The following is a 57671-nucleotide window of genomic DNA, read 5'->3' on the forward strand; positions in this document are numbered from 1 at the left end:
CTGATCGAGTAGCAGTGCGAAGCGCCGCCCCACCCGCTGATCGAGTAGCAGTGCGAAGCGCCGCCCCACCCGCTGATCGAGTAGCAGTGCGAAGCGCCGCCCCACCCGCTGATCGAGTAGCAGTGCGAAGCACCGCGTATCGAGATCACCACGCCACATGCTGATCGAGTAGCAGCCGAAGGCCGCGCATCGAGATCACCGCCGCACCCGCTGATCGAGTAGCTGCCGAAGGCCGCGCATCGAGATCACCGCTTCGGCGCCACATGCTTCGCCGCCCACCCGACGAGCGGCTGCAGGTCTTCCACCGTGTCGAAGAGCGCGTCGAGCAGCGCCGGTCCGGCGTCCGCCGGCGCGACGTGCCGGCGTGCGGTGAGCCACTTGTAGCGCAGCAGCTCGATGCGCGGATGCTGCGGGTCGACACCGCGGGGCGCTGTCTTCACCGCCTCCCCACCCGGCTCGTAGCCCGCGCGCTCGAGCTCGGCGACGATCCCCTCGAGCTCGGTGCCCGGCGCGACCGCCTCCACGGCGGCGCGGTAGGCCTTCGTGAGCGTCGCGTCGCCGAAGAAGCCACCGCCGAGCGAGACGCCGGTCGCGTCCAGGTTGAGGAACCAGCCGATGCCCGGCGCGCGCTGCGCGAAGAGCCCTTGCCGCGTCTTGTAGGGCGTCTTGTCGTTGGCGAACCGCACGTCGCGATAGGGCCGGTAGATCTTCACCGTGCTCGCGACCGGCTCGAGCTCCTCGGCGAGCGCCTCGAACGGGGCGCGCACCGCCTCGTCGTAGCGGTGCTTGTTGGCGAGCCACCAAGGCTTCTCGTTGTTCGCCTCCAGCTCGCGGTAGAACGCGAACGCATCGTCACCGAATCCGTCGAATGCCATCCCTCGAGCCTACGACGACCGTCGAACCGCGAAGCTCCGCGGTCGGTGGAGCACGCCCTCAGCGGTGTCCGCGCCTGATCTTGGCGATGCCACCGACGATGAGGCCGATCCCGACCGGCACGCCGAGGACCGCCACGAGAGGGCTGAGCGCCGAACGCAAGCTGATGGGTACGTCGCTGCCGGTGGTCAGCGAGACGGCCCCGACCGCGGCGAAGACGATCAGGCCGATGCCGCTCCCGATGAGGGCACGGCCGGAAGAGCGCGGCGGCTCGCTGCGGTGGTGTCCCATTCCCGCGAGGCTAGCGGCTGCACCAACCAGGTGGACGGATGTCAGCCGCTCGTCGGAGTGGCTAGCGCCGACGCTTAGACGGCGATGCCGCGCGGCCGCCGCTGGCACCGCGGGCAGCGCGTCGACGAGCGGTTCGCCCACGGCTCGCGCACCATCGTCGAGCCGCAGCGCGGGCAGGGCAGCCCGCCGCGCCCGTAGGCGTTGAGGCTGTGCGCGAAGTACCCGGCCTGGCCGTTGACATTCACGTACTGCGCGTCGAAGGAGGTGCCGCCCTCGGCGAGCGCGAGGTCGAGCACGTCGCGCACGTCAGCGAGCAGCGCGAGCGCGCGCGCCTGGGTGAGTCGCTCCCCCGGCGTCGCGTAGTGCAGCCGGCTGCGCCACAGCGCCTCGTCGGCATAGATGTTGCCGATGCCCGAGACGAGCGTCTGGTCGAGCAGCGCTGCCTTCACGCCCTGACGGCGCATCCGCAGGCGTCGGGCGGCGGCGGATGCGTCGAACGCCGGGTCGATCGGATCGAGCGCGATATGCGCGGCCTGGTCCGGCACGCCGTCGACGGTGGGCCGCACGGCGAGGCCGCCGAACAGGCGCTGGTCGGCGAAGCGCACCTCGACGGGGCCGTGCCCAGGCTGGTCGAGCAAGAGGCGGATGCGCGTGTGCCGGTCGGCGGGAGCGCCCGGTTCGCGCACGAGCATCTGGCCGGACATGCCGAGGTGGGCCAGCAGCGCGCGGTCGGCAGGCGCATCCGCCGTCGCCTCGAGCGGCACCCACAGGAACTTGCCGCGGCGGGCCGGCACGCCGAGCGTGCGCCCGACGAGCGTCGCCTCGAAGTCCTCGGGTCCCCCGGTGTGGCGCGAGAGCGAGCGCACGTCGAGCACCTCGACGCCCTCGATGCGAGCGCCGGTGACAGCGGGCGCGAGGCCGGCGCGGACCACCTCGACCTCGGGCAGCTCCGGCACGTCAGGACCGCGCGGGGTCCGCGGCGGTGAGCCGGCCGTGCGCGGCGAGCGCGGCGGCCATCTCGGCGACCTTCTTGCTCGTCCCCGAGCCGGTCGCCACAGCCTCGCCGTCGATCCGCACCGTCGCCGTGAAGGTGCGCGCGTGGTCGGGACCGGTGGCATCCACCTCGTAGACGGGGGCGCCGACGCCCTGGGCGGCAGCGACCTCCTGCAGCGCGGTCTTCGGGTCGAGCGCGGCGCCGGTGCGGCCCGGGTCGTCGAGCAGGGGGCCGACGAGGCGCAGCACCAGCGCGGCGGATGCGGCGTGACCGGCGCTGAGGAACGCGGCACCGAAGATCGCCTCGACGGTGTCGGCGAGGATCGACGGCTTGTCGGCGCCGCCGGATGCGGCCTCGCCCTTGCCGAGCCGGATGTGCTCGCCGAGCCCGATGCTGCGCGCGACCTCCGCGAGCGCGACGGACGAGACCACGCCGGCGCGCCGCTTCGCCAGCTCACCCTCGGTGGCGTCGGGGAAGCGGCGGTAGAGCTCGATCGTGATCGCCTGGCCGAGGATCGAGTCGCCGAGGAACTCGAGGCGCTCGTTGTGCGGCGTCCCGCCGTGCTCGTACGCCCACGACCGATGCGTGAGCGCCAACGACAGCAGCCCGGGGTCGATGTCGACCCCGAGCTGCTCGAGCAGTCGGTGCTCCGTCACAGGACGGAGATCAGACGTCAGCGACCTTGCGGCCCTTGTACTCCATGTACAGCGGGGTGCCGGCCGAGTCCTCGACGACCTTCGCGCGGTGCGGGAGGCTGTAGACGGTCTTGCCGCCCTCGATGGTCTTCACGAGCTTGGGCACGACGGCCTTCCACTGCGAACGACGCGCACGCGTGTTGGACCGCGACATCTTCCTCTTGGGAACAGCCATTGCTCACTCCTTCTTCGGCGCCTGGGCGCCATCTTCCGACTTGTCGTCGGTCACGTCTTCGGTGAAACCCTGGAGCGCTGCCCATCGAGGATCGATGGTCTCCTTCGGCACGTATTCCGTGCCAGGCTCGAGCCGTTCCCCTGTCTCCGGGTCGAGCCCAGAGCAGTCCGGTCGATCGACCGGTTGGAACGGCAGCGCCAGCACGACCGCGTCCCGGACCACCGGAAGCAGGTCGACAGTTTCGTCGACCACGAGGTAGTCGGTTTCCGACGCACCAGCATACGCGAACAGCTCGAGGAAGTCGACTTCGACATCCAGGTCGAACTCCACGAGGCAGCGCGAGCACGTGGCGAGCGCGGTGACGAAGGCCTCGCCGGTGACGAGGATGCCCTCGTGGACGCTCTCGAGCCGGGCGTCGAGCTCGACGGGCTGGTCGGGCAGCACGGTCGCGAGACCCTCGCCGACCTTCTCGCCGAAGGGGGCGGTCTCCTCGACCTCGCGCATCCGACCCGGCTTCTGCACGATGTCGCGCACAGACAGCGTGAAGGGGTGGGGGGTGGCCATGCCTCCAGTCTAGGTGACCGCTCCCGCCGGCCGAGCCGGTCCGGGCGCGTAGCGCTCTGACCGAGTCGAGACCACCCCTGCTGCCGGTCGAGCCGGTCCGGGCGCGCAGCGCCCCGACCGAGTCGAGACCACCCGACCCACGTTGTCCACAGCCCCGATCCGATGTCAGTGGCTCGTGGTGTACTGCGCTCATGGACGACTGGGGGATCGACGGCGAGGGCTACATCGCTGCGATCCGTGCGGGTGCGATCGATCCGTTCGGCCGTACCGCGGACGAGCTGCAGGCGGAGCTCGATGCGCATGATGCGGAGTGGGCGGAGCGGCTGATCGCGATGACGCCGGCGGAGCTCGACGCGGTGGTCGAGGGGCGCATGGAGGTGCCGCAGCTGCCGCGGCCGGCGGAGTCGGAGCCGATGCGGCTGCTGCGGCTGGAGGAGCAGTTCGCGGGGCGGGTGAAGGCGCTCGAGGCGCAGCGGGCGCGGCTGGAGGCGGAGGAGCGGGAGATGCTCGCCGCCCGCCTCGACCGGGTGCGGGCCGACGGCGGGGAGGTCTCGACGGGGCTGCGGGAGGCGGCGTCGATCCTCGCGGTCGAGCTGCGCCAGTCGGATCGCGGCATCGAGCAGCGCATGTCGGCCGCGTGGACGATCGTGCACGAGCTGCCCCTCGCCCATGCCGCGCACAAGGCGGGCCGGATCTCCGGCGGCCATCTGCGGGTGATCGAGCAGGAGACCCGCCCGGTCCGGGTCGACGACGGCGTCGACACGGCGCAGCGGGCCCGGGTGGAGGCGGAGCTCGTGGCGATCGCCGAGGACACGACCCCGTCGCGGCTGCGGTCGCGGGCGAAGCTCGTCGTCAACCGGGTCCTGACCGCGCCGCTGCAGCAGCGCCACGACGATGCTCGGGAGCAGCGCGAGGTGCACCTGGTCGACGCGTCGAACGGCATGGTCTTCCTCGGTGGGTACTTCCCCGCGCTCCCGGGCACTGCCGCGTTCAACCGGCTCACGGAGGCGGCGAGGCGGAAGCCGAAGGACGATCCCCGCACCTTCGACCAGTTCCGCGCCGATGCGTTCCTCGATCTGCTCCTCTCCGGCGTCTCCCCCGAGGACCTCCACGAGGTGAGCGCCATCACGGCCACCGTCACGGTGACGGTGCCCGCGACCGAGCTGCTCGGCGACCCGGACGGTCCCGACGTGCCGGAGCTGCGGTTCCCGGCGCTCCTCGACGGGAAGATCCTCGTCGACTCCGCCACCATCCGGTCGCTCGCGGCCGAGACGGTCACGTGGGAGCGGCTCTTCCTCCACCCGGTGACCGGCATGCCGGTGACGGTCGACACGTACACGCCGAACCGGGCGCAGCGGCGGGCGCTGCGCGCCCGCGACGGGCACTGCCGCTGGCCCGGATGCTCGAACCCCGTCCACCGCGCCGACCTCGACCACACCCAGGACTGGGCGAAGGGCGGGACGACCACGATCGGCAACCTCGCCCACCTCTGCCGCCGCCACCACGTCATGAAGCACGCGACCAGGTGGACCGTGCGGCAGCTGCCCGGCGGCGTGCTCGAGTGGACCTCACCCCTCGGCCGCATCATCCGCGACGAACCCGAACCCCAAGGACCGGTCTTCGTCGAGCGCGACCCCATCTGGGGACTCCCCGTCACCGCCGGCACAGGACCACCGGGCGACCCGCCACCCTTCTGAACCGACTCCGGCCAGCGATCCGCGCCGATCAAGCGAGCGACAGCACGAACGACAGCACGAAGCCCGCCGCCGTGCTCATCGCGACGGCAGGGCCACCGTGCTCGTACGCCTCGGGCATGAGCGTGTCGGCGAGCGAGGCGATCACCGCACCAGCCGCGAAGGCGAGCGGCAGCGAGATCGACTCCGGGTCGACCGACGCGAGCGGCCCGGCACCCAGGACCACCGCGCCGACGAGCAGCACCGCGCACGCCGTCCAGAGCCCGAGGATCTTGGCTCGCGCCATGCCCTGCGTGCGCATCGACGATGCCCCGACGAGCGCCTCCGGCAGGTTGGAGACGAAGATCGCCGCGAGCAGCGCGAGGCCGCCAGAGCCCTCCCCCAGCGAGACGCCGAGCGCCACGTTCTCGGGCACGCCGTCGAGCGTCACGGCAGCGAGCAGCGCGAGCCCCGCCGCACCGCGGGTCGTCGCCTTCGTCGCGCTGCGGTCGGAGGCCGCCGCATCCGTGTCGAGCTTCGCGCTGCCCTGGACCTCATCCGCGGGCTCGCCCTTCCCCGGCTGCGCAGCTCGGTCGAGGAGCGCGCTCAGCCCGGTGAAGACGGCCGCGCCCACGAAGAGGCCCACGGCGGCACGCCAGATGCCGCCCATCTCGTAGGCGTCCTCGAAGAGCTCGAAGGCGAGGGCGGTGATGAGCGCTCCGGCGGCGAACGAGAGCAGGATCGCGAGCAGGCGCTTGGGCAGGTCGAACCGGACCCCGACGAGCGCGCCGATGATGAGCGCGCTGGAGGCGACGATGCCGAAGATGAGCGACTCCCCCATGCGGGAAGCGTACGTCCGGGAGCCGTGTCGTGGGGGACAGATCTCCGCCACGCCTTCGCGTTCGCGCCGGCTGCGCGCCGGGCCGCGAGCGCGATGCCATGATGCACTCGTGCCAACGACGCGCGCCGTCCCCCTCGCCCTCATCGGCTGGCTCGTGTGCGTCGAGCTCACGAGCGGCGTGCTGCAGGGCTGGTACGTGACCCTCACGCCCGACATCGCGCGGCACCTGTCGGTCACCGACGCCGACGTCAACTGGTTCGAGGCCGGGCAGCTGCTGCTGTCGGCGCTCATGGTGCCGGTGCTCGCGAAGCTCGGCGACATGCACGGCCACAAGCGCATGCTGCTCGTCGCCACCGCGCTCACCGCCGGTGCCAGCTGGTGGATGGCGTTCGCGGGCGACTTCTGGAGCTACCTCATCGCCTTCTCGCTGCAGGGCGCCTACGCCGTCTGGCTGCCGCTCGAGGTCGCGCTCATCTTCGATCGCGGTCGTCGAACGGGTGCCGCGCCCTCCACCACCCGGCGTGCGGCGGGACTGCTCGTCATCGCGCTCGAGGCCGGTGCGATCCTCGGCGCGCTCGGGTCCGCGATCGCCCTCGGCGCGTTCGGCGAGGCGATGGCGCCGACGCTCATGGTGCCGGCCGCGATGGTGACGCTCACCTTCTTCGCGATCCTGTGGGGCGTGCCCGAGTCGGAGCCGCTCCCCGGCCGCAGCCTCGACGCCGGCGGCTTCGTGCTGCTCGCGCTCTCGCTGCTCACGATCACCTCGGGGCTCACCTTCCTCAAGATCGGCGGTGCGGATGCGTGGTGGGGCTGGGCGGTGATGCTCATCGGCGTCGCGCTGCTGCTCCCCTTCGGCCGCTGGGTGCTCGGGAAGGACGACCCCGCGATCGACCTGCGCGTCATGCGCCGTCCGGAGATGTGGCCCGTGCAGCTCACGGCCGGGCTCGTCGGCGTCAGCCTGCTCGGCGCGCAGACGCCGCTCGCCACCTACGCCGGCACCGACCCGTCGCTCGGCTACGGGCTCGGCCTCGATGCGTCGGGGCGCTCGATCCTCATCGGCGTCTACCTGCTGTCGCTGATCGTCGGCGCCGCCGCGCTGGCGCTGCTGTCGACGCGCATCCGCCCCCGACTGCTGCTCATCGTCGCGGCGACCCTGGTGGGGATCGGCTACCTGCTGCTCGTGCCGTTCCACCTCGAGACCTGGCAGGTCTTCGCGTGCATGGCGATCGCGGGCATCGGCTCCGGCGCCCTCGTCGGTGCACTCCCGGCGGCTGCCGCGGCCGCCGCACCGCGCGGGCAGACCGGCGTCGCCACCGCCATGACGAACACGACGAAGACGATCGGCGGCTCCTTCGCGTCGTCGATCTTCGCGATCGTGCTCGCGGTCGGCGCGATCGGCACCGCTGCGAGCATCGGCGGCTACATCGTCGTCTGGATCGTCTGCGGCGTCACCGCGCTCGTCGCCGCCGTCGGGCTCGTGGCGGTGCCGCGGCTCGCGTTCGCCGACCCCGAGCCGGCGCCCGACGCGGCAGCCACGACGCGCTGAGGCCGATCACGGCTACTGCTTCGCGACGAGCGGCCCGCGGTGCACCATCCACGGGTGCGTCTGCGCGACGGGCTTGATGATCGTCTCGTCGATCGAGACGTGGCCCGGCAGCGCGAGGATGTCGGTCATCACCTGCGCGACGTCGTCGGCCGAGAGCGGGTCCTGCACGTCCTTGTAGACGGCATCCGCCTTCTCCTTGTCGCCCTCGAAGCGCACGAGCGAGAACTCCTCGGTCCAGACCATGCCGGGCGCGACCTCCATCACGCGGATCGGCTCGCCGTGCAGCTCGAGCCGCAGCACGTCGACGAGCTGCTTCTCGGCCGACTTCGCCGCGTTGTAGCCCGAGCCGCCCGAGTAGGCGACGGTCGCGGCGATCGAGGTGACGACCATGATCTCGGCGTAGCCGCCCGGCGCATCCTCCGTCGCACGGGTCGACGCCCGCAGCAGCGGCAGCACCGCGTCGATGACGCGCTTCGCGGCGATGACGTTCGACTCGAACATCCAGCGCCAGTCCTCGATCGTCGTCTCGGCGAGAGGCGCTGCACCCTTCGCGCCGCCGGCGACCTGCACGAGGCTCGTCGGCCGGAACGCCGCCGCCGCCGCCGCGAGCCGGGCGATGTCGCCCTCGTCGGTGAGGTCGGCCGCGAGCACCTCGCAGCCGATGTCGGCGGCGAGCGCCTCGAGCCGCTCCGCGCGGCGGGCGACCGCCAGCACCTGCCAACCGCGCGCGACGGCCTGCCGCGCGACCGCCTCCCCGATGCCGCTCGACGCACCCGTGACGATGATCCGCTTCTCGCTCATGCCGCAATGCAAGCACCGGATGCGCCACGAGCGCCAATCGCGTCGTGTTACGCCGTGCGTCGGGCCGGGCTGGCCACCGGCACGCATCCGCTCCACCCTGGGGCGAGCACGTCGATCAGCCCGACAGCCGAGGAGGCGCACCATGAGCGACTGGAAGTTCGAGACCCTGCAGGTCCACGCGGGCGCGCAGCCCGACCCCACGACGAAGGCGCGCATCACGCCGGTCTACCGCACCACCTCGTACGTGTTCGACAACGCCGACCACGCCGCCCGACTGTTCGGGCTCGCGGAGTTCGGCAACATCTACTCGCGCATCATGAACCCCACGAACGACGTCGTCGAGCAGCGGCTCGCGGCCCTCGAGGGAGGCGCAGCGGCGCTCCTCCTCTCGTCCGGCCAGGCGGCGACCACCTACGCGATCCTCAACATCGCGAGCGCCGGCGACCACATCGTCTCGTCGTCGTCGATCTACGGCGGCACGTACAACCTCTTCAACTTCACGCTGAAGCGCCTCGGCGTCGACGTCACCTTCGTCGAGGACCAGGACGACCTCGACGAGTGGCGCCGCGCGATCCGCCCGAACACGAAGCTGCTGTTCGCCGAGACGATCGGCAACCCGCGCATCAACCTGCTCGACATCGCCGGCGTCTCCGGCGTCGCGCACGACTCGGGCGTGCCGCTCGTCGTCGACAACACGATCGCGACGCCGTACCTCATCCGCCCGCTCGAGCACGGCGCCGACATCGTCGTGCACTCGGCGACGAAGTTCCTCGGCGGCCACGGCTCGGTCGTCGCCGGCGCGATCGTCGACGGCGGCCGATTCGCGTGGTCGCAGTCCGACAAGTTCCCGGGCCTCACCGAGCCCGACGAGTCGTACCACGGCGTCACCTTCGCCGAGGCGCTCGGCGACCAGATCGCCTACATCATCAAGGCGCGCGTGACGCTGCTCCGCGATGTCGGCGCATCCTCCTCCCCCGACACCGCCTGGCAGCTGCTGCAGGGCATCGAGACGCTCTCGCTGCGCCTCGACCGCCACGTCGAGAACGCGACCGCGGTCGCGCGGTTCCTGGAGTCCCACCCGCAGGTCGCGGGCGTGCACTACGCGGGCCTGCCCTCGAGCCCCTGGCACGAGCGCGGCAAGCAGATCGCCCCGCGCGGCACCGGCGCGGTGCTCTCGTTCGAGCTCGTCGGCGGCGTCGAGGCAGGGAAGGCGCTCGTCGAGTCGCTGTCGCTCTTCAGCCACCTCGCCAACATCGGCGACGTGCGCTCGCTCGTCATCCACCCGGCGTCGACGACGCACGCGCAGCTCACCCCCGAGCAGCAGCTGACCGCGGGCGTCACGCCCGGGCTCGTGCGGCTCTCGGTCGGCATCGAGCACGTCGACGACCTCATCGCCGACCTCGGCACCGGGCTCGAGGCGGCGGCCGCGAAGGCCGCCGCGCTCGAGGCGGCCGCGGTCTGAGCCGAGACGGCGGGCATCCGTGGACTGGCAGCTGAGCGACGACGTCCAGCCTGCCTCCAGGGTGCCCGCCGCCCGGCTCGTCGACGCGCTGCCGTTCGGCGACCCGACGACGACCGGCCACTCCCGGCCCGTGCCCGTCACCGGCGCCTGGCGCCCCGGCGACGACCCGGGCGAGCGCCGCTTCGCGCGCATCGGCGACATCGACGTCGAGGCGGGCGGCACGATCTCGGATGCCGTGCTCGCCTACGAGACGTGGGGTCGCCTGAACGACGCGCGCGACAACGCCGTGCTCGTCGCTCACGCGCTGACCGGCGACAGCCACGTGCGCGGCGACGCCGGCCCCGGGCATCCGACCGCCGGCTGGTGGGGCGACGTCGTCGGGCCGGGGCTGCCGATCGACACCGACCGGTTCTTCGTCGTCGCGCCCAACATGCTCGGCGGCTGCCAGGGCTCGACCGGCCCCTCGTCGCTCGCCGCCGACGGCGTCGAGTGGGGCTCCCGCTTCCCGCGCGTCACCGTGCGCGACCAGGTCGAGGCGCAGCGCCGGCTCGCCGACCGGCTCGGCATCGGCCGCTGGCACGCCGTGGTCGGCGGCTCGATGGGCGGCATGCACGCGCTCGAGTGGGCCATCACGCATCCCGAGCGGGTCGGCGCCGCCGCCCTGCTCGCCTCGAACGCCGCCACGAGCGCCGACCAGATAGCGGCGAACTCGCTGCAGATCGAGGCGGTCACGACCGACCCAGGCTGGCTCGGCGGCGACTTCTACGACCTCCCCGGCCATGCCGGCCCGGCTCGCGGGCTCGCGCTCGCCCGTCGGATGGCCATGCTCGGCTACCGCTCCCCGCACGAGCTCAACGAGCGGTTCCGCCGCGAGTGGCAGTCGAGCGTCGACCCGCTCGCGGGCGGCCGGTTCCAGGTCGAGTCGTACCTCGACGTGCACGGGAACCGCTTCACCCGCAGGTTCGACGCCGGCTCCTACGTGCGGCTCGTCGACGCCATGTCGACCCATGACGTCGGCCGCGGGCGCGGCGGCGTCGAGGCGGCGCTGGAGCGCGTCACCTCACCGACGCTCGTCGTCGGCATCTCGAGCGACCGGCTCTTCCCCGTCGCCGACCAGCAGCGGCTCGCCGCGGGGCTGCCGACCAGCGTGTCGGGCGCCGAGCCCGTCGTGCTCGAGAGCGGCTTCGGCCATGACGGGTTCCTCATCGAGACCGGCCGCGTTGGCGACCTGCTCGCGCCGCTCCTCGCCTGACACCGCGAACGGTCCGCGCCGTCCGGCACGCAGCAGCATCACGACCGATCCCACCAGGATCGCGACGTGCAGCAGGTTGCGGACCGTCAGCAGCAGCACCGCGCCGGGGTCGCCGACGACGAGCCAGTCGTAGCTCCACGGGAACTGCACCTGCGTCGCGACCGACACCGCCAGGATCGCGCCGACGCCGATCCAGTGGCGGCGCGCGCCGAGCTCCGCGAGCAGCAGCGCGGGCACCGTCAGCCACAGCACGAACTGCGGCGACCCGACCTTGTTCGTGACGATCATCGCGGCGACGAGCGCGACCGCGAGCCAGACGATCGCCTCGCGACCGTGCGAGCGGCGCACCGCGAGCACGCCGAGCGCGCACAGCACCACGACGGCGCCCACGAGCAGCGGCGTCGCGAGCGCCGCGACCATCCCGACGCCGTCGCTGTCGACCTGGTAGGTCCAGATGTCGCGGTCGAAGTAGACGTAGGCGTCGTCGCCGGTCGTGAGCCACATGTAGGGCGTCGCGGCGACCGCCTCGATCTGCAGCCCCCGGTCCTCCTGCTGCGTGAGGAACGACAGCGCGTGCCCGGAGCCGAGCAGCGCGGCGACGGCGAGCACGGCGGCCGAGACGATCGCGCCCGCTGCGAGCACCCGCAGGCGCTCGCGCCGCGCGATGAGCAGCGCGAGGTAGAGCACGCCGGGCCATACCTTCATCCACGCCGCGACGGTGAAGGCGGCCGCGGCCAGCCCCGGCCGCCCGCCGCGCAGCACCGCCACCCCGATGATTGAGATCGCGACCGCGACGGTGTCGATGCGCGCGATCGCGACCGGCCCGAGCGCGAGCTGCAGCGCCAGCCACGTGCACGCGAGCACGGGCCCGCGCGGCACGCGCAGCAGCATGTGGAACGCGACGGCGTCGAGCGCCGTCACGAGCAGCACCCAGACGAGCGGCAGCGCGTCCGTGCCGAGCACGTTCGACACCAGGATGGGCGCCCACGCGAGCAGCGGGTACACCCACTCCACGTCGATGCCGAGCCACTCCCCCGCCTCGCCCTGCTGCACCCACGACGGGTACACGTACAGCACGTCGCCGAAGGCGTCGGAGACGCTCGGCACGTTCAGGATCGCGAGGAGCGCGTGGACGCCGCCGAAGCCGAGCCACAGCCAGCCCCGCTCGCGCGTCAGAAGAGCCTCCTGGTCGCGTCGCGCACCTCGCCGACGAGCTCCTCGATGATGTCCTCGAGGAACAGCAGCCCGGTCGTGTCGCCGTTCGCGTCGAACGAGCGCGCGATGTGCGCGCCGGTCGAGCGCATGAGCGCCAGCGCGTCCTCGACCTCCGCCTCCTGGTAGATCGAGGCGAGCTGGCGGATGCGCTTGGCCGGCACGGGCTCTGCCGCCTCGTCGTCGTCGGCACCCAGCACGTCCTTGATGTGCACGTAGCCGCTCGGCTGCCCGTCGGCATCGGTGACGACGTAGCGCGAGAAGCCGCGCTCGCGCACCGCCTGCTCGATGTCGGCGGGCGTCGCACCGACCGGCATCGTCACGATCTCGGACAGCGGCAGGGCCACCTCGCGCACGCGCCGCTCCGTGAACTCGAACGTGCGCGAGATCGCGCCGGTCGGGTCGAAGAGCAGCCCCTCGCGCTTCGAGGTCTCGACGATCGTCTCGACCTCGTCGATCGTGAAGGCGCTCGCGGCCTCGTCGACGGGCTCGACGCGCACGAGCCGCAGGATGCCGTTCGCCACCGCGTTCATGAGCCAGATGACGGGCTTGAACACGCGGGAGATGAGCACGAGCGGCGGCGCGAGCAGCAGCACCGCTCGGTCGGGCACCGAGAACGCGGCGTTCTTCGGCACCATCTCGCCGAGCACGACGTGCAGGTAGGTGACGAGCAGCAGCGCGATGACGAACGCGACGACCGAGACGACCTCGGGCGCGAGGCCCGTCCACGACAGCGGCCCCTCGAGCAGGTGGTGGATCGCCGGCTCCGACACGTTGAGGATCAGCAGCGAGCAGATCGTGATGCCGAGCTGGCACATCGCGAGCATGAGCGAGACGTGCTCCATCGCCCACAGGGCGAGCTTCGCCGCGCGGTTGCCGCGGTCGGCGAGCGGCTCGATCTGGCTGCGCCGCGCCGAGATGACGGCGAACTCCGCGCCGACGAAGAAGGCATTCGCCACCAGCAGGATGACGAGCCACATGATGCCGAGCCAGTCGCTCATCGTGCGCCCTCCTGCTGCTGCTGGTGCTCGACGAACCGCACCCGGTCGACCCGGCGGCCGTCGATGCGCTCGACGCGGAGCGAGCCGCCCTCGACCGGTACGGTGTCGCCGACGACCGGCACCGTGCCGAGCGCAGCCATGATGTAGCCGCCGATCGTCTCGTACGGGCCGTCCTCCGGCACCTCGACGCGGGCGCGCTCGCGGAGCTCGTCGGGGCGGAAGGAGCCGGGGAACGTCACCCAGCCTGGGCCGCGCACGACCTCGACGTGCATCCGGTCGTGCTCGTCCGAGACCTCGCCGACGACCTCCTCCACGAGGTCCTCGAGGGTCGTGATGCCGGCCGTGCCGCCGTACTCGTCGATGACGATTGCCATCTGGTAGCCGCGCTCCTTGAGGTCGGCGAGCAGCGCGTCGAGCTTGACCGACTCGGGCACGCGGTGCGGCTCCTCGGCGATCGCGCCGACCGGCACGTCGGCGCGGCGGTCGCGCGGCACCGAGATCGCCTGCTTGATGTGCGCGATGCCGAGCACGTCGTCGAGGTCGTCGTCGTAGACGGGGAACCGGCTGAGGCCGGTCGCGTGCGACAGCGCGATGAGGTCGGCGACGGATGCGGAGCGGTCGACGGCCTGGACACGCGGCCGCGGCGTCATGACGTCGCCCGCGCTCAGCTCCGAGAAGCGCAGCGTGCGCGAGAGCAGCGTCGCCGCGCCCGCGTCGAGCGCGCCCTCCATGGCGCTGCGGCGCACGAGGGTCGAGAGCTCCTCTGCGGTGCGGGCGCCCGAGAGCTCCTCCTTCGGCTCGAGTCCGATGGAGCGGAGGATGCCGTTGGCCGAGCCGTTGAGCGCGAGCACGGCGGGCTTGAACACCGCGGTGAAGGCGCGCTGGAAGGGCGTCACCGCGATCGCGGTGCCGAGCGGCTTCGCGAGCGCGAAGTTCTTGGGCACGAGCTCGCCGACGATCATCGACAGCACGGTCGCGCCGGTGATCGCGATCACGCTCGAGAGCGGATCGGCGAAGTCCTCCGGGATGCCCCACGAGACCAGCACGGGGGTGAGCAGCCGCGAGATCGCGGGCTCCATCGTGTAGCCCGTGAGGAGCGTCGTGAGCGTGATGCCCAGCTGCGCGCTCGAGAGGTGCGTCGAGGTCTGGCGGAGCGCCTTGATGGTGCCCTCGAGCCGGGACTCGCCGCGCTCGCGCCGCGCCTCGAGCTCCGCGCGGTTGAGGTTCACCAGCGCGAACTCGCTCGCGACGAAGAGGCCGGTTCCGATCGTCAGCACGACGCCGATGCAGATCAGCAGCACGTCCATCAGCGGATCGGTCCCGGCTCGGGACTATGACTGGGGTCGTCGTTCACCCGGGCATCCTACCGGCGCTCGCCGTGCGGAGCCCACTCGGTCACCACGAGACCGGCAGCGCCTTGCCCTCCTCGTAGCCCGCCGCAGACTGCACGCCGACGCGTGCGCGCTCGCGGAAGGCCGGCACGCTGTCGGCGCCCGCGTAGGTGAACGACGAGCGCACGCCCGCGGTGATCATGTCGACGAGGTCCTCGACGCTCGGGCGCTGGGGGTCGAGCAGGATCGTCGAGGACGAGATGCCCTCGGCGAAGAGGCGCTTGCGCGCGAGCTCGTACGGGTCGAGCCCGCCGAACCTGCCTTCGACGGCCTTCGTCGAGGCCATGCCCCACGACTCCTTGTAGAGCCGGCCCTGTGCGTCGCGCTGCAGCCTGCCGGGAGCCTCGATCGTGCCGGCGAACCACGAGCCGATCATGACGCTCGAGGCGCCGGCCGCGAGCGCGAGCGCGACGTCGCGCGGGTAGCGCACGCCACCGTCCGCCCAGACACGCGCGCCCAGCTCGTGCGCGGTGGCAGCCGTGTCGAGCACCGCCGAGAACTGCGGCCGGCCGACCGCGGTCATCATGCGGGTCGTGCACATGGCGCCGGGCCCGACGCCGACCTTGAGGATCGATGCGCCCGCGGCGACGAGATCGCGCACGCCGTCGGCCGAGACCACGTTGCCCGCGGCCACGGGCAGGTCGTCGCCGATCGCGCGGCGCACCGCCTCGAGCGCGCGCAGCATCCCCTCCTGGTGGCCGTGGGCGGTGTCGACGACGATCACGTCGGCGCCCGCCTCGGCGAGCGCCTTCGCCTTCGCGCCGGGGTCGCCGTTGATGCCGACGGCGGCGGCCACGCTCAGGCGGCCGGATGCGTCGAGCGCGGGCAGGTAGAGGTCGGCGCGCAGGGCGCCGAGCCGCGAGGCGATGCCGACGCAGCGGCCGTCCTCGACGACCGGGGCGACGTCGACGCCCTCGCGCTCGAGCGCCGCGAACATCGCACGGCCGTCGCGGACGTCGTCCGGGCCGAGCACCGGCAGGTGCGAGTGCAGCAGGTCGCCGAGCCGGGCGTCCGGGAGCGCCGACGCGAGCCGCTCCGCCGGGATCGCGCCGAGCATCGAGCCGTCGGGCGCCTCCACCACGACGCAGTGGCCCGGGATCGCGGGCACGCGCTCGAGCGCGTCCTGCACGACGTCGTCGGGGGCCGCGCGGTGGGGCGACTCGAGCGTGACCGACTGCGCCTTGACCCAGGCGATCGCGCGGCAGGTCTCGTCGAGCGGCGGGTCCTGGGTGAGCACGGCGAGCGCGCCGCGTCGCGCGAGCGCGGCGGCCATGCGCGGGCCCGTCACCGAGCTCATGTTCGCCGCGACGATCGGCAGCGTCGCGCGCGTGCCGTCGTCCGGCGAGAGGTCGACGTCCATGCGGGAGCCGACGCCGCTGCGGCTGGGGACCAGGAAGACGTCGGAGTAGGTCAGGTCGTGCTCCGGCACGTCGCCGATGAATCGCATGGCCCCAACGCTACTTCGCCTGGCTCCAGTCGCCGACGACCGCCGCCTGCACCGGGAACTCGATCGGGAAGCCCCCGAAGAGCGTGCGGCCGGCGAGCGCCGCCGCCTCCCGCACGGCCTCCGCGACCTCCTCGGCGCGCTCCGCCGGCGCCTGCACGATCACCTCGTCGTGCAGGAAGCACACGAGCGCCGCGCCCTCGACGTCGCGGATCGCCCGCCGCACCCCGGCCATCCACGCGAGCGCCCACTCGGCCGCCGTGCCCTGCACGACGAAGTTGCGCGTGAACCTGCCCCACGCGCGCGCCTGGCGGCCGCCTCGCTCGTCGTCGCGCCAGCGCGGTGGCAGCGGCGACGCGCGGCCGAGCCACGTGCGCACCCGCTCCCGCCGCTCCCCCGCCCTCGCGGCGGCCTCGACCGCCGCCATGGCGCGCGGGTAGGCGCGGCCCAGCCTCGGCAGCACGGCCGCCGCCTCGCCGGTCGTGCCGCCGTAGAGCGCGCCGAGCATGCCGAGCTTCGCGTGGTCGCGGGTGTCGACGACACCGCGGTCGACGAGCGCCTGGTACAGGTCGGCGCCCCTGCCCGCCTCGGCGAGCGCCTCGTCGCGGGCGAGCGCCGCGAGCGCGCGCGGCTCGAGCTGCGCCGCGTCGGCCACCACGAGCCGCATGGCGGGCTCGGCGGCGACGGCGCCGCGGATCTGCCGCGCGATCTGCATCGCGCCCGAGCCCTCCGTCGCCCAGCGGCCGGTCACGACGCCGCCCGGCACGTACTCGATCGCGAGCCGGCAGCGGCCGCGCTCGTCGACGCGCGCCCAGCGCTGCGCCCACGACCAGCCGTTCGCGGTGTGCAGCCGCGACATCCGCTTGTACGCCACGAGCGGCTCGATCACCGGGTGGTCGTGCTCGCGCAGCTCCCAGCGCGAGGTGGAGGCGACGTCGACGCCCGCGCGCCGCAGCGCCCGCAGCACCTCCTGCGGCGAGTCGGGGTTGAGCGCCGGGTCGCCGAGCGCCTCGCGGATCTCGCTCGCGAGCGCCTCCATGCGTCGCGGCCTGCCCGCCGCGCCGATCGGCGCGGTGCGCTCACCGAGCGCCTCCACGAGCAGCGCGTCGTGCCGCGCCCGGTCGAACGGCAGCCCCTCGCGGCTCAGCTCGACCGCGACGACGGCGCCCATCGACTCGGCGGCCGCGAGCATCGCGAGCCCGGGGTCGTCGCCGATCGCCGCCTCCTGCAGCCGCAGCTGCTCGGCGAGCGCGTCGAGCGGCTCCGCCTCGGGCGCGAGCGAGAAAAGCCCCTCGGCGTCGGAGCGCAGCGAGCGCGCCCAGCGCTCCTCCGCCTGCAGCCCGCGTGCCTCGGCGAGGATGCGGTGCACGAGCCGCACGTCGCGCACGCGGTCGATCGGCACTGCGGCGTCGAGCAGCACGGGCGCGACCGCCTTCGCGTCCTGCCAGACGATGCGCGCCGACGAGCGGCCGCGCAGGCGATCGTCGAGCCCGACGTCGGCCGCCGGGTGGATGCGCACGTCGACCGCCCTGCCGTCGACGAGCGTCGCGACCGCGATGCGCGCGCCGCGCTCGAGGGGCACGACGCCGACGTCGCCAGGTCCGGCATCCACGTCGTCGACACTATTCTGCGCAACCCACAGGCGGATGCGGCACGATGGACCCGGAGACGCGATGACAGCGCAAGTGGTGGTGCTCAACGCGACGCTCGAGCCGATCGGCGTCGCATCGCTGCAGCGCGCGGTCGCGTTCATCGTCAAGGAGCGCGCGCAGATCGTGCTGGCCGCCGACGGCACCATCCGCTCGAACTCGCTCGAGCTGCCGGTGCCGCGCGTCGTCGTCTTCAACGACTACGTGCAGATCCCGCACACGCGCCTGTACGACCGGATGCCGTGGAGCCGCCGCGGCGTGCTCGACCGCGACCGGCGGCGGTGCGCGTACTGCGAGGGCCCCGGCGCGACCATCGACCACATCCATCCCGCCTCGCGGGGCGGCGAGTCGACGTGGCTCAACACCATCACCGCGTGCGTCGCCTGCAACGGGGCGAAGGGCGATCGCACGCCCTCTGAGGCCGGCATGCCGCTGCGCTTCGAGCCGCGCGTGGTGTGGCGGCGCGAGGTCATGCTGCTCGCGGTCGAGGCGGCCGGCGTCGACCTCGCCGAGCTCGGGCTCACGCACTGAGCCCCAGCCGCACGCCCTATGCTGGAAGGACACGTGGCCGCGGACTGCCTGCGGCATGCCCGAGAATTCGGAAGAGGCGATCGATACCGTGTCCAGCCCTGCGGACGACAGCGACTTCGGAGCGAACGAGTGGCTCGTCGAGGAGCAGTACCAGCTCTTCGCCAAGGACAAGAGCGCCGTCGCCCAGTCATGGTGGCCCATCCTCGAGCGGTACGCCGCACAGCGTGCCTCCGGTGATGCGACGACGAGCATGAGCGCGGCGACGCCGCCGCCGGCCGCCGCGCCCGAGGCGGCTGCTGCGGAGGCGGCGACGCCCGCGGCGGCACCGCCCGCCCCGGCCCCCACCCCGAGCGCCGCGCCGTCGCGGCCCGCGCCGCCCCGCAAGCCGGTGCGCGCCGAGTCGCGCCCGGATGGACCCGTCGACTCCGGCAAGGGCCAGCGCGCCCAGGACGCGCCCCGGGAGCAGAAGGAGGGCCAGGCCGAGACGCCCGCACCCGCCCGCGCCGACGGCGCCATCGTCGCGCGCACCACGCGGCAGGCAGCCCGCCCGACGCCCGTCCCCGCCGACGCGCCGAGCGCCGGCGCGAAGCAGGCGGCGAAGGCGGAGCAGGCTCCCTCCGAGCAGCCCGTCGTCACGACGCTCCGCGGCATGCCGAAGTCGCTCGCCGCCAACATGGACAAGTCGCTCGCGGTCCCGACCGCGACGAGCGTCCGCACCGTGCCGGCGAAGCTGATGATCGACCAGCGCATCGTCATCAACAACCACCTCCGCCGCACGCGCGGCGGCAAGGTCTCGTTCACGCACATCATCGGCTACGCGATCGTGCAGGCGCTCAAGGCGTTCCCGAGCCAGAACGTCTACTACGACGAGATCGACGGCAAGCCCTCGCTCGTCGCCCCGCCGCACATCAACCTCGGCATCGCGATCGACATGCCGAAGCCCGACGGCAGCCGCGCGCTGCTCGTGCCGAGCATCAAGGCGTGCGAGACGATGGACTTCTCGGAGTTCGTCGCGGCGTACGAGGCGATCGTGAAGAAGGCGCGCGCCAACAAGCTCGAGGCCGGCGACTTCGCCGGCACGACGATCTCGCTCACGAACCCCGGCGGCATCGGCACCGTGCACTCGGTCCCCCGCCTCATGCAGGGGCAGGGCTGCATCATCGGCGTCGGCGCGCTCGACTACCCCGCAGAGTTCATGGGCTCGAGCCCCGAGCGGCTCGCCGACGCGGGCGTCGGCAAGACCGTCACGATGACCTCGACCTACGACCACCGCGTCATCCAGGGCGCGGGCTCCGGCGAGTTCCTCCGGATCGTGAACAACCTGCTCGTCGGCGACCAGGACTTCTACCGCGGCATCTTCGCCGACCTGCGCATCCCCTACGAGCCCATCAAGTGGTCGACCGACGTCTCGGTGCGCGCCGCCGACGAGCTCTCGAAGCAGACGCGCGTCGCGCAGCTCATCAACTCGTTCCGCGTGCGCGGCCACCTGATGGCCGACATCGACCCGCTCGAGTACGTGCAGCGCACGCACCCCGACCTCGAGATCGAGCAGCACGGGCTGTCGTTCTGGGACCTGGACCGCGAGTTCGTCACCGGCGGCTTCGGCGGCAAGCGCTCGGCGCTGCTGCGCGACATCCTCGGCGTGCTCCGCGACTCGTACTGCCGCACGATCGGCATCGAGTACATGCACATCGCCGACCCGGCGCAGCGCCAGTGGTTCCAGAGCCACCTCGAGGTGCCCTACGTCAAGCCGACGCACGACGAGCAGATGCGCATCCTGCGCAAGCTCAACGAGGCCGAGGCGTTCGAGACGTTCCTGCAGACCAAGTACGTCGGCCAGAAGCGCTTCTCGCTCGAGGGCGCGGAGTCGATGATCGCCTTCCTCGACGCGCTCCTCGCGGGCAGCGCCGAAGCCGGCCTCGACGAGGTCGCGATCGGCATGCCGCACCGCGGCCGCCTCAACGTGCTCACCTCGATCGCAGGCAAGACCTACGGCCAGGTGTTCCAGGAGTTCGAGGGCGCAGCCGTCTTCCAGGGCTCGGGCGACGTGAAGTACCACCTCGGCAACTCGGGCGAGTTCACGGCCGCCGACGGCTCGACCGTGCCCGTGTACCTCGCGGCCAACCCCTCGCACCTCGAGGCCGTCAACGGCGTGCTCGAGGGCATCGTGCGCGCGAAGCAGGACCGCATCGGCGACGGCGAGGCATCGGTGCTGCCCGTGCTCGTGCACGGCGACGCCGCGATGGCCGGCCAGGGCGTGGTGTTCGAGACGCACCAGCTGTCGCAGCTGCGCGCGTACAAGACCGGCGGCACGATCCACCTGGTCGTGAACAACCAGGTCGGCTTCACCACGCCGCCCTCGGAGTCGCGCTCGTCGACCTACGCGACCGACGTCGCGAAGGCGATCCACGCGCCCGTGCTGCACGTGAACGGCGACGACCCCGAAGCGGTCGTGCGCGTGGCGGAGCTGGCGTTCCAGTACCGCCAGGAGTTCAAGCGCGACATCGTCATCGACCTCATCTGCTACCGCCGCCGCGGGCACAACGAGGGCGACGACCCGACCATGACGCAGCCGCTCATGTACTCGCTCATCGAGGCGAAGCGCTCCGTCCGCACCCTCTACGCCGAGAACCTCGTCGGCCGCGGTGACATCACCGAGGAGGAGTACCAGGCGGCGCAGGCCGACTTCCAGGGCAAGCTCGAGCAGGCCTTCATGGAGACGCACGCCGCCGCGACCGGCTCGATGCCCGCCGTGACGCCGACCCCCGCTGCCGAGCAGCTCGTCGGCGAGCCTGAGACGACCGGCGTCGAGGCCTCGGTCATCGAGGCGATCGGCGACGCGCACGGCAACCCGCCCGAGGGCTTCGAGGTGCACCCGAAGGTGCAGCAGGTGCTCGACAAGCGCGTCAAGGCCACCCGCGAGGGCGGCATCGACTGGGCGTTCGGCGAGCTGCTCGCACTCGGCTCGCTGCTCATCGAGGGCACGCCGGTGCGGATGTCGGGGCAGGACACGCGTCGCGGCACGTTCGTGCAGCGCCACGCCGTCATGCACGACCGCGTGAACGGCCAGGAGTGGCTGCCGCTCGCGAACCTCGGCGAGGACCAGGGCCGTCTCTCGATGTACGACTCGCTGCTGAGCGAGTACGCATCGATGGCGTTCGAGTACGGCTACTCCGTCGAGCGCCCCGACGCGCTCGTGCTGTGGGAGGCGCAGTTCGGCGACTTCGCCAACGGCGCGCAGATCGTCATCGACGAGTTCATCGCCTCCGCCGAGCAGAAGTGGAACCAGCAGTCGTCGCTCGTGCTGCTGCTGCCGCACGGCTACGAGGGTGCGGGCCCCGACCACTCGTCGGCTCGCATCGAGCGGTTCCTGCAGCTGTCAGCCGAGCGCAACATGACGATCGCGCGACCGTCCACGCCCGCGAACCACTTCCACCTGCTGCGCCGGCAGGCGTACGCGCGTCCGCGCCGGCCGCTCGTCGTCTTCACGCCCAAGGCCATGCTGCGCCTGCGCGACGCGACGAGCCCGGTCGAGGACTTCACGAGCGGCCGCTTCCAGCCGGTGATCGACGACCGCCAGGTGCAGGACCCGGGCGCGGTCACGCGCGTGCTCCTGCACTCCGGCAAGGTGCACTACGACCTGAAGGCCGAGCTCGGCAAGCGCGGTCGCACCGACATCGCGCTCGTCCGCGTCGAGCAGCTGTACCCGCTGCCGATCGACGAGATCAACGCGACCGTCGACCGCTACCCGAACGCGTCGCTCGTCTGGGTGCAGGAGGAGCCGCTCAACCAGGGCGCATGGCCGTTCATGCACCTGGCGCTCCCCCGGCACCTGCACGGCCGCACGCTGAAGGTCGTCGGCCGCGCTCCCGCCGCGAGCCCGGCGACCGGTTCGGCCAAGCGCTCCGCGCAGGAGCTGTCGGCGATCCTGGAGTCCGCACTGGGCTGACCCCGGGGTACTGATCACCCCTTCGGCTGAGCAACGCCTCAGTGCCGCCTGACGATCCCCGCACGAGTCTCCTCGTGCGGGGATCTTCGCTTGTCGCGCATCTCTCATTTCCACATACTGTTTGGAAACAGCGTTATGTGAGGGGTTGCGACGACTCGCCGCCCTTCTCGGAAGTGGGTGGTGCAGGTGCAGCGTGCTTGGCATGGCACATCGCGCAAGCTGGGGGCGGTCGCAGCCGCGATCCCGGTCGAGGCCCCGCTCGCGCTGCCCGGCGCGCAGTCGCCGCGCGCCACGCCTTCGCTCGCCCGACGCCTGCTGCAGGAGCGCCGCACCCGCCTGCACCTGACGCTGACGGACCTCGCGATCGTCGCGTCGGCCACGCTCCTGGTGAGCGCCGTCGCGACTCCGGCCGGCGAGAGCGCGCTCGTGCCGGTCCCCCTCGAGCAGGTGCTCGCAGCGCCCGTGCTCGTCGTCTTCGCATGGTTCGTCGCGCTCACCGCCATCGGCTCCCGCGACGCCGCGGTGCTCGGCGCCGGCGCGACGGAGTACCGCCGCGTCGTGCATGCCACGGGCCTCGCCTTCGCCGCGCTCGCCGCGCTCGCGCTCGTCGCCGACTGGCCCGCGCTCCGGCTGCAGCTGCTCATCGCGCTGCCGGCTGGCATGGTCGCTCTGCTCCTCGGCCGCTGGCAGTGGCGGCGCTGGCTGCTCGCCCGCCGCCGCGACGGCGAGTGGGCGTCGCGCACCATCCTCGTCGGCGACCACGACGAGGTCGCGTACGTGCTCGAGCGGCTCGGCCGCGCGCCCGACCTCGGCTACCACGTCATCGCCGCCGCGGTCGCAGGTCACCAGGGGGACCCGCTCGAGCTGCGCGGCCGCAGCGTGCCCGTGCTGAGCGCCCACGCAGGGATCGCCGAGATGGCCGAGCGCATGGGGGCCGACACCGTGATCCTCGCGGCGAAGCCCGACGCCGACCCCGCCTACCTCACGCGGCTCAGCCGGCAGCTCGAGGGCACGTGCGCCGAGCTCGTGCTCTTCTCCCGCCTGACCGATGTCGCCGGCCCCCGCATCTCCTTCCGCCCGGTCGACGGCCTGCCGCTCATCCAGGTGCGGATCCCCACCTTCGACGGGGGCGAGCACGTGCTGAAGCGCGCGCTCGACGTCGTCGTCTCCTCCTTCGCGCTGCTGGCGGTCGGGGTGCTGGCCGTGCCGATCGCGATCGCGATCCGGCTCGACTCCCCCGGGCCGATCCTCTTCCGCCAGCAGCGCGTCGGCCGCGACGGGCGCACGTTCGCGATGCTGAAGTTCCGCACGATGCGCGTCGACGCCGAGCAGGAGCTCGCGGCGCTGCAGGCGCACAACGAGGGCGCCGGCCCACTCTTCAAGCTGCGGGACGACCCGCGCATCACGCGCGTCGGCGCCTTCCTCCGCAAGCACTCGCTCGACGAGCTGCCGCAGTTCTGGAACGCGTTCAAGGGCGACATGAGCGTGGTCGGGCCGCGCCCGCCGCTCCCGGGCGAGGCGACCACCTACGACGGCGTGGCGATGCGGCGGCTCTACCTGAAGCCGGGCATCACGGGTCTCTGGCAGATCAGCGGCCGCAGCGACCTCTCGTGGGACGAGAGCGTGCGCCTCGACCTCCGCTACGTCGAGAACTGGTCGGTGATGCAGGACCTCATGATCATGGTCCGCACCGCCCGCGTCGTCATCCATCCTTCCGGCGCCTACTGAGCCGCCGGCACCACCTGAGGAGAGACCATGCACATCGCGATGCTCGGAACCCGCGGCGTCCCCGCGAGCTACGGCGGCTTCGAGACGGCGGCGGAGGAGGTCGGCGCCCGACTCGTCGAGCGCGGGCACGACGTCACCGTCTACGGCGACGACACCCAGCCCGACGTGACGACCTACCGCGGGATGCGCGTGATCCACGTGCCGGCCCTCCGCCTGAAGCAGGCCGAGACGCTCAGCCGCACGGGACTCGCGACGCTGCGGGCGATGGCGGGCCGGCGGCCCGATGCCGCGATCGTCTTCAACGCGGCGAACGCTCCGTACGTGCCGCTGCTGCGTGCGCGCGGCATCCCGGTCGCCGTGCACATGGACGGCCTCGAGTGGCGGCGCTCGAAGTGGGGCGGCGCCGGCCGCGCCTACTACCGCTGGGCGGAGTCCTTCGCCGTGCAGACCGCCGACGCGCTCATCGCCGATGCGCCAGGCATCGCCGAGTACTACCGCGAGGAGTTCGGCGTGCCGACGGAGCTCATCCGCTACGGCGCGCCGATCCTGAGCGGCACCGACGCCTCGCTGCTCGAGCCACTCGGCCTCGTCGACGGCGGCTATCACGTGGCGGTCGCGCGCTTCGAGCCCGAGAACCACATCCTCGAGATCGTCCAGGGCTACCGTGCGAGCAGCGCGACGCGGCCGCTCGTCGTCGTCGGCGCTGCGCCCTACAGCGCCGCCTACACGCAGGCGATCCACGAGGCGGCGGACGGCGATGCCCGGATCCGGCTGGTGGGCTGCATCTACGACAGCGAGCTGCTCGATGCCCTCTACGCGCACGCGCGGACGTACGTGCACGGCCACTCGGTCGGCGGCACCAACCCGTCGCTGCTGCGGGCGATGGGCGCCGGCGCGGCCACGATCGCGTTCGACGTCGGCTTCAACCGCGAGGTGCTGGCCGACGACGGCTGGTTCTTCGGCGACCCGGCCGAGCTCACGCACGCGTTCGAGGCCGCCGAGGGCGACGACGCCGCCGTGCTGGCGCGCGGCCTGCGCTCCCGCGAGCGCGCGGCGCGGGTCTTCCGCTGGGACGATGTCGCCGACGACTACGAGCAGCTCGCGATGCGGCTGCGAGAGGGCAGCTCGGTGCACCAGCTCGCGCGCCACGCCCGCCGGGCCGTGCCGGCGCAGGCCGGCGCCGGGCTCGCCCTGTCGTGACCGCACACCTCACCGTCGTCACCGTCGTCTTCGAACCGGAGCTCGCGCTCCTGCACCTCCAGGCTCGCTCGCTCGCGCACTTCCTGGATCCCGATGGCGTCGCGGCGATCATCGTGCTCGACAACTGCGCGGGCGGGATGGGCCGCCGCGCACGGCGTGCGGTGCTCGAGCGCTTCGGCCCCGCGCTCGCGCCGCGCGTGTCGTTCCTGCGCACCGCGCAGCTGGGCGTCGACGGCGGCGCGGCGGGGTGGCGCAGCCAGCAGGCGGCGAAGCTGCTCGTGGCCCGGCGCATCAGCACGCCGCACTACGTGATCCTCGATGCGAAGAACCACCTCATCGGACGGGCGGGCGCCGACGACTTCGTCGACGCGACGGGAGCCGCCCGCGGCGGCACGCACTCCTACGCCGTGCATCCGCTGCGCGAGAGCCTCGAGCGCACGCTCCGGCATCTGGGGGCGGACGACGACGCGGTCGAGCGGCTCGTCGCCGACTTCCCCCGCACCGTCACGCCCTTCGTCGTCGACACCGCGCTCGCGCGCCGGATGATGGACGACATCGAGGCAGAGGCGCGCGAGCCGTTCGCCGATGCCTTCGAGCGCGCGGGGCTGCTCGAGTTCTTCCTCTACTCCGGCTGGTGCCTGCTGCGCGGCCCGGGCTCGCCCGTCAACGGCGACACCATCCCGGCACCGATCCTCTGGCCCGCCCACGCCAACGAGGACGGCGCGGCCGACGCGATCCGGGAGGCGACCGAGACCGGCGCCGCGTGGTTCGCCGTGCATCGTCGCGCGCTCGCGCGGGCGGATGCGCCGACCCGTCGCCGGATCGTGCGGCTCTGGTCGGACCGCGGCCTCATGACGCCCGCGGAGGCCACCCGCTTCGTGCGGCGGTTCCGCCTGGCGTACGCGCCGGCGACCGGCCGCGCGCGGCTCGGCCGGCGACTGTCACGCCTCGGGCACCGCTGAATGCCGCACTCGCGCGACCGGCCGCTTCTGCCGACGCTCAGCGCCGGGATCGTCCGCGTAGTAGGTGTTGCGATGCTTCGAGGGGCGAGCACGGTTGAGCACGATGCCCAGGATGCGCCCGCCGGCAGACTCGAGCGAGCGGATCGTGTTCGCGAGCTGGGGCCGACGGGTCTTCGACGCGTCGACGACGATCACGACGCCGTCGGCGAGCGGGGCGATCAGGTTCGAGTCGGCCACGGTCAGCACAGGCGGCGAGTCGATGATGACGACGTCGTAGCGCTCCGCCGCGTCGTCGAGCACCGACCGGAACGCCTCAGAGGTCACCACCGTCGCGGGGTTCGGCGGCAGCGCGCCCGAGGTCAGCACGTCCGGGCCGTGCTCGCGCCAGCCGACGATCGCCCGCGACAGCTCGATGCCACCCATGAGGGCCGTCGTGAGGCCGACCGAGCCGTCGAGGCCGAACAGCTCGTCCACCCGCGGGCGGCGCAGGTCGGCATCGATCACGAGCGTCCGGTCCCCCGAGTCGGCGAGCGTCACCGCGAGGTTGGTCGAGAACGTCGACTTGCCCTCGCCGGGCGACGACGAGGTGATCAGGAGACGGCGCGACGTGCCGTCGAGCGTGGTGAACGCGAGCGCCGACTGGATCCGCCGCATGTCCTCCGACACCGGGTCGTGGGGTTCGCGCGCCACGATGAGCCCTGCGCCGACACCGCGCGTCGCGCGCGTCACGACGCCGAGCACCGGCAGATCCGTGACCCTCGCGACCGCTGCCTCGTTCCGCACGCGGGTGTCGGCGACGGTGGCGACGAAGGCCGTGAGCACGCCCAGCAGGAAGCCGATCGCCGCTGCCAGCAGCGCGTCGCGAGTCTTGTTCGGCACGGTCTGCACCGTCGGAGCGACCGCGTCGTCGATGACGGAGGCGCTGATCGTCGCGGCGCCCTCCACGCTGTCGGCGCCGACCTCGAGCACCACGACGGCGAGCTGCTCGGCGACGCTGTTGGCGACGGCGGCGGCGCGCTCCGGCTGCCCGGAGGTGGCGATGACGTCGAGGATGACCGTGTCCTGCGGGATGGTGACCGCGATCGACCGCGCGAGGTCGCGCGGCGTCGTCTGCAGGTCGAGGTCGTCGATCACGAGGTCCAGCACCCTCGACGACGTCGCGAGCCGCGCGAAGGAGAGCATCTGGTTCTGCGTGTAGGCCGACCCCTGGTTGAGGTCGGCTCCGGACGTGCCCTCGTTGAGCGCGAAGTAGAGCGATGCGCGGGACTGGAACTGCGGCGGGGTCGCCGACGCCATCGCGTAGCCCGCGGCACCGCCGAGGAGCGTCATGCCCACCACGACCGCCCAGAACTTCCGCAGCGCCTCCCAGACGTGGGACAGGTTCCACTGCACCGGCTCGGCGCTCACGCGGTCCTCCTCGCACCCGGGGCGCTGCGCGCCGAAGGCATCCTGCTGCTTCGGCATCGGCCCGTCATGGGTGAGACACTACCGGCGCGCATCCTCCGGTTCGTCCCGCGCCGTGCCGCTACTGTGACGCCAGGGTCTCCGGGCGCCCGAGATGAAGGAGGCTCCGATGCGCATCCTCGTCGCATGGGCTGATGACTCGTCGCCGAACCTCGGCGTGCGCGCCCTCGGCCAGGGGTCGGTCGATCTGCTGCGCCAGGCATGGCCCGACGCCGAGTTCGTCTACATGAACTACCGGCGCCGCCCGGACGCGATCCCCTGGGGCAGCGACCGGTCGCTGCTCCGCGAGCGGCTCACCGGCCGCAAGGGCATGATGCGGTGGCTCGCCGACTTCGACCTCGTCTGGGACACCCGCTCTGGCGACAGCTTCGCCGACATCTACGGGCTTCCGAGGCACGTCACGATGTCGCTCGTGCACGAGTTCGCGGTGCAGGCGGGCACGCCCATCGTGCTCGCGCCGCAGACGCTCGGGCCGTTCGGCACCGTCCGCGGCCGCTTGCTCGCCCGGCGCTCCCTGCACCGCAGCCGCCTCGTCTTCGCGCGCGATCCGATCAGCGCCGAGGCCGCGACCGCCCTCGGCCGCGCGCCGGACGCCGTGACGAGCGACCTCGTCTTCGGGCTGCACCAGCCCGCGCCCGAGGCGGCGCACGACGTGCTGCTCAACGTCTCGGGCCTGCTGTGGCACGGGGACGCGCACGGCGACGCCAGCACCTACCGGACCGCCGTCCGCGAGGTGATCGACGGGCTGCTCGCCGACGGGCGCAGCGTCACGCTGCTCCCCCACGTGCTCCACGCCGACAACCCAGACGACGACGTGCCTGCATCGCGCGAGCTGCACGCGGAGTACGACGGCCGCGTGGGGCTCCGCGTCCCCGAAGACCTCGACGACGCGCGGTCCGCGATCGCCGCCGCGCAGCTCGTCATCGGCGCGCGGATGCACGCGTGCCTCAACGCCCTGTCGACGGGCACGCCGACGGTCGCCATGGCCTACTCGCGGAAGTTCGCGCCCCTCATGGACGCGATCGGCTGGCCGCACGTCGTGCAGCTCGCCGAGACCGATGGCATCGGCGCCGCCGTCCTCCGCCACGCTCGGCTCGACGGCCTGCGAGCGAAGGCCGCCGCCGCGCAGCAGCAGGGCCAGCAGCAGCTGGTGCCCCTCCTCGAGCGGCTGGGCGCCCTGTGACCGGCACCACGACGACCGGAGGCACCACGACCGGGCTCGAGCGGGCGGTCGCCGACGTGCTCGCGCGGGACGCGTGCTCCGGCTGCGGCCTCTGCTCCCGGCTGGACCGGTCGGTGCGGATGGAGATCGACGACGCCGGCTACGCGCGACCCGTGTTCTCCGGGCTGTCGGAGCCGATCCACGATGCCGAGGCCATCTTCCGCCGCGGCTGCCCCGGCGTCGTGGTGCGCGCGCCGGCCGCGCCGCGCGGCGCCACTCCGCACGCGCTGCTGGGTGCCCACCTCGGGGTCTGGAACGCCTGGGCGACCGACCCCGAGATCCGGCACACGGCCAGCAGCGGCGGCGCGCTGACCGCGCTGCACACCTGGCTCGTCGAGAGCGGCAGGGCGGCGCGCGTCACCGGCGCCGCGGTCGACGCCGACGCCCCGCGCCGCACCGTGCCCGTCTCGATCATGACCCGCGAGCAGGCGCTCAGCGCCGCGGGTTCGCGCTACGCGCCGGTCGCCGCCCTCGACAACGACGACGTGCTCGCGCCCGGCAGCGCGGTCTGCGCGAAGCCCTGCGAGATCTCGGCGCTGCGGCAGACCGCCGCCGACCTCATCGACGGTGAGCCGCCGCTCATGCTCTCGTTCTTCTGCGCAGGCACGCCGAGCCAGCGCGCGACCGACGCCCTGCTGTCGGAGCTCGGCGTCGGGCGCCACGCCGAGGTCCGGGCGCTCCGCTACCGCGGGCGCGGCTGGCCCGGTCGCTTCACCGCGACGAGCGGCGACCGCGAGGTCTCCGCCGACTACGACGAGTCATGGGGCCGCACGCTCGGCCCGACCACGCAGTGGCGCTGCAAGGTGTGCGTCGACGCGGTCGGAGAGGCCGCCGACATCGTCTCCGCCGACTCGTGGGAGTCGGACGAGCACGGCTACCCGACCTTCGTCGACGGCGCGGGCGTGAGCGCGCTCATCGCACGCACCGAGCGAGGACGCCGGACGATCCTCGAGGCCGAGGCAGCCGGCGTGATCGAGCTCGCACCGCTCTCGATGGACCGCCTCGCGGCGGCGCAGCCGCTGCAGACGGAGCGGCGCCGGTTCCTGCGCGCACGGCTGCTCGGGTCGCTGCTCGCCGGCCGGCGCCCGCCGCGCTATCCGGGCTACGCCCTGCTGCGGCTCTCCGCGACGGCGCCCCGCATGGCGGCGCGGGTGCTGCGGGGCACGTTCCGCCGGGTGCGACGAGCGGCGCGATGATGTCGTCGACCCTCGCGCACGACGCCGCGCGCGGCGCGCTCTTCACGATGATCGCGCAGGCGGCGCGCATCCTGCTGCAGCTGATCTCGGTCGCCGTGCTCGCGCGGCTGCTCACCCCGCACGACTACGGCATGCTCGCGATCGTGCTCGTGCTCGTCGGGCTCGGCGAGATCTTCCGCGACTTCGGGCTCACCTCCGCCTCCATCCAGGCGCCCGAGCTATCGACCGGGCAGCGCGACAACCTGTTCTGGATCAACGCCGGCATCGGCACGGGGCTCGGGCTGGCGATGCTGCTCGCCTCCTGGCCGCTCGGCGCGATCACGGGCGAGCCCGACATCGTCGGCATGGCCCAGTGGCTCGCGCTCCTCTTCGTGTTCAATGGGCTCGCGACGCAACATCGTGCGAACCTCATGCGCGAGGTGCGGCTCCGCCCGCTCGCCATCGTCGACGTCGCCGCGGCCGCGATCGCGCTCGCGGTCGCGATCGCCGCGGCGCTGCTGGGCGCGGGGTTCTGGGCGCTCGTCATCCAGCAGCTGTGCAACGGGGCCATCTCGCTCATCGGCATCGTCATCGCCGGCCGGTGGCTGCCGCGGCGCTACTCCCGCGCGCACAGCGTGCGCACGATGATCACCTTCGGTTGGAACCTCGTGGCCGCGAACCTCGTGCAGTACGCCGCACGCCAGGTCGACACGGTGCTCGTCGCCGGCCGCTTCGGCACCGCGTCGCTCGGCCTGTACAACCGGGCCTTCCAGCTCGTGATGACGCCCCTCGGACAGGTCCGCTCGCCGTTGCAGTCGGTCGCGCTCCCCGTGCTCTCGAGGCTGCAGCGCGATCAGCCGCGCTTCGAGACGTACGTCACGGCGGCGCAGCTCGCGCTCGGCTACCTGATCGGCATCCCCATCGCCATGCTCGCAGGCCTCGCCGAGCCGGTCGTCGCGATCATGCTCGGCGATGCGTGGGCCGAGGCGGCGCCGATCCTGCGGATGTTCGCGATCGCCGGGCTCCTCACCACGCTGTCGTACGTCGGCTACTGGGTGTACCTCGCCCGCGGTCTCGGCGCGCAGCTGCTCCGCTACACGCTCGTCACCGCGGTGATCAAGGTCGTCTGCATCGTGATCGGCTCGTTCTTCGGCGTCATCGGCGTCGCGATCGCCTTCGCGGTGCACCCGGCGATCGCGTGGCCGATCTCGCTCGCGTGGCTCTCCCGCGTCACGCCGATGCCCACGCGACGGCTCTACGGCGGCGCGGTGCGCATCTTCGTCGTTACGCTGCTCGCCGGCGTGGCGGCCTGGGGCGCCGGCGAGGCTGCATCGCCGCTCGGCTCGTGGGCGGCGGTGGGCGCCGGGCTCGCCGCGGGCCTCGTGACCGCCTCGGCCTCGCTGCTCGTGCCGATCTACCGGCGGGACGCGCAGTCGCTCATGGGCTTCGTCCGGCTCATGGCGACCCGCCGCCGACCGGCAACGGGCACCGCAGCCACTGCCGACTGAACCGGCGGCCGAGCACCGACCGCGGACTCGCGCGAGAGACGCAGAGAACGCCCGCGCAGCGCGCGAGCGGGCCCCCGCAGCGATGCTCTGTCTCACCCCAGGTTCGTCACCCGGAACGCGTCGATCGAGAAGACGCCGGTCGCGGTGGCCGTGCTGCTGCGGTTCGCGTGCACGCCCACCGAGCCGGTCGGGTTCGAGCCGGTGGCGTCGGTGACGCTCACCTGCCACGCCGCGGGCTGCGGCGTGCCGGCGCGCCAGAGGCTCGCCTCGACCGTCGTGCTCGTCGTCCCCGTGACCTCCACCTCGAGGGTGAACCAGTCACCGGCTGCGCGAGTGATGCCCGGCACCTGGTAGCTCCGCAGCACCGTCGACCCGTGCTGCACGACGAGCCAGACCGTGCCGTTGTCGCGGAGCCAGACCCGAACCCGGTAGTCGCCGGCCGACGTCGACCGCGTGATGACACCCAGGTAGGAGGAACCGGTCGCCGGCGCCTGGTCGAGCCGCAGATCCATCGAGACCCGCAGGTCGCTGAGCGCGAGCGCGTTCAGCCGCAGGTCCCTGGTCGAACCCGCGCCGAGGGCGAGCGTGCCGACGCCGTTGCCGACGGACGCGGGGGCCGAGGTGCCGGTGACGGTCCACGGTCCGCCGACCTCCGACGTCCCCCAGCCCGACGCCACCGTGCGGGAGAAGTCGTCCGCGGCCGCGTACGTGGCGGGTCGCGGCGCATCAGGCTCGGTGGTCTGCACCACCCGGGTGGTCGACGCGGTGGCACCGTCGTCGTCGGTGACGGTGAGCGTCACCGTGTAGGTGCCGGCGGCACCGTATCGATGCGTGGCCGTCGCGCCCGAACCGTTCGGCGTGCCATCGCCCCAGCCCCAGGCGTACGACGCGACGCTGCCGTCCGGGTCGGAAGAAGCCGAGCCGTTCGCGGCGACGTCGAGATCGTCGACGGTGCTGGTGAACGACGCCGTCGGCCGGACGTTGGCGGCCTGCACCGTGACGTCCTGCGTGACGGTGTCAGTGAGCCCGCGGCTGTCCGTGACGGTCAAGGTGACCGCGTACGTGCCCGCCTGGCTGTAGGGATGCGTGGGCGAGACGCCGGTGCCGGTGGCCCCGTCACCGAACTGCCACGCGTACGACGCGATCGTCGAGCCGCTCCCGGCGGTCGAACCTGACGCGTTGAAGCTCGCGCTCAGCGTGCTCGTCGACGCCTGGAAGGCCGCCGTCGGCGCCTGGATGCCCGAGCCGATCGCGTGGTGCGTCGACACCTGAGTGCTCGAAAGCACCCTGCTGTAGACGGCCACCTCGTCGATCGCGCCCCGGAAGTGGGCCGACGACGGGGCACTAGGCCAGGAGCTCAGGTTGTCGCCGCCGATCCTCCAGTAGCCGCTGTACGTCTGCGCTGTCGTGACGGCTGTGTTCTGCGCCACGCGAATGCCGTCGACGTAGAGCGCCATGCCGTCCGTCCCCTGGCTTGCGACGACGTGGTGCCAGCGGCCGTCGTTGTACGAAGCCGGCGACGAGATCGTCCGGATCACGCCGGCCGGACGCACGCCGAACGTGAGCCGGCCGTCGTTCCGCATGTAGACGTGGCGGTCGAAGCTGGTCGACGAGCCGGTCTGCGAGCTGCCGAGGCCAACGAGCTTGCCGCCCTGCGTGCTCGTCGTGTTGAACCACAGCTCGGTCGAGAAGGCGCTCGACACCCTCGCGCTCACGTTCGACGAGACGCGGCCGCTCGTGGTGCCGTCGAAGCTCGATGCCGACTCTCCGGTGGCCCCCGCGACCGCTCCGGGCGCCAGGTTGATCGCACCGGTGCCGAACAGCGGCACCGTCGATTCCGCCCAGTCCGTCCGAAGTGCGCCGAGGGGGTAGTAGAGCGTCGCGCCGTCGTCCAGCACAGCATTCGCGTACGCAGACGTCTGGCCGCTCGCAACGGCCACCGTCGTCGCCGGGCTGGTCACTGCGTTGCCATCACCATCGGCGACCCTCACGGTGTAGGTGTAGCTCGCTCCCGGTGTCAGCCCCGTATCGGTGAACGTGACCTGGGGCTGCGACCACCAGCTGGAGGGTACGACCCGCGCTTGCACCACGCCGGCCGTTCCCGCCCGTCGCAGCTCGTAGGTGAGGTCGCGGTCGTCACGGTCCCAGTTGCCGCGGATCGAGATCCGCACCCGACCTGCGACCAGTGAGGTCGCGGTCGGCGCACCCCAGGTCGCGCTCGCGATGCGTGGGCCCTGCTTCGGCCCGTTGGGCGGTGCTGTGGAGAAGCGGACGATGCCCTCGTGGCGAAGGTTGTTCACGCTGCCGAACTCGCCGGCGACCGAGAGGAACTGGTCGTTGCCGGTCATCGACAGACCTGCCTGGTTGAGGCCGGAGGTGCGGCCGACGGTGAAGTCGGGGTACCACGCGTACGGCGCCGGTGCGGGCGTTCCGCCCCAATCCTTGTAGGTCGGGCTGTGCGTGAGCGTGCCCTCGGCGGTCGCGGTGAACGCCTCGACGTACCGGTACGTGCGCGGGCTCAGCTCCGGCGCGAGGCCTGCGGTGTTGCACGCGTGGGTATGGCTCGTCGCGTACACCACCTCGCCCGTGGAGAACACGCCGTAGTGGTCGCCGTGGCAGTCGGCCACCCAGCGGATCGCACCGGTGCCCGTCTCGGCGGCGAAGACGCCCTCGAGGTTGCCGATGGTCTGAGGCGCGTACGACCAGCCGGTGCCGAAGACACCCGAGCCGTCGGTCGTGAGCGCGAAGATGCCGGCCTTGCCGGCGTACGACCCCTCGGACCATCCGTTGATGACAGACTTCGAGGCGGCCCAGGCGGTGTCGATGGCACCGGTCACCGGGTCGAGCGGGGCGAGCCCGCGCTGGACGACGCCGTTCGTGAGGTAGAAGCGGCCGCCGACGATGACGTGCGAGCCGTCCGGGTCGATCACCATCGCGTCGCCCTGGCGGTCGAGCGTGGGTGCCCACGAGCGCAGGGCACCGTCAGAGGTCGCGAATGCGGCGAGGTTCTGCCGCGCCACGCCGTTCGCCTGCGTGAAGAGGCCGGTGACGTACACGGTGTCGCTCGTGGTCGCGATGCCGTACACGCCACTGCCGCCGATCGAGGCGTTGAAGTCGGGCAGCAGTGCACCCGTGGTCGGGTTCAGGGCCGCGAAGTTGAAGCGGGTCTGGCCGTTCACCGAGGTGAACGAGCCGCCGATGTAGAGGCGCGTGCCGTCCGGCGAGGCGGCGACGGCGCGGATCGGGCCGTTCACCTGCGGCGCGAAGGACAGGAGGTTCCCGGTCCGGATGTCGTACGAGAGGATGTTGCTCCGCGGGGTGAGGCTCGTGCCCGGCGCGGCGAGCGGTGCCCGGGCGTTGGCGAAGCCGCCGCCGGCGAACACGGTGTTGCCGATCATCGTCTGCGCCCACACGTAGCCGTTGTCGATCTGCACGGTGGGCAGCGGATCGGCGGTGACGACCGAGCTGTCGCGCTGCTGCAAGGTGACCGGGCCGGTCCCGGCTGCGTTCGCGACGGTCAGACCTGAGGTCAGCATCGCGCCTGTCGCGAGGGTCGCGAGGGCGGCGAGCAGCACGGCGCGCAGAGGGCGGCGAGAGCGCATGGCGGTTCCCATCTCAGAGGGCTCTTCCCGAGACGAGGGGCACTGCCGTCGAGCCTCGTGCTCGACGGGTCCGGCGTGGTGCGATCACAGCTCTCCCGACATCCGTAGCCCCGCGGGCCTCGACGCTGCGGTCCGGCGAGCCGGGACGACGTCGATGCCGCCTTGCTCTGAGCGTATGGATAACGCTGTTCGGAAAACGACCGATCGCGGCAATCATCAGCGGAAGCCGCGTCGGGCTTGATCTTCCGCGCGACCGGGCGCCGCTCGGACGCTCGCTCCTTGGACGAAGCAGCGCGGCCCCGCTCGCGCAGCGCGCGAGCGGGGCCAGCACCAGGAGGGAGTCGCCGTCGGGGCGCTCCCCCGCCGTCACCCGAGGTCGGTGACCCGGAACGCGTCGATCGAGAAGACGCCGGTCGCGGTCGCCGTGCTGCTGCGGTTCGCGTGCACGCCCACCGAGCCGGTCGGGTTCGAGCCGGTGGCGTCGGTGACGCTCACCTGCCACGCCGCGGGCTGCGGCGTGCCGGCGCGCCAGAGGCTCGCCTCGACCGTCGTGCTCGTCGTCCCCGTGACCTCCACCTCGAGGGTGAACCAGTCACCGGCTGCGCGAGTGATGCCCGGCACCTGGTAGCTCCGCAGCACCGTCGACCCGTGCTGCACGACGAGCCAGACCGTGCCGTTGTCGCGGAGCCAGACCCGAACCCGGTAGTCGCCGGCCGACGTCGACCGCGTGATGACACCGAGATAGGAGGAACCGGTCGCCGGCGCCTGGTCGAGCCGCAGATCCATCGAGACCCGCAGGTCGCTGAGCGCGAGCGCGTTCAGCCGCAGGTCCCTGGTCGAACCCGCGCCGAGGGCGAGCGTGCCGACGCCGTTGCCGACGGACGCGGGGGCCGAGGTGCCGGTGACGGTCCACGGTCCGCCGACCTCCGACGTCCCCCAGCCCGGTGCGACCGTGCGCGAGAAGTCGTCCGACGCCGCGAACGTCGGTGCCACCACGACGGGGTCCGTCGCCTGGACGACGCCGGTCGTCGTCGCGGTGGCTCCGTCGTCGTCGGTCACGGTGAGCGTCACGGTGTAGTCGCCCGCGGCCCCGTAGCTGTGGGTCGAGGTCGCGCCCGAGGTGCTCGCCGTCCCGTCGCCCCAGCTCCAGCTCCAGGAGACGACGCTGCCGTCCGGATCCGACGAGCCGGAGCCGTCCACCGTCGCGCCGAGGTCGCTGACCGCGCTCGTGAACGACGCCGTCGGGCCGACGTTGGCGGCCTCGACCGTGACGTCCTGGGTGATGGCACCGCTGAGCCCCCGGCTGTCGGTGACGGTCAGCGTGACCGCATAGGTGCCGGCCTGGTCGTACGCATGCGTCGGCGAGACGCCGGTGCCGGTCTTGCCGTCACCGAACTGCCACGCGTACGAGCCGATCGTCGAGCCGCTCGCGGCCGTCGAGCCGGACGCGTCGAAGCTCGCGGAGAGCGTGCTCGTCGTGGCCTGGAAGGCAGCCGTCGGCGCCTGCAGCCCCGCGCCCATTGCGTAGTGCGCCGCGACCTGGCCGCTCGTGAGCGCCGAGCCGTACACGGCGACCTCGTCGATCGCACCGCGGAACGAGGCCGAGGAGGGCTGCGCCGACCAGCCGTTCAGGTTGTCGCCGCCGATCCGCCAGTAGCCGCTGTAGTCCTGCGCGCCGGTGACGCTCGCATCCTGTCCGACCAGCGCGCCGTCGACGTACAGCGCGATGCCCCCGGGCCCCTGCGTCGCCACAGCGTGGTGCCAGCCGCCGTCGTTGTAGGCGGCGCTCGACGAGACGGTGCGCACCTGCCCGGGGTAGACGCCGAACGTCAGTCGGCCGTCGTTCTGCATGTAGATGTGGCGGTCGTAGTTGCTCGACCAGTCGGTCTGCGAGTTGCCGAAGCCGATCAGCTTGCCGCCCTGGTTCGTGGTCGTGTTGAACCACAGCTCGGTCGAGAACGTGCTCGGCACCGTCGAGCTCGAGCCCGACGAGACGCGGCCGTTGCCCGTGCCGTCGAAGCTCGACGCCGACTCGCCCGTCACGCCCGCAACGCCACCCGGCGACACGTTCGTCGCGCCGCTGCCGAACAGCGGCGTGCTCGATCCACCCCAGTCGGAGCGGTCGGAGCCGAGCGGGTAGTACAGCGTCGCCCCGTCGTCGAGCACGGCGTTGGCGTACGGGGACGACTGCCCGCTCGCGACGGTCACCGTCGCGGCCTGGCTCGTCACGGCGTTGCCGTTGCCGTCGACCACGCGCACCGTGTACGTGTGGCTGGTCCCGGGCGTCAGCCCGGTGTCGTTGAAGGTGATCTGCGGCTGCGACCACCAGCTCGACGGGACGACCTGCGACTGGATGACACCGGCCGTGCCGGTGCGGCGCAGCTCGTACGTCAGGTCGCGGTCGTCGCGGTCCCAGTTGCCGCGGATCGAGACGCGCACCCGACCGGCGACGACCGAGGTGGCGGAGGGCGCTCCCCAGGTCGCGCTCGCGATGCGCGGGCCCTGCTTCGGGCCGTTCGGCGGGGCCACCGCGAAGCGCACGATGCCCTCGTAGCGCAGGTTGTTCACGCTGCCGAACTCGCCGGCGACCGAGAGGAACTGGTCGTTGCCGGTCATCGAGAGCCCTGCCTGGTTGAGGCCGGAGGTGCGGCCGACGGTGAAGTCGGGGTACCACGCATACGGCGCCGGAGCCGGCGTGCCGCTCCAGTCCTTGTAGATGCTGCTCACCGACGGGCTGCGCGTGAGCGTGCCCTCGGCGGTCGCGCTGAAGGCCTCGACGTACCGGTAGCTGCGGGGGTTGAGCTCGGGTGCGAGACCGAGGGTGTCGCACTGGTGCGTGTGGCTGGTCGCGTACACCGTCTCGCCGGTCGAGAAGACGCCGTAGTGGTCGCCGTGGCAGTCGGCCACCCAGCGGATCGCACCGCTGCCGGCCTCTGCGGCGAAGACGCCCTCGAGGTTGCCTGCTTCCACGTCGGCATAGACCCAGCCCGTGCCGTACACGCCCGAGTCGTCGGCGGAGAGCGCGAAGATGCCCGCCTTGCCCGCGGTCGCGCCGGAGGACCATCCGTTGATGATCGTCTTCGATGCGGCCCACGCGGTGTCGATGGCGCCGGTCACCGGGTCGAGCGGGGCGAGGCCGCGCTGGACCACGCCGTTCGTGAGGTAGAAGCGGCCACCCACGATGACGTGCGAGCCGTCCGGGTCGATCACCATCGCGTCGCCCTGGCGGTCGAGCGTGGGAGCCCAGGAGCGCAGCGCGCCGTTCGAGGTCGCGAACGCCGCGAGGTTCTGCCGGGCGACGCCGTTCGCCTGCGTGAACAGGCCCGTCGCGTAGACGGTGTCGCTCGTGGCCGCGAGGCCGTAGACGCCGGTGCCGCCGATCGAGGCGGTGAACCCCGGCAGCAGCGCGCCGGTCACCGGGTTGAGCGCCGCGAAGTTGTACCGCGTCTGGCCGTTGACGGACGAGAAGGAGCCGCCGATGTACAGGCGCGTGCCGTCCGCTGAGGCCGCGACGGCGCGGATCGGGCCGTTCACCTGCGGCGCGAACGACAGCAGGTTCCCCGTCCGGATGTCGAAGGAGAGGATGTTGCTGCGGGGCGTCAGGCTCGTCCCCGGCGCCGCGAGCGGTGCGCGCGCGTTGGCGAACCCGCCGCCGGCGAACACGGTGTCGCCGATCATCGTCTGCGCCCACACGTAGCCGTTGTCGATCTGCACGGTGGGCAGCGGATCAGCCGTCACCACCGAGCTGTCGCGCTGCTGCAGCGTGGCCGGACCGGTCCCGGCTGCGTTGGCGACGGTCAGACCTGAGGTCAGCAGGGCGCCCGTCGCGACGGTCGCGAGCGCGGTGAGCAGGACGGCGCGCAGAGTGCGGCGAGGGCGCATGGTGTGTCCATCTGTCAGTGGGTGGTTCTCGTGAAGCCGCGAGGACGCTGCTCGTCGGCGAGCCGGCAGCGGCGTCGATGCCGCCTGGAGCGAGCGTAGGGATAACACCGTTCGAAAACGACCGGCTCCTGTAATCATCAGCGGAACCCGCGTCAGGCCTGAGCATCCGGGCCGCGGGAGGGCCAGCTCAGGACGACGCGCCGCCGACCGGCTCCAGTCGACGCGGCAGCTGCTGGCTGAACCGTCCGGGGACGGCCGCCGCGTCGTCCTGCATCGCGCTCCAGGCGACCGCCAGCCCGGCGAGGAACCACAGGAACGACCCGAACTGCGTGATGAGCGCGACGGCGAACAGCGCTGGCAGCTGGCAGACGACGGCGATCGTCGCCGGGTTCGTGCGTCCGCGCAGCAGGTTCAGCACCAGCACGACGAGCAGCGCGGAGACGAGCAGCACCGGCACCCAGCCGAAGCGCAGCGCGATCAGCAGCATCGTGTTGTCGACCGAGCGGGCGAAGGTGCCGAGGTACACGCCGCCCTCGATGCGCCCCTGCCAGTCGCCGGCGTTGCCGAACAGCTGCACCTCGGAGACGAGCGTGAACAGGCCGCTGCGATAGTCAGCGCTGCCGCCCGCCTCCTCTCCGGCGTCGGAGAAGACGTCGCCGAGGAACGGCACGAGGATCGCGAGCGCCGCGACACCGCCCACGGCGACCCACCAGCGCGCGGTGCGGCGGATGCCCGGCATCACGATCAGGCTCACCGCGATCGTGAGCGCCACGGTGACGAGGCCGATCCGGCTGAACGAGGCGACGACGGCCCCGACGATGACCGCGAGGGACAGGACGATGACCGGCGCCGGCCACCGGGTGCCCAGCACGAACGCAGATGCCATCGCGAGCGAGGCGCCGAGCGCGATCGCGTGGCCGAACGCCCCCTCGGCTCGCAGGAAGTCGGACCGCGGCTGCAGCCCCGACCACTCCGCGAACGGTCCGGAGCCGGGGATGAGCACGAAGAGGTTCGACCCGGTCGAGAACTCGATCACCGCGAGGACCGCGGCGACGGTCGCGAACGCCGCGATCGTCCGCGTGACGAACAGCGCAGGCACCCGCGCCAGCACCATCCGGCCCCAGACGTACGGCACGACCCACTGCAGGATCGCGATCACCGTGTGCGAGAGCGTCGCGAGCTGCAGCGCAAAAAGGATGAGCACGAGCAGGCCGAAGGTCGCGACGAACGCGTCCGCCACCGTCAGCCGCACGTCGGCGAAGTTCGAGGCGATGGCGGCCAGGGTCACGAGCGTGATGGCGGCCCAGAAGAAGCCGACCGTGACGCCGATCCAGATGGGCACGAGGAACAGCACGAACGCCCACATCACGAACGTCGCCCGCGGGCTCGCACGGAAGACGAACAGGGCGACCCCGCCCGCGCAGAGCGCGAGCGGGGCCAGCACCAGGAGGGAGTCGCTCATCGGGCTCAATGTAGCCGCCCGGCGCTCCCGTCCGTCACCCGAGGTCGGTGACGCGGAACGCGTCGATCGAGAAGACGCCGGCAGCGGTCGCTGCGCTGCTGCGGTTCGCGTGCACGCCCACCGACCCCTGCGTGTTCGTACCGGTCGAGTCGGTCACGCTCACCTGCCACGCCGACGGCTGCGGCGTGCCCGCACGCCACAGGCTCGCCGCGACTGTGGTGCTCGTCGAGCCGGTCACCTCCACCTCGATGGTGAACCAGTCACCGGCTGCGCGGGTGATGCCCGGCACCTGGTAGCTGCGCAGCACGGTCGACCCGTGCTGCACGACGAGCCAGACCGTGCCGTTGTCCCGCAGCCAGACCCGCACGCGGTAGTCACCCGCTGAGGTCGACCGCGTGATCACCCCGACGTACGCGGAGCCGGTCGCGGGTGCCTGGTCGAGCCGCAGGTCCATCGACACGCGCACGTCGCGGAGCGCGAGGGCGTTGAGCCTGACGTCTCTGGTCGACCCGGCGCCGAGGCTCAGCGTGCCGACGCCTCCTGCGACGGATGCGGGGGCCGAGGTGCCCGTGACGGTCCATGCTCCGCCTGGGTTGGCTGAGCCCCAGCCCGAGGACACGGTGCGGGAGAAGTCGTCCGCGGCCACGAAGGTCGCGGGCGGAGGCACATCCGGCTCGCTCGGCTGCACCACCCGGGTGGTCGAGGCAGTCGCACCGTCATCGTCGGTGACGGTGAGCGTCACGGTGTAGCTCGCGGCGCCGCCGTAGCGGTGCGTGGCCGTCGTGCCCGAGCCGTTCGGCGTCCCGTCGCCCCAGCTCCACGCATACGACACGATGCTGCCGTCCGGATCCGAGGAGGCCGAGCCGTTCACCGCGACGTCGAGATCGTCGACCGAAGTGGTGAACGACGCCGTCGGCCGCACGTTGGCCGCCTGCACCGTGACGTTCTGCGTCACGGCATCGCTCAACCCGCGGCTGTCGGTGACCGTGAGCGTGACGGCGTAGGTGCCCGCCTGGCTGTAGGGATGCGTCGGCGAGACGCCGGTGCCGGTCGTGCCGTCACCGAACTGCCACGCGTACGAGGCGATCGTCGAGCCGCTCGCGGCGGTCGAGCCGGACGCGTTGAAGCTGGCGCTGAGCGTGCTCGTCGTGGCCTGGAAGGCGGCGGTCGGTGCCTGCTGGCCGGAGCCGACGGCGAAGTGCGTCGAGACCTGTGCGCTCGTGAGCGCCGAGCTGTAGACGGCCACCTCGTCGATCGCGCCGCGGAAGTAGATCGACGACGGTGCGCCGGGCCACGAGCCCAGGTTGTCGCCGCCGATCCGCCAGAAGCCGGTGTAGCTCTGCGCCGTGGTCACGGTCGTGTCCTGCGCCACGCGCGCGCCGTCGACGTAGAGCGCGATGCCGCCCGTCCCCTGCGTCGCCACCACGTGGTGCCAGCGGCCGTCGTTGTAGGACGCGGTCGACGAGATCGTCCGCACCTGCCCCGGATAGACCCCGAACGTCAGCCGCCCGTTGTTCTGCATGTAGATGTGGCGGTCGTAGCTGCCCGACGAGCCCGTCTGTGAGCTGCCGAAGCCCATGAGCTTGCCACCCTGCGTGGTCGTGGTGTTGAACCACAGCTCGGTCGAGAACGTGCTCGGCACCGTCGAGCTGGAACCCGACGACACGCGGCCGCTCGTCGTGCCGTTGAAGCTCGATGCCGACTCGCCCGTCACGCCGGCCACGGCGCCCGGCGACGTGTTCGTCACGCCGGTGCCGAAGAGCGGCGTGCTCGCCCCGCCCCAGTCGGATCGGTTCGTCCCGAGCGGGTAGTAGAGGGTCGCCCCGTCGTCGAGCACGGCGTTCGCATAGCCGGAGGACTGGCCGCTCGCGATCGTCACCGTCGCAGCCTGGCTCGTGACGGCGTTGCCGTTGCCGTCGACGACCCGCACCGTGTAGCTCTGGCTCGAGCCCGGTGTGAGGCCGGTGTCGTTGAACGTGACCTGCGGCTGCGACCACCAGCCCGAGGGCACGACCTGCGACCGGATCACGCCGGCGGTGCCCGCGCGGCGCAGCTCGTACGTGAGGTCGCGGTCGTCGCGGTCCCAGTTGCCGCGGATCGAGATCCGAGCGCGCCCAGCCACGACCGACGTCACCGTCGGCGCGCCCCACGTCGCGCTCGCGATGCGAGGACCCTGCTTCGGCCCGTTGGGCGGTGTGGTCGAGAAGCGCACGAGGCCCTCGTAGCGCAGGTTGTTGACGCTGCCGAACTCGCCGCCGACGGAGAGGTACTGGCCGTTGCCGGTCATCGACAGGCCGGCCTGGTTGAGCCCGGACGTCCGACCGACGGTGAAGTCGGGGTACCACGCGTAGGGCGCCGGAGCCGGCGTCCCGCTCCAGTCCTTGTACGTGCTGCCTGCGGACGGCGTGCGCGTGAGCGTGCCCTCCGCGGTCGCGGTGAACGCCTCGACGTATCGGTAGGTGCGCGGGCTCAGCTCCGGCGCGAGGCCCGCGGTGTCGCACGCGTGCGTGTGGCTCGTCGTGTAGACCACGGAGCCGGTCGAGTAGACGCCGTAGTGGTCGCCGTGGCAGTCGGCGACCCAGCGGATCGCACCGGTCCCTGCCTCGGCCGCGAAGGTGCCCTCGAGGTTGCCGATCGAGGTGTTGGCGTAGACCCAGCCCGTGCCGTAGACCCCCGAGGCGTCGACGGCCAGCGAGAAGATGCCCGCCTTGCCTGCGTAGGTGCCCTCGGACCAGCCGTTGATGACGGTCTTCGATGCAGCCCACGTCGTGTCGAGGGCGCCGGAGACCGGGTGGAGCGGCGCGAGGCCGCGCTGCACGACCCCGTTGGTGAGGTAGAAGCGGCCGCCGACGATGACGTGCGAGCCGCCGGGATCGATGACCAGGGCGTCGCCCTGCAGGTCGATCGTGGGCGCCCACGAGCGGAGCGCCCCGGTGCCCGCGTCGAAGGCCGCGAGGTTCCGCCGCGCGACACCGTTCGCCTGGGTGAATCGCCCGGTCACGTAGACCGTGTTGCTCATCGTCGCGATGGCGAAGACGCCGGCGCCGCCGATGGAGGCGTTGAACCCGGGGAGCAGCGCACCGGTCACCGGGTTGAGCACGGCGAAGTTGAAGCGGGTCTGCCCGTTCACCGAGGTGAACGAGCCGCCGATGTAGAGGCGCGTGCCATCGGCGGACGCCGCGACGGCGCGGATCGGGCCGTTCACCTGCGGTGCGAACGAGAGCAGGTTCCCGGTCCGGATGTCGTACGAGAGGATGTTGCTCCGCGGCGTCAGGCTCGTGCCGGGTGAAGCGAGCGGCGCGCGCGCGTTGGCGAAGCCGCCGCCGGCGAACACGGTGTTGCCGATCATCGTCTGCGCCCACACGTAGCCGTTGTCGATCTGCACGGTGGCGAGCGGGTCTGCGGTGACGACGGAGCTGGTGCGCTGCTGCAGGGTGACCGGACCGGTCCCCGCTGCGTCGGCGACGGTGAGTCCCGAGGTGAGCATCGCGCCGGTCGCGACGGTGGCGAGCGCGGCGAGCAGCACCGCGCGCAGGGGGCGGCGGGGACGCATGGTGGTATCCATCTGTCAGAGGGTTCTTCCCGTGAGGACCGCGAGCGGCTCACCCGCGGCGTCGTTGCCTGTGCGGTTCCGGCCCAAGGCGGTCGTCGTGGCGGTGACGATGATCCGATGGGCGGTGGCGAGAGCCATCGCCGCCGAGCGTCGCGCTCGACGGCTCCGGCGTGGTGCGATCACGGCTCTCCAGATCGGTCGGCAGCGGCCGATGACGCTGCTCGCCGGCGAACCGCGAGCGGCGACGATGCCGCCTTGCGACGAGCGTATGGATAACGTCGTTCGGAAACACCCGTCGGCGGCAATCATCAGCGGAATCCGCGCCGGGCCTGAGTCCCCTGACCCTCTCCTGGAGGCGGCGGAGGCCCTGCTCCCGCTGACGACCGAGAGGAGGCCCCGCCCGCGCAGGCGCGCGAGCGGGGCCGGCGCTCTCCGTCACCGGAGGTTCGTCACCCGGAACGCGTCGATCGAGAAGAGCCCCGCGGCGGTCGCCGCGCTGCTGCGGTTGGCGTGCACGCCGACCGAGCCGCTCGGGTTCGACCCGGTCGCATCCGTCACGCTCACCTGCCACGCCGCCGGCTGCGGCGTGCCGGCGCGCCAGATGCTCGCCTCGACGGTCGTGCTCGTCGTGCCGGTCACCTGCACCTCGAGCGTGAACCAGTCGCCGGCCGCTCTGGTGATGCCGGGCACCTGGTAGCTGCGCAGCACCGTCGACCCGTGCTGCACCACGAGCGACACCGTGCCGTTGTCGCGGAGCCACACCCGCACGCGGTAGTCACCGGCGGCGGTCGACCGGGTGATGATCCCGAGGTAGGCCGAACCCGTCGCAGGCGCCTGGTCCAGCCGCAGGTCCATCGACACGCGCACGTCGCTGAGGTCGAGGCCACCGAGCCGCAGGTCCCTCGTCGACCCGGCACCCAGGTTCAGGGTGCCGAGGCCGCCGCTCACCGACGCCGGCGCCGCGGTGCCCGTGATCGTCCAGGGTCCGCCGACGTCGGCGGTGCCCCAGCCGGGCGAGACCGTGCGGGAGAAGTCGTCCGAGGCCGCGAAGGTCGCGGGCGGCGGCAGGTCGGGCTCGGTCGCCTCGATGACGCCGGTCGAGGTCCCGACCGCTCCGTCGTCGTCGGTCACGGTGAGCGTCACGGTGTAGCTGCCGGCGGCGCCGTAGCGGTGCGTCGACGTCGCGCCCGAGGTGCTCGCCGTCCCATCACCCCAGTTCCAGCTGTAGGACGCGATGCTGCCGTCGGGGTCGGAGGAGGCGGAGCCGTTGACGGCGGCGTCCAGGTCATCGACCGAGGACGTGAACGAGGCGGTCGGGCCGACGTTCGGGGCCTCCACGGTGACGTCCTGCGTGATGGCGTCGCTCAGCCCGCGGCTGTCGGTCACGGTGAGAGTGACCGAGTACGTGCCGGCCGCGTCGTAGTCGTGCGTCGCGGAGGCGCCCGTGCCGGTCGCGCCGTCGCCGAACTGCCACGCGTACGAGCTGATCGTCGATCCGCCCGCGGCCGTGGACCCCGACCCGTCGAAGCTCGCGCTCAGCAGGTCCGTCGTCGACTGGAAGGCGGCGGTGGGAGCCTGGAAGCCCGAGCCCACGGCGAAGTGCGTCGAGACCTGCCCGGCGGACAGCGCCGTGCCGTAGACGGCGACCTCGTCGATCGCGCCGCGGAAGTAGTTCGACGACGGTGCGCCGGGCCACGAGCCCAGGTTGTCGCCGCCGATCCTCCAGTAGCCGTTGTAGGCCTGCGCGGTCGTGACCGCCGCATCCTGCGCCACGCGGTTGCCGTCGACGTAGAGCGCGATGCCGTCCGCCCCCTGCGTCGCCACGACGTGGTGCCAGCGGCCGTCGTTGTACGAGGCGGTCGACGAGATCGTCCGCACCTGCCCCGGATAGACGCCGAACACCAGCCGACCGTTGTTCTGCATGTAGATGTGCCGGTCGTAGCTGCTCGACGAGCCGGTCTGCGAGCTGCCGAAGCCGAGGAGCTTCCCGCCCTGGTTCGTCGACGTGTTGAACCACAGCTCGGTCGAGAACGTGCCCGGCACGGAGCCGCTCACGTTCGACGACACGCGGCCGTTCGTCGTGCCGTTGAGGCTCGTCGCCGACTCACCCGTGACGCCGACCACGGCGCCGGGCGACAGGTTGCTCGCACCGCTGCCGAACAGCGGCGTCGTCGAGCCACCCCAGTCGGTCCGGTTGGAGCCGAGCGGGTAGTAGAGGGTGGCACCGTCGTCGAGCACGGCGTTCGCGTAGTGCGACGACTCGCCGCTCGCGATGGTCACGGTCGCGGCCTGGCTCGTCACCGCGTTGCCGTTGCCGTCGACGACCCGCACCGTGTACGTGTGGCTCGCACCGGGTGTCAGGCCCGTGTCGTTGAACGAGACCTGCGGCTGCGACCACCAGCTCGACGGCACCACCCGCGACTGGATGACACCGGTCGTCCCGGCGCGCCGCAGCTCATAGGTGAGGTCGCGGTCGTCGCGGTCCCAGTTGCCGCGGATCGAGATCCGGGCGCGGCCGGCGACGACCGACGTGGCGGTCGGCGCTCCCCACGTCGCGCTCGCGATGCGAGGACCCTGCTTCGGCCCGTTCGGCGGCGTGGTCGAGAAGCGCACGAGGCCCTCGTAGCGCAGGTTGTTCACGCTGCCGAACTCCCCGCCGACGGAGAGGTACTGGCCGTTGCCGGTCATCGACAGGCCGGCCTGGTTGAGGCCGGAGGTGCGACCGACGGTGAAGTCGGGGTACCAGGCGTAGGGCGCCGGCGAGGGCGTCCCGCTCCAGTCCTTGTAGATGCTGCTCACCGAGGGGCTGCGCGTGAGCGTGCCCTCCGCGCTGGCGGTGAAGGCCTCGACGTACCGGTACGTGCGCGGACTGAGCTCGGGTGCGAGTCCAGCGGTGTCGCACTGATGCGTGTGGCTCGTCGTGTAGACGACCTCACCGGTGGAGTAGACGCCGTAGTGGTCGCCGTGGCAGTCGGCCACCCAGCGGATCGCCCCGCTGCCGGCCTCGGCTGCGAAGGTGCCCTCGAGGTTGCCGATCGTCGTGTTCGCGTAGACCCAGCCGGTGCCGTACACGCCTGAGGCGTCGACCGCGAGCGAGAAGATGCCCGCCTTGCCGGCGTAGGTGCCCTCGGACCAGCCGTTGATGACGGTCTTGGAGGCCGCCCATGCGGTGTCCAGGGCGCCCGTGACCGGGTCGAGCGGGGCGAGGCCGCGCTGCACGACCCCGTTGGTGAGGTAGAAGCGGCCGCCGACGATGACGTGCGAGCCGCCGGGATCGATGACCAGGGCGTCGCCCTGCAGGTCGATCGTGGGCGCCCACGAGCGGAGGGCGCCGGTGCCGGCGTCGAAGGCCGCGAGGTTCTGGCGCGCGACCCCGTTGGCCTGCGAGAACAGGCCGGTGACGTACACGGTGTCGCCCGAGGTCGCGATGCCGTAGACACCGCTGCCGCCGATGGAGGCGTTGAAGCCGGGGAGGAGCGCACCGGTGGTCGGGTTCAGCACCGCGAAGTTGAAGCGGGTCTGGCCGTTCACCGAGGTGAACGAGCCGCCGATGTAGAGGCGCGTGCCGTCGGCGGACGCCGCCACGGCGCGGATCGGGCCGTTCACCTGGGGTGCGAACGACAGCAGGTTCCCCGTCCGGATGTCGTACGAGAGGATGTTGCTGCGCGGGGTGAGGCTCGTGCCCGGCGCGGCGAGCGGTGCCCGGGCGTTGGCGAAGCCGCCGCCTGCGAACACGGTGTTGCCGATCATCGTCTGCGCCCAGACGTAGCCGTTGTCGATCTGCACGGTGGCGAGCGGATCGGCGGTGACGACCGAGCTGGTGCGCTGCTGCAGCGTCACCGGGCCGGTGCCGGCCGCGTTCGCGACGGTCAGGCCGGAGGTCAGCATCGCGCCGGTCGCGACCGTGGCGAGCGCGGCCAGGAGCACGGCACGCAGGGGGCGGCGAGGGCGCATGGTGGTGTCCATGTCAGAGGGTTCTTCCCGTGAAGACCGCGAGCGGCTCGCCTGCGGCGTAGTTGACCGTGACCGTGACGTCCCGGCCGGAGGCCGGGTCGAGCATGAAGACGTAGGTGCCGGAGACCGTCGCGCCAGGCTCGACCATCCCCGAGAGCGGTGACGGCGAACCCGCCGTCGTGCCGACGCCGACCTGTCCGTCGTCCGTGACGAGGGTGACGACGGCGGAGTCGACCTCCTGCGCCTCGCCCGACTGGTTGCGGGCGGCGACGCTGACGCGCAGGGCGGGACCGTCCATCTCGCCGGGCGTCTCGGCGGTGACGGTGATCGGATCGACGGCGACGATCTCGACGACGATGCCGGTGTCGAACGTGATGGCCTCGTCGAGCGCGGCCGTCGTCGTGGGCAGCGCTGCCGCCTCGGTCGGGCCGTCGGGACCCGGCGTCGCGCCGGCTCCAGGCGCGGGCACCGCGGTGGCGCCCGGCGGGATGGTGGGGCCGGTGGCCGGCGGAGCGCTCGCATCCGGTGCCGCGCTGGGCGCGGGCGTCTGGCTCGCGTCCGGCGTCTCGCTGGCCACCGTGGTCGCGACCGGGTCCGCGGAGGTCGGCCCGCATCCCGTCAGTCCCAGCACGACGAGCGCTGCCGCCCCCATGGCGACGGCCACCGCCGTCGCGCCTCGTGCTCGACGGATCCGGCGTGGTGCGATCACAGCTCTCCAAGACATCGGTTGCTTGCGGTCGACGACGATGCTCACCGGCGAGCCAGGAGCGGCGTCGACGCCGCCTTGGAGGGAGCGTATGGACAACAGCGTTCGGAATGCGACCGTCGGCGGCAATCATCAGGGGAACCCGCGCCCGGCTTGAGTATCCCGACAGCGTTCTCGAACAGTGTTCGCATTAGCCTGACGAGGCGGCGGAGGTGCCGCATCGTTCTGCGACACGAGGGAGATCCATGCGGATCCTCATGGACGGCTACTGGTGGCACGACGGTCCGCAGGCGGCCAGGACGGTGCAGCGCGAGCTCGTGCTCGCCTGGGCGCGGGCGTTCCCCGAGGACGAGGTGGTCGTCGCGCTGCGGCGCGACGCCGAGGCCGACGACCTCCCGGCCGGCGCGGAGGTGGTGCGCACGCACCTGTGGCCGCATGCCGCCTCCAACCGCTGGGAGCTGCCCCTCCTGGCCGCCGGTGCCGGCACCGAGCTCGCCGTCTGCCACAACTACACGCCGGCCGTCGGGCCGTCGCTCCTCTTCCTCCACGACGTGATGTTCGAGGAGCACCCGGAGTGGTTCTCGCTCGCCGAGCGGCTCTACTTCAGCGCGATGCTCCCGTGGGCACGACGAGCGGCACTCGTGGCGACCTCGACGCGGACGGAGGCCGACCGCATCGCGCGGCACGCCCCGTCGCTGCCGCAGTCGATCGTGACCGGTCTGGGCGTCCCCCCGTCGCTCGACGCGGAGCCTCGGCGCCCGTCGCGCGTGCCGGCCGGCAGCGAGTTCGCCGTCACCGTCGGGCGGCTCAACGTGCGCAAGAACCTCGAGACGGCCATGCTCGCCGCCGTGCACTCCGCGCGCATCTCCCCCGCGCGTCCGCTCTACGTCGTCGGCGGCACCGCGCACTCGGGCGTCGGCGTCGCCATCCCGGATGCCGCACGCGCGCTGCTCGACGACGGCAGCATCGTGCTGCTCGGCCAGGTGCCCGACGACGAGCTCGCGTGGCTGTACGCCAACGCGTCGCTCACGATCGCGCTCAGCCTGGACGAGGGGTTCGGCATGCCCGCCGTCGAGGCGGCCCGCTTCGGCTCGCCGCTCGTCGCGAGCGACATCCCGGTGTTCCGCGAGACGGTCGAGGGCTACGCCGTCTTCGCGCCGCCCCTCGACGCGCTCGCGACCGCGAGCGCGCTCGACGCGGCCTGGGGCCACCGCCCCGACGTGGCTGCGCGCGAGCGCACGGCGAGCCGCTTCAGCTGGGACGCCGCGGCGCGCTCGCTGCGCGCGGCCGCGGACGTGCACTCACTCGCGCGGTCGAGCACCCGTCAGGAGCGACGCCAGCTCGCGGGCGGCCTCATCCACCGTGCGCACCGTGCGCCGGTGCGCGCCCGCACCTAGGACGTGCCCGTCGCGGATGTCGAGCGGGTTGTGCGACTGCCTCGACGGCAGCAGCATGCGCGGACGCTTCGGCAGCTGCCGCAGGCCGCGACGGTCGTCGATGTAGCGCTGGAACGCGGCGAGCGCGTCCATGCCGGGCGTGCCGGGCTCCACGACGAAGCCGCTGCCGAGCCACACCGCCTCCTGCAGGGTGAAGACCCGTCGTCGCCGCTCGGGCGCCGCGGCGACGACGGAGGAGCGGATCCCGCGCGACGCCGTCAGCACGAGCGTCGCCTGGAGGGTCTCCTCCGGGTAGAGCGGACGCGACCGGTGCAGGTCGGCGAGCTCGCGCCATCGCTCGCTGGTGTGGAACGACGCCACCTCCGGGCAGACGCTGCGGGCGCCGTCGACGCTCACGCCCGCGGTCGCGACCGGGACGGCGTCGTAGTCGGGCAGCCGCGCGAAGGCGCGCCGCAGGGTGAGCCCGGCCATGGGCGAGCGGCAGACGTTCGCTGCGCACACGATCAGGATGCCGCCGTCGCGATTGCCGTCCATGTCAGCGCCTCCCGGCGTGCTCGTGCGCCCGTGCCGCCCTGCGCCGGAGCGCCCGCACGATGCGGCGGCCGTCGCGCAGTCCCCGCAGGTAGCCTCGCCACGGCCGCCACGAGGCGACCAGCTGCCGCCGGCCGCCCCGCAGCAGCACGGCGTAGCCGATCCTGGCCGACGAGCGCGCCCAGCGGCGCACGTCGTCGTCCGTGAGGTGCTTCACGGCGTAGAGCATCCGGTTGCGGATGTTGAAGTAGTAGTACAGCTCCGACTTCGCCCGCGAGCTGCGGCGCTCGGCGTGCGTGCCGCCCTGGTCGTGGACGACCTCGGCGTCGAGGAGCTCGAGCCGCGCGCCCGCGGCGATCGCGCGGTGCGACAGGTCGATGTCCTCCCAGTACAGGAAGTACTCCTCGTCGAAGCCGCCCAGCCGCGTCCACAGCTCCGAGGAGATCGCGAAGCACGCGCCGGTCGCCCACTCGAGCCGCGCCGCGCCGGCGAACCGCTCGCGAGCGCGCGCACCGCGCGGGATGCCGTCGTCGAGGTAGAGGTCGGCGCCGACGAACCACGGCTCGCCGCCGCTCTGCACGATGCGCGGCGACGCGAGCAGCATCGGATCGGCCGCGACCGCCGCGACCAGGCGCGCGAGGGCGACCGGGGTGATCGTGGCATCCGGGTTGAGACCCACGAGCACCCGCGCGCCCAGCTCGATCGCTCGAGCGGCGCCGGCGTTCGTGCCGCCGCCGAACCCCTCGTTCGCCTCGAGCAGCACGCTCTCCCAGCCGTGCTCGCTCGCCAGGCCGCGCACGAGCTCGCGCTCGGCCGCACCGCTGAAGCAGTCGACGACGATTACCCGCCCGGGCGGCGCGACGTCGAGCGACGCCGCGTGGTCGCGCAGCAGCGCGCTCGACGCGAAGTTGACGACGATGACCGCGAAGGGCGGCAGATCGGTCATGGCGCGGCGGTCCGCTCGCGGTCGATCGCGCGGATCTCGCGGAACCACTTGACCGATGCGAGCACGAGGAACGCGAGGTTCGCGAGCGCGAGCGCGCCGTAGGCCCAGAGGAAGCCCGTCGACCAGCCCCACAGCACGAACACCAGGCACAGGAGCCCGAAGTCGGTCGGCACGAGGATGAGCGACCGGCCGAGCGTGCCGCTCCCCCGCTGGTGCGTCGACGGCACGCCGACCTTGCCCTTCAGCAGGTCGTTGAGCAGCATCGCGAAGAACGTCACGACGCCCACGATCGAGAACAGCAGCGGCACGAGCAGCCACGGGGTGTCGCGGTAGGGCGTGTGCAGCCAGAGCGCCACGAGCACCGCGAGGTGCAGCGAGGCGATCTTGATCGCGTCGACGAAGTGGTCGAGCCACTCGCCCGAGAGGCTGCCACCGCCGCCGAGGCGCGCGACCTGCCCGTCGGCGGAGTCCCACGCGTAGCCGAGCACGAGCAGCAGCGCCACCACGACGCCCGTCCACCACTGCGCCGGCAGGGCGAGCAGCAGCACGATGGCGGCGAGCGAGTGCAGCGCGCTGACGCCCGTCACCGTGTTTGGCGACCAGCCCCAGCGGTACGCCGCCACCGCGAGCACGCGCCCGATGCGCCGGTTGACGTACACGGAGTACGCGGGCGCGCCACGGGCGTGACCCTTCTGGGCAGCGGCGAGCCGCCGATGGACGTCGGCGAAGGAATCGACCATCTCTGGCACCTCGGTCATCCGCACCTCGTTCTGCTGCCCGGGCGGCCCGGCGCGATTGGGATGAGTGTAGGTGCATGCGCGCCGTGCGGCGCAACATGCACCAGACTGTGCCGCATGCGGAACGCCTCGGGCACCTCGACGCCAGCGATCCGCGTCATGCAGTCGTTCGGTCCGCCGCGCCCGACGTCCAACCCCTACATCCACATGCTCGATGCCGCCCTCGCCGAGACGCCGGGGGTCGAGCACCTGCGCTTCGACCGGCGCCAGGCCCTGCTCGGCCGCTACGACGCGCTGCAGCTGCACTGGCCGGAGCTGCTCCTCCGCGGCTCGACGCCCTCGCGCACGCTCGCGCGCCGCGCCTTCGCGACCGCGCTGCGCCTGCGGCTCTCGGTCACGCGGGTCGCGCTCATCCACACGGTGCACAACGTCCGCCCGCACGCCGACGCGTCGCGCTGGGAGCGCGGGTACCTCGCGTGGCTCGACCGCAGGGTCGACCACCGCATCCTGCTCAACGAGCAGACCGCGCTCCCGGCGGGCGCCGCATCGACGCTCATCCCGCACGGCCACTACCGCACGTGGTTCGCCTCGGTGCCGGCGGTGCCGCCGACGCCGGGGCTGCTCTCGTTCGTGGGCCTCGTGCGGCCGTACAAGGGCGTCGAGGACCTGCTCGAGGCCTTCGCCAGCACCGCCTCGACCCACCCTGAGCTTCGGCTCAGGATCGCCGGCAGCCCCTCGAGCGCGGCCATCGAGCGGGAGGTCAGGGCGCGCGCCGCGACGGATGCGCGGGTCGAGATCGACTTCCGCTACCTGCCCGAGGAGGAGTTCGCGAACGCCGTTATGGGATCGTCGGGCGTGGTGCTACCGTACCGATTCATGCACAACTCCGGCAGCGCGCTCGCAGCACTCTCGCTGGGGCGCCCTGTGCTGGTCCCCCGCACCGAGGTCAACGAGGCGCTCGCGCGAGAGGTCGGACCCGGATGGGTCTCGACCTTCGACGGCGCACTGACCGGCGCCGCCCTCGAGCGCTTCGCGGCGAGCGCCGCGCAGCCGCCGTCGGGCACGCCCGACCTCTCGGGCCGCGACTGGGACCGCGTCGGCGCAGCGCATCGCGAGGCGTTCCAGCAGGCGATCGCGCGCCGCAGCAGAAGGAGTCGACCATGACCGCCGATCCGCGCCCGGAGGTCCTCATCGCCGTGCCCACCTTCCGCCGATCGGAGCTCCTCCCCGAGCTCATCGACACGATCCGCGCGGACGCGAGCACCGTGGATGCGTCGTGGCGGATCCTGCTGGTCGACAACGACCCCGACCGCTCGGCGCAGGGCGTTGCCGAGTCCCTCGGCGTCGCGTACCTCGCGGAGCCGATCCCCGGCATCGCCGCCACCCGTCAGGCGGCGCTCGACGCCGCCGCCCCGGACGAGCTCGTGGTGATGATCGACGACGACCTGGTGCCCGAGCCCGGCTGGCTCGCAGGACTCGTCGCGGCGTGGGCCGCGCACCGGCCGACCGCCGTGATGGGCTACGTCCGGTACGTCTGGCCCGAGGGCACCGACCCCTGGATCGCGGGCGGCGGCTTCGTCCGGCGCAACCTGGTGCCGACCGGCGAGCGGCTCTCGGCGCTCGCGACCGGCAACGTCCTCATCGACGCCGCGCAGGTGCGCGCCCTCGGCGTGCGCTTCGACGTCTCGCTCGGGCTCTCGGGCGGCTCCGATGTGCAGTTCGGCCGCGACCTGATCGCCAGCGGCGGCACGATCGTCGCCTCGGCGGACTCGGTGGCGCGGGACGACATCACCGCATCGCGCACGACGCGCGAGTTCGTCCGTCGCCGCACGATCTGCCAGGGGCAGGTCCGCGCGCGGCTGCTCACCCGCGACGACAGCAGCGCCGCACGCCTCGCGAAGCGCGCCGGCTTCCTCGTCGGCGGCCTCGTGCGACTCCCCGCCTTCGCGGCAGGCGAGACCCTGGCAAGGCTCAAGGGCGATGTCCCCGCGAGCGCCACCTACCGGCGACGGCTCTGGTTCGCGCAGGGCCGCATCCTCGGAGCCGTGGGCCGGGACGAGTACGAGTACGCGCGCTGAGGAGGCTCCACCCATGCCGTCATCCATCAAGCGCGCCGCGTTCGCGGCGAAGGCCCGCACCGTGCGCGCTCGCGCCGGTCGCTTCCACGACGAGCTCCTCGCGAACGAGCGGCTGGACCCGGCCGAGCTCGAGCGGAAGCAGCACGCGCTGGCGAGCGACGTCGTGGCGTTCGCGATGACGGCGTCGCCGTTCTACCGCGAGACCTACGGCCGGCTCGGGATCGACCCGTCGCGGCTCCACGACCCCGCCGAGTGGCAGCGGCTCCCGATCCTCGACCGCGCGACGGTCAAGGCGCGGAGCGCCGACATGGCCACGCCCGAGGCGACCGGGTCGAACGCGCGCACCGCGCTGACCGGCGGCAGCACGGGTGAGCCGCTGAAGACGATGCACGACGCGCGAGTGCCGTTCCTCGCGCTCAGCTGGCGCATGTACTCGTGGTGGGGCGTCGCCCCGTACGACGACCTCGCCCGGATCGGGCGGTGGAGCTTCGACCGCGCCGCGACGCTCAAGAACGACGTGTCCTGGTGGCCGACGCGCCAGACGTACCTCGACGCCTCGCTGATCTCGGAGCAGACGATGGAGGCCTTCCATCGCGCCGTGACGCGGACGCGGCCCCGGCTCATCGAGGGCTACGTCGGCGCGCTCACCGAGTTCGCCGACTACCTCGAGCGCCGCGGCCTCACCGTGCCGACGCCCGCCGCCGTCGCGACGACCGCAGCGCCGCTCACGGCCGGCGTCCGCGCCCGCCTCGAGGCGGTGTTCGGCGCGCCCGTCTACGACGAGTACCGCAACTCCGAGTTCGGCTGGCTCGCCGGCGAGTGCGAGCACCGAGACGGCCTGCACATCTTCTCGGACGTGCGCCGGGTGGAGGTCGTCGACGAGGAGGGCCGCCCGGCTCCCGCCGGCGAGGTGGGCGACCTCGTCATCACCGACCTGCGCAACCGCGTCTTCCCGCTCATCCGGTACCGGACCGGCGATCGCGGCGCGCTGCGGGAGCGGCCGTGCCCGTGCGGCAGGTCGCTGCCCATGATGGAGCAGCCGCAGGGACGCACGACCGATCTCGTGCGGCTGCCGAGCGGCGCCGTGCTCGCGCACCGCCTCATGGCGATGTTCGCCGGCCACCCGGAGGCCGTGCGCCTGTTCCAGGTCCACCAGCAGCGCGACGCCTCCATCACCATCCGCGTCGTGCAGGGCGACGGCGACGACGCCAGGGTGCACATCGAGGAGGCCGTGGCGGCGCTGCGCGCCCGCATCGCCGACGAGGTGCCGGTGCGCGTCGAGTACGTCGACTCGCTCCCCTACACCGGTGGCAAGACGAAGTACGTCATCAGCGATGTCCCGGTGCCGGAGCGCCCGGTCGTCGACGGCCCTCGCCCGAGCTGATGGCGGTACCGGCCGCCTGACGCCTTCTTGCGCTGACCCTGGGGTCCGCCTGCGGCACTCGACGCTACGCTCGTAACAGTGTTCGCGAACCGGGCTGCATACGCCGGTCGGAGGAGGGTGGCGCGATGGCGCAACGGATCGGCTACGCCGCAGGGGCATTCGACCTGTTCCACATCGGGCACCTCAACATCCTCAAGCACGCACGGGAGCGCTGCGATGTGCTCATCGCCGGCGTCGTGAGCGACGAGATGCTGCGGCAGGTCAAGGGCATCGAGCCGATCGTGCCGACGCTCGAGCGCGTCGAGATCGTGCGAGCGGTCCGATGGGTCGACGAGGTGCACGTCGAGACGGTGCCCGACAAGCTCGACACCTGGCGAGAGGTGGGCTTCACCCACTTCTTCAAGGGCGACGACTGGCGCGGCACCGAGAAGGGGCTGCGGCTCGAGCACGAGTTCGCCGAGGTGGGGGTCGAGGTCGTCTACTTCCCCTACACGGCGCACACCTCGAGCACCGTCCTGCGGCGGGCGCTCGCACAGCTCACGGCGAACGCGGACGCCGCGGCGCTCCAGGCGCAGATCGCCCTCTCCTAGCGACGCGACGTCGGGCTAGGCGCGCGACGCGAGGAAGCTGTAGACCTCGGTCTCGTCGACGCCCGGGAACGCCCCGGGCGGCAGCGCCGCCAGCAGGTGCGAGTGCGCCCTGGCGCTCGGCCACGCCTGTCCCGACCACGCCTCGGCCAGCGCCGCGGGCGGCGTGCGGCAGCACGACGGATCCGGGCAGCGCGACACCGAGCGCTCCTTCGTCGCCCGGCCGCGGAACCACTTCGCCTGCGAGAACGGCACGCCGATCGAGAGCGAGAACTCCCCCGCCGCGCTGCGCTCCGTCATCGCCGTGCACCAGAACGTGCCGGCGGGCGTCTCGGTGTACTGCTCGAAGGCGTTCACCTTGTCGGCGACGTCGAAGACCTCGCGGCTCGTCCACCGCTTGCACACCGGCTGGCCCTCGATCGCGCCGGTGTGATCGGCGGGGAACGTGACGCCGTCGTTCTCGTACGCCTTGTAGATGATCCCCGACTCGTGCACCTTCTGGAAGTGGAGCGGGATGCCGAGGTGCACGGTCGCGAGGTTGGTGAGCCGGTGCGCCGCGGTCTCGTACGACACCGCGAAGGCGTCGCGGAGGTCCTCGACCGCGAGCTGCCGATCCGCCTTCGCCGCGCCGAGGAAGTCGACGGCGGTGCGCTCGGGCATGAGGAGCGCCGCCGCGAAGTAGTTCGTCTCGATGCGCTGCCGCAGGAAGCCGCCGTAGTCCGCCGGCACCGAGTGCCCCAGCACGTGGTGGCCCAACGCCTGCAGCAGCACCGAGCGCGGGTCGTGGTCGATGCGGCTCGAGCGCGAGAGGTAGATGCGCTTGCGCTTCAGGTCGGTCACCGACCTGGTCGAGTGCGGCAGGTCGCCCACGTGGTGCACGCTGAAGCCCAGCCGCTCGGTGATCGCCGCGATGAGGTGCTGCGACAGCGGCCCCGACTGGTAGCCCACACGGGCGAGCATCGCCGCCGCCTCCGCCTCGATCTCGGGGAAGTGGTTGTCGCGCGCGCGCATCTCGGCGCGCAGCTGCGTGTTGGCGCGCCGCGCCTCCTCGGGCGTCGCGACCCGCTCCTCGGCCGCCCGGTCGAGCTCGTCGACGAGGGCGAGCATCGTCTCGAGCACGTCGTCGGGCGTGCGCGGCCCGATGCGCATGGTCGGGAGCCGCTTCTGCTGCCACGTCGACGACCGCATGGCGCGCTCGAGGCGCAGCTCGAGCTCGGCTCGGCGCGAGGGCGGCTCGGTGCCCGTCAGC

Annotated in this window: 40 protein-coding genes (1 of these 40 running past the window's edge); 17 read left to right on the plus strand and 23 right to left on the minus strand. The window is 72.5% G+C overall.

Going from position 1 to position 57671, the window contains the following annotated elements; all coding sequences use genetic code 11:
• Nucleotides 1-245 precede the first annotated feature (245 nt).
• The 6 genes from ACVWW9_RS00005 to ACVWW9_RS00030 form a co-directional block, all read right to left on the minus strand.
• The gene (locus ACVWW9_RS00005; RefSeq protein ID WP_456513890.1) at nt 246-875 is read right to left on the minus strand and encodes a DUF2461 domain-containing protein; all 630 of its coding nucleotides are present in this window, start codon (nt 873-875) and stop codon (nt 246-248) included.
• A gap of 58 nt (nt 876-933) precedes the next feature.
• Nucleotides 934-1164, minus strand: a complete 231-nt coding sequence (locus tag ACVWW9_RS00010; RefSeq protein WP_456513891.1) for a hypothetical protein — start codon at nt 1162-1164, stop codon at nt 934-936.
• A gap of 74 nt (nt 1165-1238) precedes the next feature.
• On the minus strand, nt 1239-2120 hold the full coding sequence (mutM, locus tag ACVWW9_RS00015) for a bifunctional DNA-formamidopyrimidine glycosylase/DNA-(apurinic or apyrimidinic site) lyase (protein WP_456513892.1): 882 nt from the start codon (nt 2118-2120) through the stop codon (nt 1239-1241).
• Between the two features lies 1 nt (nt 2121).
• Nucleotides 2122-2814 carry a ribonuclease III gene (gene rnc / locus ACVWW9_RS00020; protein ID WP_123698225.1) on the minus strand — a complete coding sequence of 231 codons (693 nt, stop codon included), beginning with the start codon at nt 2812-2814 and terminating at the stop codon, nt 2122-2124.
• 10 nt (nt 2815-2824) lie between these two features.
• Nucleotides 2825-3028 (minus strand): 50S ribosomal protein L32, encoded by a 204-nt coding sequence (gene rpmF / locus ACVWW9_RS00025; RefSeq protein WP_123698226.1) that lies wholly within the window; start codon nt 3026-3028, stop codon nt 2825-2827.
• Nucleotides 3029-3031: 3 nt separating this feature from the next.
• Nucleotides 3032-3592 carry a YceD family protein gene (locus ACVWW9_RS00030; RefSeq protein WP_354260082.1) on the minus strand — a complete coding sequence of 187 codons (561 nt, stop codon included), beginning with the start codon at nt 3590-3592 and terminating at the stop codon, nt 3032-3034.
• Nucleotides 3593-3783: 191 nt separating this feature from the next.
• Here ACVWW9_RS00030 and ACVWW9_RS00035 point away from each other — a divergent pair, with 191 nt between their 5' ends.
• Entirely contained in the window at nt 3784-5289 is a 1506-nt protein-coding gene (locus ACVWW9_RS00035; protein ID WP_456513893.1) for a DUF222 domain-containing protein, read from the plus strand.
• 28 nt (nt 5290-5317) lie between these two features.
• On the opposite strand, the gene ACVWW9_RS00040 is transcribed toward ACVWW9_RS00035, so the two are convergent.
• Nucleotides 5318-6106, minus strand: coding sequence for a ZIP family metal transporter (locus ACVWW9_RS00040; protein ID WP_456513894.1), 789 nt, complete (start codon nt 6104-6106; stop codon nt 5318-5320).
• Between the two features lie 109 nt (nt 6107-6215).
• Between ACVWW9_RS00040 and ACVWW9_RS00045 the strand changes: the two genes are divergently transcribed.
• Nucleotides 6216-7652 carry an MFS transporter gene (locus ACVWW9_RS00045; RefSeq protein ID WP_456513895.1) on the plus strand — a complete coding sequence of 479 codons (1437 nt, stop codon included), beginning with the start codon at nt 6216-6218 and terminating at the stop codon, nt 7650-7652.
• A gap of 12 nt (nt 7653-7664) precedes the next feature.
• On the opposite strand, the gene ACVWW9_RS00050 is transcribed toward ACVWW9_RS00045, so the two are convergent.
• Nucleotides 7665-8453, minus strand: coding sequence for an SDR family NAD(P)-dependent oxidoreductase (locus ACVWW9_RS00050; RefSeq protein WP_456513896.1), 789 nt, complete (start codon nt 8451-8453; stop codon nt 7665-7667).
• 142 nt (nt 8454-8595) lie between these two features.
• On the opposite strand from ACVWW9_RS00050, the gene ACVWW9_RS00055 reads away from it, so the two are divergent.
• Entirely contained in the window at nt 8596-9915 is a 1320-nt protein-coding gene (locus ACVWW9_RS00055; RefSeq protein WP_456513897.1) for a bifunctional o-acetylhomoserine/o-acetylserine sulfhydrylase, read from the plus strand.
• Nucleotides 9916-9934: 19 nt separating this feature from the next.
• Entirely contained in the window at nt 9935-11167 is a 1233-nt protein-coding gene (metX, locus tag ACVWW9_RS00060) for a homoserine O-acetyltransferase MetX (protein WP_456513898.1), read from the plus strand.
• A gap of 1172 nt (nt 11168-12339) precedes the next feature.
• Here the strand turns inward: metX and ACVWW9_RS00065 are convergent.
• The 4 genes from ACVWW9_RS00065 to ACVWW9_RS00080 form a co-directional block, all read right to left on the minus strand.
• A complete protein-coding gene (locus tag ACVWW9_RS00065) occupies nt 12340-13380 on the minus strand; it encodes a hemolysin family protein (RefSeq protein ID WP_456513899.1) in 1041 nt (346 codons plus the stop codon).
• Entirely contained in the window at nt 13377-14687 is a 1311-nt protein-coding gene (locus ACVWW9_RS00070) for a hemolysin family protein (RefSeq protein WP_456513900.1), read from the minus strand. The genes ACVWW9_RS00065 and ACVWW9_RS00070 overlap by 4 nt, the downstream gene beginning before the upstream one ends.
• Nucleotides 14688-14775: 88 nt before the next feature.
• The gene (guaB1, locus tag ACVWW9_RS00075; protein ID WP_354260055.1) at nt 14776-16218 is read right to left on the minus strand and encodes a GMP reductase; all 1443 of its coding nucleotides are present in this window, start codon (nt 16216-16218) and stop codon (nt 14776-14778) included.
• Nucleotides 16219-16228: 10 nt separating this feature from the next.
• Nucleotides 16229-17827, minus strand: coding sequence for a bifunctional 3'-5' exonuclease/DNA polymerase (locus tag ACVWW9_RS00080; RefSeq protein WP_456513901.1), 1599 nt, complete (start codon nt 17825-17827; stop codon nt 16229-16231).
• Between the two features lie 61 nt (nt 17828-17888).
• On the opposite strand from ACVWW9_RS00080, the gene ACVWW9_RS00085 reads away from it, so the two are divergent.
• The 5 genes from ACVWW9_RS00085 (at nt 17889) to ACVWW9_RS00105 (ending at nt 26234) form a co-directional block, all read left to right on the plus strand.
• Complete coding sequence (locus ACVWW9_RS00085) at nt 17889-18395, plus strand: HNH endonuclease (protein ID WP_123698237.1); 507 nt, start codon at nt 17889-17891, stop codon at nt 18393-18395.
• A 55-nt stretch (nt 18396-18450) separates the two neighbouring features.
• Nucleotides 18451-22344, plus strand: a complete 3894-nt coding sequence (locus tag ACVWW9_RS00090) for a multifunctional oxoglutarate decarboxylase/oxoglutarate dehydrogenase thiamine pyrophosphate-binding subunit/dihydrolipoyllysine-residue succinyltransferase subunit (protein WP_456513902.1) — start codon at nt 18451-18453, stop codon at nt 22342-22344.
• Nucleotides 22345-22530: 186 nt separating this feature from the next.
• The gene (locus ACVWW9_RS00095) at nt 22531-24072 is read left to right on the plus strand and encodes a sugar transferase (RefSeq protein WP_456513903.1); all 1542 of its coding nucleotides are present in this window, start codon (nt 22531-22533) and stop codon (nt 24070-24072) included.
• Nucleotides 24073-24099: 27 nt separating this feature from the next.
• On the plus strand, nt 24100-25272 hold the full coding sequence (locus tag ACVWW9_RS00100) for a glycosyltransferase (protein WP_456513904.1): 1173 nt from the start codon (nt 24100-24102) through the stop codon (nt 25270-25272).
• A complete protein-coding gene (locus tag ACVWW9_RS00105; protein ID WP_456513905.1) occupies nt 25269-26234 on the plus strand; it encodes a DUF6492 family protein in 966 nt (321 codons plus the stop codon). Before ACVWW9_RS00100 ends, ACVWW9_RS00105 begins: the two co-directional genes overlap by 4 nt.
• Here ACVWW9_RS00105 and ACVWW9_RS00110 read toward each other — a convergent pair.
• Nucleotides 26214-27698 (minus strand): polysaccharide biosynthesis tyrosine autokinase, encoded by a 1485-nt coding sequence (locus ACVWW9_RS00110; RefSeq protein WP_456513906.1) that lies wholly within the window; start codon nt 27696-27698, stop codon nt 26214-26216. The genes ACVWW9_RS00105 and ACVWW9_RS00110 overlap by 21 nt on opposite strands.
• A gap of 109 nt (nt 27699-27807) precedes the next feature.
• On the opposite strand from ACVWW9_RS00110, the gene ACVWW9_RS00115 reads away from it, so the two are divergent.
• From ACVWW9_RS00115 to ACVWW9_RS00125, 3 genes are read left to right on the plus strand one after another with little or no spacing between them, the layout of a single operon-like run.
• Nucleotides 27808-28881 carry a polysaccharide pyruvyl transferase family protein gene (locus tag ACVWW9_RS00115; RefSeq protein WP_456513907.1) on the plus strand — a complete coding sequence of 358 codons (1074 nt, stop codon included), beginning with the start codon at nt 27808-27810 and terminating at the stop codon, nt 28879-28881.
• Nucleotides 28878-30116, plus strand: a complete 1239-nt coding sequence (locus ACVWW9_RS00120) for a Coenzyme F420 hydrogenase/dehydrogenase, beta subunit C-terminal domain (protein WP_456513908.1) — start codon at nt 28878-28880, stop codon at nt 30114-30116. The genes ACVWW9_RS00115 and ACVWW9_RS00120 overlap by 4 nt, the downstream gene beginning before the upstream one ends.
• Nucleotides 30113-31603, plus strand: coding sequence for a lipopolysaccharide biosynthesis protein (locus ACVWW9_RS00125; RefSeq protein WP_456513909.1), 1491 nt, complete (start codon nt 30113-30115; stop codon nt 31601-31603). Before ACVWW9_RS00120 ends, ACVWW9_RS00125 begins: the two co-directional genes overlap by 4 nt.
• Nucleotides 31604-31695: 92 nt before the next feature.
• On the opposite strand, the gene ACVWW9_RS00130 is transcribed toward ACVWW9_RS00125, so the two are convergent.
• The 6 genes from ACVWW9_RS00130 to ACVWW9_RS00155 form a co-directional block, all read right to left on the minus strand.
• Nucleotides 31696-35205 carry a PKD domain-containing protein gene (locus tag ACVWW9_RS00130; protein ID WP_456513910.1) on the minus strand — a complete coding sequence of 1170 codons (3510 nt, stop codon included), beginning with the start codon at nt 35203-35205 and terminating at the stop codon, nt 31696-31698.
• Between the two features lie 366 nt (nt 35206-35571).
• On the minus strand, nt 35572-39087 hold the full coding sequence (locus ACVWW9_RS00135; RefSeq protein ID WP_456513911.1) for a PKD domain-containing protein: 3516 nt from the start codon (nt 39085-39087) through the stop codon (nt 35572-35574).
• 187 nt (nt 39088-39274) lie between these two features.
• Nucleotides 39275-40549: a hypothetical protein gene (locus ACVWW9_RS00140; RefSeq protein WP_456513912.1), complete on the minus strand. Its 1275-nt coding sequence runs from the start codon at nt 40547-40549 to the stop codon at nt 39275-39277.
• Between the two features lie 34 nt (nt 40550-40583).
• Nucleotides 40584-44102 (minus strand): PKD domain-containing protein, encoded by a 3519-nt coding sequence (locus tag ACVWW9_RS00145; protein ID WP_456513913.1) that lies wholly within the window; start codon nt 44100-44102, stop codon nt 40584-40586.
• 435 nt (nt 44103-44537) lie between these two features.
• Entirely contained in the window at nt 44538-48068 is a 3531-nt protein-coding gene (locus ACVWW9_RS00150; protein ID WP_456513914.1) for a PKD domain-containing protein, read from the minus strand.
• Between the two features lies 1 nt (nt 48069).
• On the minus strand, nt 48070-48720 hold the full coding sequence (locus ACVWW9_RS00155; protein ID WP_456513915.1) for a hypothetical protein: 651 nt from the start codon (nt 48718-48720) through the stop codon (nt 48070-48072).
• A gap of 287 nt (nt 48721-49007) precedes the next feature.
• On the opposite strand from ACVWW9_RS00155, the gene ACVWW9_RS00160 reads away from it, so the two are divergent.
• Entirely contained in the window at nt 49008-50159 is a 1152-nt protein-coding gene (locus ACVWW9_RS00160) for a glycosyltransferase family 4 protein (RefSeq protein ID WP_456513916.1), read from the plus strand.
• On the opposite strand, the gene ACVWW9_RS00165 is transcribed toward ACVWW9_RS00160, so the two are convergent.
• The 3 genes from ACVWW9_RS00165 to ACVWW9_RS00175 are packed head-to-tail and all read right to left on the minus strand — an operon-like array spanning nt 50064 to nt 52394.
• Nucleotides 50064-50693: an arsenate reductase/protein-tyrosine-phosphatase family protein gene (locus ACVWW9_RS00165; protein ID WP_456513917.1), complete on the minus strand. Its 630-nt coding sequence runs from the start codon at nt 50691-50693 to the stop codon at nt 50064-50066. The two genes, ACVWW9_RS00160 and ACVWW9_RS00165, sit on opposite strands and share 96 nt — an antisense overlap.
• Nucleotide 50694: 1 nt before the next feature.
• Nucleotides 50695-51636 carry a glycosyltransferase family 2 protein gene (locus ACVWW9_RS00170; protein WP_456513918.1) on the minus strand — a complete coding sequence of 314 codons (942 nt, stop codon included), beginning with the start codon at nt 51634-51636 and terminating at the stop codon, nt 50695-50697.
• A complete protein-coding gene (locus tag ACVWW9_RS00175) occupies nt 51633-52394 on the minus strand; it encodes a CDP-alcohol phosphatidyltransferase family protein (protein ID WP_245989943.1) in 762 nt (253 codons plus the stop codon). The genes ACVWW9_RS00170 and ACVWW9_RS00175 overlap by 4 nt, the downstream gene beginning before the upstream one ends.
• A 96-nt stretch (nt 52395-52490) precedes the next feature.
• Between ACVWW9_RS00175 and ACVWW9_RS00180 the strand changes: the two genes are divergently transcribed.
• From ACVWW9_RS00180 to ACVWW9_RS00195, 4 genes are all read left to right on the plus strand, one after another.
• Nucleotides 52491-53537 (plus strand): glycosyltransferase, encoded by a 1047-nt coding sequence (locus ACVWW9_RS00180; RefSeq protein WP_456513919.1) that lies wholly within the window; start codon nt 52491-52493, stop codon nt 53535-53537.
• Complete coding sequence (locus tag ACVWW9_RS00185) at nt 53534-54451, plus strand: glycosyltransferase family 2 protein (RefSeq protein WP_456513920.1); 918 nt, start codon at nt 53534-53536, stop codon at nt 54449-54451. Before ACVWW9_RS00180 ends, ACVWW9_RS00185 begins: the two co-directional genes overlap by 4 nt.
• 13 nt (nt 54452-54464) lie before the next feature.
• Nucleotides 54465-55835, plus strand: coding sequence for a phenylacetate--CoA ligase family protein (locus ACVWW9_RS00190; RefSeq protein ID WP_456513921.1), 1371 nt, complete (start codon nt 54465-54467; stop codon nt 55833-55835).
• 125 nt (nt 55836-55960) lie between these two features.
• Nucleotides 55961-56425, plus strand: a complete 465-nt coding sequence (locus tag ACVWW9_RS00195) for an adenylyltransferase/cytidyltransferase family protein (RefSeq protein ID WP_456513922.1) — start codon at nt 55961-55963, stop codon at nt 56423-56425.
• A 15-nt stretch (nt 56426-56440) separates the two neighbouring features.
• On the opposite strand, the gene ACVWW9_RS00200 is transcribed toward ACVWW9_RS00195, so the two are convergent.
• A protein-coding gene (locus ACVWW9_RS00200; protein WP_456513923.1) for a helix-turn-helix domain-containing protein crosses the window boundary here: on the minus strand, nt 56441-57671 show its 3' portion. The gene runs 257 nt beyond the window's last position; only the last 1231 of its 1488 coding nucleotides appear in the window; the start codon falls outside the window, past its right edge — the gene reads right to left on this strand; it ends in the stop codon at nt 56441-56443.

The sequence above is a fragment of the Agrococcus sp. UYP33 genome (assembly GCF_054060915.1).

Bases quoted from the DNA above. Each gene is read 5' to 3' on its own strand.
- ACVWW9_RS00005 (WP_456513890.1), bottom strand. From the start codon at position 875: ATGGCATTCGACGGATTCGGTGACGATGCGTTCGCGTTCTACCGCGAG.
- ACVWW9_RS00010 (WP_456513891.1), bottom strand. From the start codon at position 1,164: ATGGGACACCACCGCAGCGAGCCGCCGCGCTCTTCCGGCCGTGCCCTC.
- rpmF (WP_123698226.1), bottom strand. From the start codon at position 3,028: ATGGCTGTTCCCAAGAGGAAGATGTCGCGGTCCAACACGCGTGCGCGT.
- ACVWW9_RS00030 (WP_354260082.1), bottom strand. From the start codon at position 3,592: ATGGCCACCCCCCACCCCTTCACGCTGTCTGTGCGCGACATCGTGCAG.
- ACVWW9_RS00035 (WP_456513893.1), top strand. From the start codon at position 3,784: ATGGACGACTGGGGGATCGACGGCGAGGGCTACATCGCTGCGATCCGT.
- ACVWW9_RS00040 (WP_456513894.1), bottom strand. From the start codon at position 6,106: ATGGGGGAGTCGCTCATCTTCGGCATCGTCGCCTCCAGCGCGCTCATC.
- ACVWW9_RS00050 (WP_456513896.1), bottom strand. From the start codon at position 8,453: ATGAGCGAGAAGCGGATCATCGTCACGGGTGCGTCGAGCGGCATCGGG.
- ACVWW9_RS00055 (WP_456513897.1), top strand. From the start codon at position 8,596: ATGAGCGACTGGAAGTTCGAGACCCTGCAGGTCCACGCGGGCGCGCAG.
- ACVWW9_RS00065 (WP_456513899.1), bottom strand. From the start codon at position 13,380: ATGAGCGACTGGCTCGGCATCATGTGGCTCGTCATCCTGCTGGTGGCG.
- ACVWW9_RS00070 (WP_456513900.1), bottom strand. From the start codon at position 14,687: ATGGACGTGCTGCTGATCTGCATCGGCGTCGTGCTGACGATCGGAACC.
- guaB1 (WP_354260055.1), bottom strand. From the start codon at position 16,218: ATGCGATTCATCGGCGACGTGCCGGAGCACGACCTGACCTACTCCGAC.
- ACVWW9_RS00085 (WP_123698237.1), top strand. From the start codon at position 17,889: ATGACAGCGCAAGTGGTGGTGCTCAACGCGACGCTCGAGCCGATCGGC.
- ACVWW9_RS00090 (WP_456513902.1), top strand. From the start codon at position 18,451: ATGCCCGAGAATTCGGAAGAGGCGATCGATACCGTGTCCAGCCCTGCG.
- ACVWW9_RS00100 (WP_456513904.1), top strand. From the start codon at position 24,100: ATGCACATCGCGATGCTCGGAACCCGCGGCGTCCCCGCGAGCTACGGC.
- ACVWW9_RS00110 (WP_456513906.1), bottom strand. From the start codon at position 27,698: ATGCCGAAGCAGCAGGATGCCTTCGGCGCGCAGCGCCCCGGGTGCGAG.
- ACVWW9_RS00115 (WP_456513907.1), top strand. From the start codon at position 27,808: ATGCGCATCCTCGTCGCATGGGCTGATGACTCGTCGCCGAACCTCGGC.
- ACVWW9_RS00125 (WP_456513909.1), top strand. From the start codon at position 30,113: ATGATGTCGTCGACCCTCGCGCACGACGCCGCGCGCGGCGCGCTCTTC.
- ACVWW9_RS00130 (WP_456513910.1), bottom strand. From the start codon at position 35,205: ATGCGCTCTCGCCGCCCTCTGCGCGCCGTGCTGCTCGCCGCCCTCGCG.
- ACVWW9_RS00135 (WP_456513911.1), bottom strand. From the start codon at position 39,087: ATGCGCCCTCGCCGCACTCTGCGCGCCGTCCTGCTCACCGCGCTCGCG.
- ACVWW9_RS00140 (WP_456513912.1), bottom strand. From the start codon at position 40,549: ATGAGCGACTCCCTCCTGGTGCTGGCCCCGCTCGCGCTCTGCGCGGGC.
- ACVWW9_RS00145 (WP_456513913.1), bottom strand. From the start codon at position 44,102: ATGCGTCCCCGCCGCCCCCTGCGCGCGGTGCTGCTCGCCGCGCTCGCC.
- ACVWW9_RS00150 (WP_456513914.1), bottom strand. From the start codon at position 48,068: ATGGACACCACCATGCGCCCTCGCCGCCCCCTGCGTGCCGTGCTCCTG.
- ACVWW9_RS00160 (WP_456513916.1), top strand. From the start codon at position 49,008: ATGCGGATCCTCATGGACGGCTACTGGTGGCACGACGGTCCGCAGGCG.
- ACVWW9_RS00165 (WP_456513917.1), bottom strand. From the start codon at position 50,693: ATGGACGGCAATCGCGACGGCGGCATCCTGATCGTGTGCGCAGCGAAC.
- ACVWW9_RS00170 (WP_456513918.1), bottom strand. From the start codon at position 51,636: ATGACCGATCTGCCGCCCTTCGCGGTCATCGTCGTCAACTTCGCGTCG.
- ACVWW9_RS00175 (WP_245989943.1), bottom strand. From the start codon at position 52,394: ATGACCGAGGTGCCAGAGATGGTCGATTCCTTCGCCGACGTCCATCGG.
- ACVWW9_RS00180 (WP_456513919.1), top strand. From the start codon at position 52,491: ATGCGGAACGCCTCGGGCACCTCGACGCCAGCGATCCGCGTCATGCAG.
- ACVWW9_RS00185 (WP_456513920.1), top strand. From the start codon at position 53,534: ATGACCGCCGATCCGCGCCCGGAGGTCCTCATCGCCGTGCCCACCTTC.
- ACVWW9_RS00190 (WP_456513921.1), top strand. From the start codon at position 54,465: ATGCCGTCATCCATCAAGCGCGCCGCGTTCGCGGCGAAGGCCCGCACC.
- ACVWW9_RS00195 (WP_456513922.1), top strand. From the start codon at position 55,961: ATGGCGCAACGGATCGGCTACGCCGCAGGGGCATTCGACCTGTTCCAC.